56 protein-coding genes and 11 pseudogenes (2 of these 67 cut by a window edge) are annotated in these 57,671 nt (G+C 40.8%); 54 read left to right on the forward strand and 13 right to left on the reverse strand.

Annotated elements, in window-relative coordinates:
- On the reverse strand, nt 1–961 hold the 5' portion of the coding sequence (locus tag ACEWFH_RS05430) for a GerAB/ArcD/ProY family transporter (protein ID WP_473726432.1). The gene continues 140 nt to the left of window position 1, outside the view; the window shows 961 of its 1,101 coding nt (coding positions 1–961); the start codon lies at nt 959–961; its stop codon lies off the left edge, out of view.
- A 3-nt stretch (nt 962–964) separates the two neighbouring features.
- A pseudogene (locus tag ACEWFH_RS05435) lies at nt 965–2,460 on the reverse strand (spore germination protein).
- A gap of 300 nt (nt 2,461–2,760) precedes the next feature.
- Between ACEWFH_RS05435 and ACEWFH_RS05440 the strand changes: the two are divergent.
- On the forward strand, nt 2,761–2,946 hold the full coding sequence (locus tag ACEWFH_RS05440; protein ID WP_473726433.1) for a Spo0E family sporulation regulatory protein-aspartic acid phosphatase: 186 nt from the start codon (nt 2,761–2,763) through the stop codon (nt 2,944–2,946).
- A 4-nt stretch (nt 2,947–2,950) separates the two neighbouring features.
- Here ACEWFH_RS05440 and ACEWFH_RS05445 read toward each other — a convergent pair whose 3' ends face one another.
- Nucleotides 2,951–3,853: a LysR family transcriptional regulator gene (locus tag ACEWFH_RS05445; protein ID WP_473726434.1), complete on the reverse strand. Its 903-nt coding sequence runs from the start codon at nt 3,851–3,853 to the stop codon at nt 2,951–2,953.
- A gap of 283 nt (nt 3,854–4,136) precedes the next feature.
- Here ACEWFH_RS05445 and ACEWFH_RS05450 point away from each other — a divergent pair, with 283 nt between their 5' ends.
- The 3 genes from ACEWFH_RS05450 to ACEWFH_RS05460 all read left to right on the forward strand — a co-directional run bounded on the left by ACEWFH_RS05450 (nt 4,137) and on the right by ACEWFH_RS05460 (nt 6,960).
- On the forward strand, nt 4,137–5,531 hold the full coding sequence (locus ACEWFH_RS05450; protein WP_473726435.1) for an amino acid permease: 1,395 nt from the start codon (nt 4,137–4,139) through the stop codon (nt 5,529–5,531).
- 186 nt (nt 5,532–5,717) lie between these two features.
- On the forward strand, nt 5,718–6,209 hold the full coding sequence (locus tag ACEWFH_RS05455) for a GNAT family N-acetyltransferase (RefSeq protein WP_473726436.1): 492 nt from the start codon (nt 5,718–5,720) through the stop codon (nt 6,207–6,209).
- Nucleotides 6,210–6,336: 127 nt separating this feature from the next.
- Nucleotides 6,337–6,960: a methanogen output domain 1-containing protein gene (locus ACEWFH_RS05460; RefSeq protein ID WP_473726437.1), complete on the forward strand. Its 624-nt coding sequence runs from the start codon at nt 6,337–6,339 to the stop codon at nt 6,958–6,960.
- Nucleotides 6,961–6,982: 22 nt separating this feature from the next.
- On the opposite strand, the gene ACEWFH_RS05465 is transcribed toward ACEWFH_RS05460, so the two are convergent.
- Together ACEWFH_RS05465 and ACEWFH_RS05470 are read right to left on the reverse strand one after the other, a co-directional pair.
- Entirely contained in the window at nt 6,983–7,870 is an 888-nt protein-coding gene (locus ACEWFH_RS05465) for an STAS domain-containing protein (RefSeq protein WP_473726438.1), read from the reverse strand.
- 170 nt (nt 7,871–8,040) lie between these two features.
- Entirely contained in the window at nt 8,041–8,241 is a 201-nt protein-coding gene (locus ACEWFH_RS05470) for a cold-shock protein (RefSeq protein WP_066397748.1), read from the reverse strand.
- Nucleotides 8,242–8,616: 375 nt separating this feature from the next.
- Here ACEWFH_RS05470 and moaA point away from each other — a divergent pair.
- The 14 genes and pseudogenes from moaA (at nt 8,617) to ACEWFH_RS05540 (ending at nt 21,235) form a co-directional block, all read left to right on the forward strand.
- Nucleotides 8,617–9,635, forward strand: a pseudogene (gene moaA / locus ACEWFH_RS05475) (GTP 3',8-cyclase MoaA).
- Nucleotides 9,636–9,797: 162 nt separating this feature from the next.
- Entirely contained in the window at nt 9,798–10,652 is an 855-nt protein-coding gene (locus tag ACEWFH_RS05480; protein ID WP_473726439.1) for a VOC family protein, read from the forward strand.
- A 75-nt stretch (nt 10,653–10,727) separates the two neighbouring features.
- Nucleotides 10,728–11,402, forward strand: a complete 675-nt coding sequence (locus ACEWFH_RS05485; RefSeq protein ID WP_473726440.1) for a TVP38/TMEM64 family protein — start codon at nt 10,728–10,730, stop codon at nt 11,400–11,402.
- A 211-nt stretch (nt 11,403–11,613) separates the two neighbouring features.
- Nucleotides 11,614–12,156: a peroxiredoxin gene (locus ACEWFH_RS05490; protein ID WP_473726441.1), complete on the forward strand. Its 543-nt coding sequence runs from the start codon at nt 11,614–11,616 to the stop codon at nt 12,154–12,156.
- 246 nt (nt 12,157–12,402) lie between these two features.
- A complete protein-coding gene (locus tag ACEWFH_RS05495; RefSeq protein WP_473726442.1) occupies nt 12,403–12,852 on the forward strand; it encodes a TlpA family protein disulfide reductase in 450 nt (149 codons plus the stop codon).
- Nucleotides 12,853–12,864: 12 nt separating this feature from the next.
- Complete coding sequence (locus ACEWFH_RS05500; RefSeq protein WP_473726443.1) at nt 12,865–13,299, forward strand: Dps family protein; 435 nt, start codon at nt 12,865–12,867, stop codon at nt 13,297–13,299.
- A gap of 138 nt (nt 13,300–13,437) precedes the next feature.
- On the forward strand, nt 13,438–14,424 hold the full coding sequence (locus tag ACEWFH_RS05505; RefSeq protein WP_473726444.1) for a TAXI family TRAP transporter solute-binding subunit: 987 nt from the start codon (nt 13,438–13,440) through the stop codon (nt 14,422–14,424).
- A gap of 124 nt (nt 14,425–14,548) precedes the next feature.
- Entirely contained in the window at nt 14,549–14,980 is a 432-nt protein-coding gene (locus ACEWFH_RS05510) for a DUF1850 domain-containing protein (RefSeq protein WP_473726445.1), read from the forward strand.
- A 49-nt stretch (nt 14,981–15,029) separates the two neighbouring features.
- Nucleotides 15,030–16,955: a TRAP transporter permease gene (locus tag ACEWFH_RS05515; RefSeq protein ID WP_473727223.1), complete on the forward strand. Its 1,926-nt coding sequence runs from the start codon at nt 15,030–15,032 to the stop codon at nt 16,953–16,955.
- A 210-nt stretch (nt 16,956–17,165) separates the two neighbouring features.
- Nucleotides 17,166–18,784, forward strand: a pseudogene (locus ACEWFH_RS05520) (ABC-F family ATP-binding cassette domain-containing protein).
- 78 nt (nt 18,785–18,862) lie between these two features.
- Nucleotides 18,863–19,186 (forward strand): MGMT family protein, encoded by a 324-nt coding sequence (locus tag ACEWFH_RS05525; protein ID WP_473726446.1) that lies wholly within the window; start codon nt 18,863–18,865, stop codon nt 19,184–19,186.
- 22 nt (nt 19,187–19,208) lie between these two features.
- Complete coding sequence (locus ACEWFH_RS05530; protein ID WP_473726447.1) at nt 19,209–19,544, forward strand: GNAT family N-acetyltransferase; 336 nt, start codon at nt 19,209–19,211, stop codon at nt 19,542–19,544.
- Between the two features lie 313 nt (nt 19,545–19,857).
- Nucleotides 19,858–20,274, forward strand: a complete 417-nt coding sequence (locus ACEWFH_RS05535; RefSeq protein WP_473726448.1) for a DUF2254 family protein — start codon at nt 19,858–19,860, stop codon at nt 20,272–20,274.
- A 121-nt stretch (nt 20,275–20,395) separates the two neighbouring features.
- On the forward strand, nt 20,396–21,235 hold the full coding sequence (locus tag ACEWFH_RS05540) for a DUF2254 family protein (protein ID WP_473727224.1): 840 nt from the start codon (nt 20,396–20,398) through the stop codon (nt 21,233–21,235).
- Between the two features lie 33 nt (nt 21,236–21,268).
- On the opposite strand, the gene ACEWFH_RS05545 is transcribed toward ACEWFH_RS05540, so the two are convergent.
- A complete protein-coding gene (locus tag ACEWFH_RS05545) occupies nt 21,269–22,081 on the reverse strand; it encodes a serine/threonine protein kinase (protein WP_473726449.1) in 813 nt (270 codons plus the stop codon).
- Between the two features lie 20 nt (nt 22,082–22,101).
- Nucleotides 22,102–22,287 (reverse strand): hypothetical protein, encoded by a 186-nt coding sequence (locus ACEWFH_RS05550; RefSeq protein ID WP_066245589.1) that lies wholly within the window; start codon nt 22,285–22,287, stop codon nt 22,102–22,104.
- 249 nt (nt 22,288–22,536) lie between these two features.
- On the opposite strand from ACEWFH_RS05550, the gene ACEWFH_RS05555 reads away from it, so the two are divergent.
- On the forward strand, nt 22,537–22,767 hold the full coding sequence (locus ACEWFH_RS05555; RefSeq protein ID WP_289494479.1) for a DUF2198 family protein: 231 nt from the start codon (nt 22,537–22,539) through the stop codon (nt 22,765–22,767).
- A 14-nt stretch (nt 22,768–22,781) separates the two neighbouring features.
- Here ACEWFH_RS05555 and ACEWFH_RS05560 read toward each other — a convergent pair whose 3' ends face one another.
- Nucleotides 22,782–23,654 (reverse strand): sulfite exporter TauE/SafE family protein, encoded by an 873-nt coding sequence (locus ACEWFH_RS05560; RefSeq protein WP_473726450.1) that lies wholly within the window; start codon nt 23,652–23,654, stop codon nt 22,782–22,784.
- A gap of 253 nt (nt 23,655–23,907) precedes the next feature.
- Between ACEWFH_RS05560 and uvrB the strand changes: the two are divergent.
- Both uvrB and uvrA read left to right on the forward strand, forming a co-directional pair.
- Nucleotides 23,908–25,882, forward strand: a pseudogene (uvrB, locus tag ACEWFH_RS05565) (excinuclease ABC subunit UvrB).
- A gap of 6 nt (nt 25,883–25,888) precedes the next feature.
- Nucleotides 25,889–28,758 (forward strand): annotated as a pseudogene (gene uvrA, locus ACEWFH_RS05570) (excinuclease ABC subunit UvrA).
- Between the two features lie 350 nt (nt 28,759–29,108).
- Here the strand turns inward: uvrA and ACEWFH_RS05575 are convergent.
- On the reverse strand, nt 29,109–29,279 hold the full coding sequence (locus ACEWFH_RS05575) for a hypothetical protein (RefSeq protein ID WP_473726451.1): 171 nt from the start codon (nt 29,277–29,279) through the stop codon (nt 29,109–29,111).
- A 137-nt stretch (nt 29,280–29,416) separates the two neighbouring features.
- Nucleotides 29,417–29,617 (reverse strand): hypothetical protein, encoded by a 201-nt coding sequence (locus ACEWFH_RS05580; RefSeq protein ID WP_473726452.1) that lies wholly within the window; start codon nt 29,615–29,617, stop codon nt 29,417–29,419.
- 181 nt (nt 29,618–29,798) lie between these two features.
- Between ACEWFH_RS05580 and ACEWFH_RS05585 the strand changes: the two genes are divergently transcribed.
- From ACEWFH_RS05585 to ACEWFH_RS05690, 22 genes and pseudogenes are all read left to right on the forward strand, one after another.
- Nucleotides 29,799–30,101 carry a hypothetical protein gene (locus tag ACEWFH_RS05585; RefSeq protein WP_473726453.1) on the forward strand — a complete coding sequence of 101 codons (303 nt, stop codon included), beginning with the start codon at nt 29,799–29,801 and terminating at the stop codon, nt 30,099–30,101.
- Between the two features lie 89 nt (nt 30,102–30,190).
- Nucleotides 30,191–30,877 (forward strand): SHOCT-like domain-containing protein, encoded by a 687-nt coding sequence (locus ACEWFH_RS05590; protein WP_473726454.1) that lies wholly within the window; start codon nt 30,191–30,193, stop codon nt 30,875–30,877.
- A gap of 41 nt (nt 30,878–30,918) precedes the next feature.
- Nucleotides 30,919–31,269 (forward strand): DUF4097 family beta strand repeat-containing protein, encoded by a 351-nt coding sequence (locus ACEWFH_RS05595; RefSeq protein ID WP_473726455.1) that lies wholly within the window; start codon nt 30,919–30,921, stop codon nt 31,267–31,269.
- A gap of 14 nt (nt 31,270–31,283) precedes the next feature.
- On the forward strand, nt 31,284–31,472 hold the full coding sequence (locus tag ACEWFH_RS05600) for a PspC domain-containing protein (RefSeq protein WP_473726456.1): 189 nt from the start codon (nt 31,284–31,286) through the stop codon (nt 31,470–31,472).
- Nucleotides 31,473–31,844: a phage holin family protein gene (locus ACEWFH_RS05605; RefSeq protein WP_473726457.1), complete on the forward strand. Its 372-nt coding sequence runs from the start codon at nt 31,473–31,475 to the stop codon at nt 31,842–31,844.
- A gap of 274 nt (nt 31,845–32,118) precedes the next feature.
- On the forward strand, nt 32,119–32,397 hold the full coding sequence (locus ACEWFH_RS05610; protein WP_473726458.1) for a hypothetical protein: 279 nt from the start codon (nt 32,119–32,121) through the stop codon (nt 32,395–32,397).
- 230 nt (nt 32,398–32,627) lie between these two features.
- Nucleotides 32,628–33,977: pseudogene (locus ACEWFH_RS05615) on the forward strand (immune inhibitor A domain-containing protein); the annotation flags it as partial.
- A 117-nt stretch (nt 33,978–34,094) separates the two neighbouring features.
- Entirely contained in the window at nt 34,095–34,529 is a 435-nt protein-coding gene (locus ACEWFH_RS05620) for a hypothetical protein (protein ID WP_473727225.1), read from the forward strand.
- 355 nt (nt 34,530–34,884) lie between these two features.
- The gene (locus tag ACEWFH_RS05625) at nt 34,885–35,388 is read left to right on the forward strand and encodes a DUF1062 domain-containing protein (RefSeq protein WP_473727226.1); all 504 of its coding nucleotides are present in this window, start codon (nt 34,885–34,887) and stop codon (nt 35,386–35,388) included.
- A gap of 65 nt (nt 35,389–35,453) precedes the next feature.
- Nucleotides 35,454–35,959: pseudogene (locus ACEWFH_RS05630) on the forward strand (GNAT family N-acetyltransferase).
- 74 nt (nt 35,960–36,033) lie between these two features.
- Nucleotides 36,034–36,969: an HPr(Ser) kinase/phosphatase gene (hprK, locus tag ACEWFH_RS05635; RefSeq protein ID WP_473726459.1), complete on the forward strand. Its 936-nt coding sequence runs from the start codon at nt 36,034–36,036 to the stop codon at nt 36,967–36,969.
- A gap of 22 nt (nt 36,970–36,991) precedes the next feature.
- Nucleotides 36,992–37,807: a prolipoprotein diacylglyceryl transferase gene (lgt, locus tag ACEWFH_RS05640; RefSeq protein WP_473726460.1), complete on the forward strand. Its 816-nt coding sequence runs from the start codon at nt 36,992–36,994 to the stop codon at nt 37,805–37,807.
- Nucleotides 37,808–37,822: 15 nt separating this feature from the next.
- A complete protein-coding gene (locus tag ACEWFH_RS05645) occupies nt 37,823–38,791 on the forward strand; it encodes a nucleoside recognition domain-containing protein (RefSeq protein WP_473726461.1) in 969 nt (322 codons plus the stop codon).
- Entirely contained in the window at nt 38,766–39,407 is a 642-nt protein-coding gene (gene ppaX, locus ACEWFH_RS05650) for a pyrophosphatase PpaX (protein WP_473726462.1), read from the forward strand. The genes ACEWFH_RS05645 and ppaX overlap by 26 nt, the downstream gene beginning before the upstream one ends.
- Nucleotides 39,408–39,922, forward strand: a pseudogene (locus ACEWFH_RS05655) (acyltransferase).
- 89 nt (nt 39,923–40,011) lie between these two features.
- Nucleotides 40,012–40,602 carry a hypothetical protein gene (locus ACEWFH_RS05660; protein WP_473726463.1) on the forward strand — a complete coding sequence of 197 codons (591 nt, stop codon included), beginning with the start codon at nt 40,012–40,014 and terminating at the stop codon, nt 40,600–40,602.
- 437 nt (nt 40,603–41,039) lie between these two features.
- Nucleotides 41,040–42,510, forward strand: a pseudogene (gene putP, locus ACEWFH_RS05665) (sodium/proline symporter PutP).
- A 116-nt stretch (nt 42,511–42,626) separates the two neighbouring features.
- The gene (locus ACEWFH_RS05670; RefSeq protein ID WP_473726464.1) at nt 42,627–43,073 is read left to right on the forward strand and encodes a GNAT family N-acetyltransferase; all 447 of its coding nucleotides are present in this window, start codon (nt 42,627–42,629) and stop codon (nt 43,071–43,073) included.
- A gap of 69 nt (nt 43,074–43,142) precedes the next feature.
- Nucleotides 43,143–43,415, forward strand: a complete 273-nt coding sequence (locus ACEWFH_RS05675) for a hypothetical protein (RefSeq protein ID WP_473726465.1) — start codon at nt 43,143–43,145, stop codon at nt 43,413–43,415.
- A gap of 109 nt (nt 43,416–43,524) precedes the next feature.
- On the forward strand, nt 43,525–43,986 hold the full coding sequence (locus ACEWFH_RS05680) for an SRPBCC family protein (protein WP_473726466.1): 462 nt from the start codon (nt 43,525–43,527) through the stop codon (nt 43,984–43,986).
- A gap of 22 nt (nt 43,987–44,008) precedes the next feature.
- Entirely contained in the window at nt 44,009–44,407 is a 399-nt protein-coding gene (locus ACEWFH_RS05685; protein WP_473726467.1) for a histidine phosphatase family protein, read from the forward strand.
- The gene (locus ACEWFH_RS05690; protein ID WP_473726468.1) at nt 44,389–44,550 is read left to right on the forward strand and encodes a hypothetical protein; all 162 of its coding nucleotides are present in this window, start codon (nt 44,389–44,391) and stop codon (nt 44,548–44,550) included. Before ACEWFH_RS05685 ends, ACEWFH_RS05690 begins: the two co-directional genes overlap by 19 nt.
- Before the next feature lie 83 nt (nt 44,551–44,633).
- Here ACEWFH_RS05690 and ACEWFH_RS05695 read toward each other — a convergent pair whose 3' ends face one another.
- Together ACEWFH_RS05695 and cax are read right to left on the reverse strand one after the other, a co-directional pair.
- Nucleotides 44,634–45,653 (reverse strand): redoxin domain-containing protein, encoded by a 1,020-nt coding sequence (locus ACEWFH_RS05695; protein ID WP_473726469.1) that lies wholly within the window; start codon nt 45,651–45,653, stop codon nt 44,634–44,636.
- A 164-nt stretch (nt 45,654–45,817) separates the two neighbouring features.
- Nucleotides 45,818–46,872, reverse strand: a pseudogene (gene cax / locus ACEWFH_RS05700) (calcium/proton exchanger).
- A gap of 231 nt (nt 46,873–47,103) precedes the next feature.
- On the opposite strand from cax, the gene ACEWFH_RS05705 reads away from it, so the two are divergent.
- From ACEWFH_RS05705 to ACEWFH_RS05745, 9 genes and pseudogenes are all read left to right on the forward strand, one after another.
- Entirely contained in the window at nt 47,104–48,288 is a 1,185-nt protein-coding gene (locus ACEWFH_RS05705; protein WP_473726470.1) for an ATP phosphoribosyltransferase regulatory subunit, read from the forward strand.
- Nucleotides 48,285–48,929, forward strand: coding sequence for an ATP phosphoribosyltransferase (hisG, locus tag ACEWFH_RS05710; protein ID WP_473726471.1), 645 nt, complete (start codon nt 48,285–48,287; stop codon nt 48,927–48,929). Before ACEWFH_RS05705 ends, hisG begins: the two co-directional genes overlap by 4 nt.
- Nucleotides 48,926–50,197, forward strand: a complete 1,272-nt coding sequence (gene hisD / locus ACEWFH_RS05715) for a histidinol dehydrogenase (RefSeq protein ID WP_473726472.1) — start codon at nt 48,926–48,928, stop codon at nt 50,195–50,197. The genes hisG and hisD overlap by 4 nt, the downstream gene beginning before the upstream one ends.
- The gene (gene hisB / locus ACEWFH_RS05720; protein WP_473726473.1) at nt 50,198–50,794 is read left to right on the forward strand and encodes an imidazoleglycerol-phosphate dehydratase HisB; all 597 of its coding nucleotides are present in this window, start codon (nt 50,198–50,200) and stop codon (nt 50,792–50,794) included. It abuts the gene before it with no gap.
- Nucleotides 50,795–51,434, forward strand: a pseudogene (gene hisH / locus ACEWFH_RS05725) (imidazole glycerol phosphate synthase subunit HisH). It begins immediately after the preceding gene.
- Nucleotides 51,431–52,162 carry a 1-(5-phosphoribosyl)-5-[(5-phosphoribosylamino)methylideneamino]imidazole-4-carboxamide isomerase gene (gene hisA / locus ACEWFH_RS05730; RefSeq protein ID WP_473726474.1) on the forward strand — a complete coding sequence of 244 codons (732 nt, stop codon included), beginning with the start codon at nt 51,431–51,433 and terminating at the stop codon, nt 52,160–52,162. The pseudogene hisH and the gene hisA overlap by 4 nt, the downstream one beginning before the upstream one ends.
- Nucleotides 52,162–52,920 carry an imidazole glycerol phosphate synthase subunit HisF gene (gene hisF / locus ACEWFH_RS05735; protein ID WP_473726475.1) on the forward strand — a complete coding sequence of 253 codons (759 nt, stop codon included), beginning with the start codon at nt 52,162–52,164 and terminating at the stop codon, nt 52,918–52,920. The genes hisA and hisF overlap by 1 nt, the downstream gene beginning before the upstream one ends.
- Nucleotides 52,917–53,561: a bifunctional phosphoribosyl-AMP cyclohydrolase/phosphoribosyl-ATP diphosphatase HisIE gene (hisIE, locus tag ACEWFH_RS05740; protein ID WP_473726476.1), complete on the forward strand. Its 645-nt coding sequence runs from the start codon at nt 52,917–52,919 to the stop codon at nt 53,559–53,561. Before hisF ends, hisIE begins: the two co-directional genes overlap by 4 nt.
- Nucleotides 53,562–53,621: 60 nt before the next feature.
- A protein-coding gene (locus ACEWFH_RS05745; RefSeq protein WP_473726477.1) for an IS3 family transposase occupies nt 53,622–54,979 on the forward strand; the annotation gives its coding sequence in 2 pieces (ribosomal slippage) (nt 53,622–54,087 and nt 54,087–54,979; 1,359 coding nt in all).
- A gap of 25 nt (nt 54,980–55,004) precedes the next feature.
- On the opposite strand, the gene ACEWFH_RS05750 is transcribed toward ACEWFH_RS05745, so the two are convergent.
- The gene (locus tag ACEWFH_RS05750; protein WP_473726478.1) at nt 55,005–55,169 is read right to left on the reverse strand and encodes a hypothetical protein; all 165 of its coding nucleotides are present in this window, start codon (nt 55,167–55,169) and stop codon (nt 55,005–55,007) included.
- Between the two features lie 556 nt (nt 55,170–55,725).
- Between ACEWFH_RS05750 and ACEWFH_RS05755 the strand changes: the two genes are divergently transcribed.
- Nucleotides 55,726–57,093 (forward strand): tetratricopeptide repeat protein, encoded by a 1,368-nt coding sequence (locus tag ACEWFH_RS05755; RefSeq protein WP_473726479.1) that lies wholly within the window; start codon nt 55,726–55,728, stop codon nt 57,091–57,093.
- Between the two features lie 110 nt (nt 57,094–57,203).
- Nucleotides 57,204–57,671 carry the beginning of a thioredoxin-disulfide reductase gene (gene trxB / locus ACEWFH_RS05760; RefSeq protein ID WP_473726480.1) on the forward strand. 489 nt of this gene lie beyond the right edge of the window, so 468 of the gene's 957 nt are visible here — the first part of the coding sequence; it begins with the start codon at nt 57,204–57,206; its stop codon lies off the right edge, out of view.

Here is a 57,671-nt window from a genome sequence, read left to right on the forward strand (position 1 = left end):
AAATGATAGGGGCAAGGGTTACAATAAATGTTTCCTTTTTTACCTTTTTAAACAGAGATTCTAATACGATGAGTGATGAATCTATAGACATCGATGTTGTATTAAAGATCGTCATGATCCAGATGGTAAAATACACAGATTCAAACCTTTCAAAAAAGCCGCCAGGAAGTTCGATCTCTTTTCCTAGCTCGATCGTAGGGTTTTCTAGAAAATCGGTTCCTAGATTAGAGAAAACCGCTACACATGAAACGAACACCATCGTATAGATAATGATTGAAATAAAGATGCCCTTAGCAGCGGCAAATGAAGCTTTTTCTGGCTCATTAATTAAGTAAGAATAGCTCATAATGATTGAAATTCCTGTAAAAGAAAAGTAGATGCTGATCATTGCAGAACCATAGTCCTTCAAGTCTGTCGTAAGCAGCGGATAAAAGTTATCAACGTGCATGATCCGAATATTTAAAACAACTAAAAGCAATGAAACAATCATAACCACTGGTAAAAACATAGAATTTATGCGAATCAGTGCCGTTCTGGAACCAAATAACGCATAAAGAGTCACAAGCAAAAATAATAAGCTGAGGATTTCAGAGCCTGTGTCGGGCAGTAAGTATTTTTTAGTAATCTCTGCAATAATCCTTATTTCATAAGCGGCTAAAAGAGCAAAGAATGAGCCGTAAATGACCATTAAAAGGATAGCAAGCGGTTTTGGGATGATGGCTAAAAGAATGCCGTAGATCCCTTTGCCAGGGTACATATAAATAAAACGTCCCATAATCCAAACAACACCCATTACAATGCCGCCCATTAAAACAATGCTGATAACCCCATCAATGCCGTTTGTAAGTGTCGTAATGTAACGCGGCAAATTAAAGATACCTACACCAATTACCATGGAAGCAACTGCATACATCAATTCTTTAGCACTGATGGATCGATCACTGTACTTTATTCTGCTCACAGCTTATTCCTCTTTCTTTGAACGGGCTTCATCTACAGGATCCAAGAACACAGGTCTTTTCTTAATAAAAGAAATAGGCAGGCGCAGGAAAAGCTCTTTCCAATCGTTTATAAACATAGGTGCGAGTGGTGCCGCGTATGGAACACCTAAACTTGTCAGATTAACAATATGGATGACAAGTACGATAAAGGCGAGAGATATTCCATATAAGCCCATTATCCCTGCAGCGAATATAAAGCTGAATAAAAGAATTCTGTATGTCACGCCCATGCTGTAAACAGGCAATGTGAAAGAAGCAATCGCAGTGATCGCAATCACGATTACCATTACGGTGCTTACAATTCCGGCTTGAACGGCTGCTTCTCCAATAACAATCCCCCAACGATACCGATCGTTTGTCCAATCGGTTTAGGCAGACGAAGTCCAGCTTCACGAAGCAGTTCCATCGTGATTGCCATCATGAGAGCTTCTACGAAGGCAGGAAAGGGCACACCCTCACGTGAAGCGGCAATAGAAAAGGCGAGCCTTGAAGGAATCAGGCCTTGATGAAAAGAAACAAGCGCAATATAAAAAGACGGAAGAAACAACGAAAGAAAAACAGCAAAAGCCCGGAGCATACGCAACAGGGAACCAATATGCCATCTTTCATAAAAATCTTCAGGTGAATGCACTGTATCGAGAATGGAAATAGGTGCGATGAGCGCATTTGAAGTCTGATCCGTTATAATCGCTAACCTTCCTTGTAAGAGAGACAGTGCAACCTTATCCGGACGTTCTGTACTAATGAACTGAGGGAAAGGAGACATAAAGTTATCTTCAATAGACTGTTCAATGATCCCTGAATCAATTGGAACGTCTATGTTTATATGTTGAAGTCGGTGTCTTGCTTCTTCTACAATTGCAGGATTAATAACATCCTGAATGTAAATCAATGCTACATTTTTCTTTCCACGCTCACCAATCATGAAGATTTCAACTCTAAGATTTTTGTCCGTGATCTGCTTGCGGATCATCGCTACATTAATGCCAATATCTTCTGTAAAACTTACTTTTGGTCCTCGTATAAGTGACTCGGTTTGCGGTTCTTCAATGGCGCGCATTTCGCCGCCATATGTTTCAACACTAAAGGCTTCACATATATTCGCCATTAAAATAATGGTTTTACCGTTTAAGAGACCTGAAATCACTTCATGCAGCCTCGTTATAATAGCCGTCTGAGCAGTCAAATAAAGATCTGAATACAGCTGTTGAAACAGCGTTGATTCCACAGGCTGTGCATATTTTATGAACTTGATGGATTTAAGAATGTTTTGCAGCTTATCCGAATCTACTAAATCTGCCATATACAAAATCGCAATTGGTTCTTCTCTGATCTCGTACTTTAGCACTTTTAAATCAGGCGTATGGCCAAGTGTGGTCTGGATAAGGTCGAGATTGCTAGAAAGATCAATACTTAATAATGGGGAGTGGTCTAAATCAGCATTTCCTTCTTGTTTCATATTAAAGACCTCCCTCGTTTTTTACTATCTATGTCCATTGCGTGAGAGGTTTATTCCATTGTTAGTACAGGTCATTGAACGGGCTTCATAAAGATACCCCCAAAGCAACAATACTTTAGGAAAAAAATCAATAAAAAAGAGAAGTTCGCAACCATGTGCGGAACCTCTCTTATGAGCAAAAGTTTGTTTAAGAAATATTTATTCTTTATTAAATATTTCTAAATTTACATAAAAACAGTGAACATCTATCATTGATACATACCCATTTATTTGGAAGTAATTTCATTTAGAAAGGAAATCATGATGGATGATGATTTGAGTATGTTATTGCAAGAAATTAAAATATGTCGTCAGGAGATGTATGATCTCGTACCAAGCTCCAATGATTTTTCAGACGCAGACCTCGTAACACAGAGTCAAAAGCTAGACAAGCTGATCTACCTCTATCAAAAACGAATCATGCAGGACAGTCTATCTGCTAAGTAACTTTTTATTCCTGATCTAACAAAAACTTCACTTTCTCTTTAAATTCTTTTGCTTCTGGTGATAGACCTTTTGTTAAGGGATACAGTGTCCAGAAGTCTTGGTAGATGAGTTCCGGCTTTTTAAAAGGGATAATAGCCAAATTGCCGTTTTTCACATCTGCATTATGCTTGAACGTAAAGTTAAATACAAATGAAATGGCGTGACCATCCAAGATAGCCGAACGCAGTACTTCTATGTTGTTAGATGAAAAAAGAATTTGCGCGTTTTTGACGTATTTGTCGTTAAACGTCATGCCGCCTTTTGAATTATAGATCACCAGTTTTTCGTCTGTTAACTCATGAGGTGTAAGGAAGTCTTTATAGTACAGGGAAGATTTTTTGCCTGCACAAACACAAACGTGTCCTGTGTATAATAATTCATATCCCATTCCTTTTTCGTGCTGAAGGTTTGATAAATCATACTCTGTAAACGGACTTAAGCCGATATCGATATGGCCGTTCTTCAATTCCTCTAAAATATGATCTTGATCTATTTCTCTAATCATTACATTCGTCTCTGGAAATTGTTCATGAAACAATAAAAAGGCATCGTACACGATGTACATGAGCGCCGGGGCACATCCTACTTTTAATACATGATTTTTCGCTTGTTGTTTAGCAGCGAGTTCTTCGTGCAGCTCCTGCATCTTTTTAAGAATTTCATAGGCTTTCGAAACGATAAACTTTCCATCTGGCGTAGGAATCGTGCCGTGTCTAGATCGATTGAAGATCGTAACACCAAACTCTTTTTCTAGTTGTGAGATAGACTGAGAGATAGCTGATGGTGATAGATGAAGTTTGTCTGCGGCTTTCGTGATTGAACTTTCTTTGGCGACTTCAACAATATATTTCATTTGTTCTAAGTTCATAGATATCTCCTTTAATTAAGCGATGGTTAACAAAATAATAACTATCTTCATTTTATCTTAAACCAAGAGTAAGTGTAATATGGAAAAACTTTTAATAGAATACGGAAACGGATCTATTAAAATCAACAAATATGTAAAACAGCATTCTTTTGAAGCTTCATTTTTATAAAACATATCCAAATGATGGTAAAAATAAAATCACCTCAAAAAAGTGTCGAAAAATTACGAATTATAAAATATAATGTAATATATAGATAATTCAAAACTTTTAGAGGGGGCTTTTATGAGCATCTTTAGAAAGAAAAGTATTTCAGATTTAGTAGCAGCTTCGAAAACAGGTACAACCCTAAACAAAGAATTAGGTACTTGGGATCTTACTATGCTCGGAATTGGTGCCATAATTGGAACAGGAATTTTTGTTCTAACGGGTACAGGGGCTCTCACGGCGGGGCCAGCGCTCATCGTTTCATTTATCATAGCGGGTCTGGCGTGTTTATTTGCGGCACTTTCATATGCTGAATTCGCATCAACTGTTCCTGTATCAGGCTCAGTTTACACGTACACGTATGCGACGATGGGAGAATTTTTGGCATGGATAATAGGATGGGATCTAATTTTAGAATATCTGCTGGCAGTTAGTGCTGTTTCAGTCGGCTGGTCTGGTTATTTTCAATCACTATTAAAAGGCTTTGGCATTAATATTCCTACTGCCTTTACTGCTGCGCCAGGTGCAGTAGAAAATGTAACAACTTATTTTAATCTTCCTGCATTTTTAATTGTTATGCTTATTACGTTCTTACTTTCGGTAGGTGTTAAACAATCAAAACGTGTTAACAACATCATGGTTGTTATTAAAGTAGCTGTAGTTATTCTGTTCATTGTTGTAGGGGTTGGATATGTTAAACCGGATAACTGGACACCGTTTACACCATTTGGTTTTGATGGAATCTTTGCTGCTGCTGCATTAGTATTCTTCGCATTTATCGGATTTGATGCCATTGCATCTGCTGCTGAAGAAACGAAGAATCCAAACCGTGATCTGCCGAAAGGGATCATGTATTCTTTATTAATCTGTACGTTTCTTTATGTGATTGTAACGGGCATCATGACTGGTGTCGTTCCTTTCGCTGACTTTAAAGGAAACGAGGACCATCCAATTTCACTCGTACTTCAAGTTGCCGGACAAAACTGGGTAGCTGGTATTATCGATGTGGGAGCAATCTTAGGAATGACAACGGTTATGCTCGTTATGCTTTACGGACAAACGCGTGTATCCTATGCAATGAGTCGTGATGGACTTCTACCAAAATTCTTTAGAACTGTTCATGAAAAATACCGAACACCATACGGTTCAACTTGGTTCTTTGGACTAGTTGCAGGTCTTATGGGTGCGTTAATTCCATTAGATGAACTTGCAAAACTTGTTAATATTGGGACACTTTCTGCATTCATATTGGTATCAGTAGCTGTTCTCGTTCTTCGAAAAACACAGCCGGACTTACCACGTGCATTCCGTTGTCCAGGAGTTCCATATATTCCGATCCTTGCGATACTGTTCTGTGGATTTCTTATGGTTCAGCTCGACGGAGACACTTGGATTCGATTCATTATCTGGTTAGGTATTGGAGCAGCTATTTATTTCTTATACTCTAAAAAGCGTTCTCACTTAAATGAATAAAAAATGAAAGAGGCAGATCTCATGCCTCTTTTTATTGTTTTTCATCCTTTGATGCTCTTGTAAGAAGTAAATTTTCGCTCCAGGATGCTAGGCAAAAATAAGTCTAAAGCATTCATTTAGATGGAGATTTAAATAAGCTGTTTAAAAGGAAAAATAGCAAAAAATAATATAAAAGGGGAATGAAAGTTGATTGAAACGAATCGATTACTATTATTGCCATACACGTATAAACTTGTGGAAGCAACACTAAAGGGTAGAGAGGATCTTATAAACGTGTTAGGGTACAATGTTTCTAAAGAGTGGCCCAGTCCTCAATATTTGAAGTTAATCAAAATGAAGAAAGACACACTTCAACAAACACCTGAACGCAGTATATGGAGCCGTATAGTTATTCATAAGGATTCCCGCACCTTAATTGGTGAAATTGGATGTAAAGGCGGTCCGGATGAAAAGGGAACCGTTGAGATCGGCTATGGGATGGTAAATGAAGCGCGTAATAAAGGGTTCGCTACAGAGATGGTCATCGGTTTAACGGACTGGCTTGCTGCACATCCAGAAGTGAAAAGAGTAACAGCAGAATGCCTGACAACCAATGTTCCGTCTGCAAAGGTATTAGAAAAGTCAGGATTCATAATGATAAATAAAAGTGACGAAATGCTTTATTGGGAAAAATGCTGAAAATTATTTACTTGGATATACAAAATAAGGTTTCAAACCGTTTTTAAAGGGTATCCAAAGAGTGTTGTCCATATCTTGCCAAAATCAGCTTAACAGCAGGTAACAAAAGAGAAAGGGTAGATGCAGTATGAACCTTTCAAAAGGTGAATTGAATGGACACACTTTTTTAGCAAAACTCATTACTCAATATGCCTATATCCATAGAAAAGCAATTGGTCCTGCTGCTGAAAGATACATTGAGCAGCTAGGTCTTCGTACAGGTGAATGGATTGAGGGTTTCTATGAAGATCCACTAAAGTGGACAGTTGATGAATACGTTCATGTGATTGTGGATTTGAAAAATTCAATCGGTGGGCATTTTGAGATTGTCAGTGTGAATCCTGACCATGTAATAGTTCGTGCAAAAGAGTGTCCTTTCGGGGAATTTGTTAAGGATGCACCGCACTTATGCAAGATGACATCTAGTGTTTTTGGAGGAATTGCAGCACGGAAATTTGGTTATGGAAAAGTTACATTGCGTCAACGAATTGCCTTAGGACATCCGATCTGTGAGATAGCCGTTTACTTTCAACCGGATGACCGAGAAACAGGCGATATATATCAAAACGTTCCAATAACCCCTGAAAACGGAGATCCCTTCACTTGGGAAGAAGAAACCATCAGAATGCTTAATAACGAATTAAAAAGAAGCGACGATATGGTAGTATCTCTGCTACAGGAACTAGAGGAGTTAAAACGCGGAAAATCCTAAAATGTTACGAACAGACCCTATGTCAGAGTCTGTTCTTTTTATTTGTTGCTTCTAGTTTGCCGTACCCAAAGTCGGCTAGTGCTTGAAGCAAGTTTCCTTTTAACATGATCTCATCAAAGTCTAAATTTAAACTAACAGAAGTTTGTGCGATTTCCGGGCTTAATCCTGTTAATGTTGTTTTTACTCCTAATAGCTTTAATGTGGAAACGAGTTGAAAGAGGCGATGAGCCACCATCGTGTCAATATAACTTACACCTGATAAATCAATAACCAGGGAAGTAATCTCATGCTCTAGACACTGCTCTAATGTAGATTCAAGCAAGAGTTTTGCCCGGTTCGTATCGATATCACCGACTACTGGCAGTACGGCTACACCTGGAAAGAGAGGAACAACAGGAACGGATAGTTCTTGAAGAGACAGATGAAACTTTTGAGTCATTTCTTTGTAATTATTCACATAAGACTTGCTGAATGCTTGTACAGCATGATCAATCATCGGATTAATGGTTGTTGATATATGCAATACCGAATCCAATGACATGGATTGCAGTGAGCCTTCTTCTTTTATAAAATTCCATATGACTTCCCGATAATAAGAGGTGCTTTCAAGCGAGACATCGAGCGGCTGTCCTGAGTGAACAGCAAGCATGCCGACATTTTCACCCCATTCGAAGATCGTGCTTTTCGTATCCGTGATTTTTCCGGAAACGGCATCCCCGATCAATCGGATAAAGGAAATGGATTGTTGGAGTCCTTCGAATTCATTTAGTTGTGAGCTCTGCTGAAGTGAAACATATGAGTCGCTATTTTGCATGTTTGATATGATCTTCTCTGCGATTTGTACTGCGTTTTCGGTAATTCGAGTGCCGATTTCGATTTGATCTTGTTTCTGCTTCATTTGAAGATCCATTTTGAACTCCTAATAATTTACGACGTTAAACTTATTTTAACAAAAATATTAGACGTGTGTTTGAATTTATTGAAAAATTTTTAAAAGTGTGAAATAAAGGGGTTTGCAACTGTTTGAGGACATAAAAAAACAGGCCTCTTATACAAGAGTCCTGTTTATCTATAGGGTTATTATGCTTTACGTACGTTAGTAGCTTGAGGTCCGCGTTGTCCTTGTTCAACTTCGAACGTTACGTCTTGACCTTCGTCTAAAGATTTGAAACCGTCAGCTTGGATAGCTGAGAAGTGTACGAATACATCGTCTCCACCTTCGCGCTCGATGAATCCGAAACCTTTTTCTGCGTTAAACCATTTAACTTTACCTTGTTCCATTTTTGTTGCCTCCTGTCGTGCCAAACCGCACAATAATACTATCTCTGCTCAAAAATATCAAGATAATAGGTTTACCTGTACAATCGAACAAAAATAATTCCTATTTATCGTAACACTTTACTAACCAATAAACAAGTGCTAGTGAAAAAAGGAATTATTAATTAATGGCGGACATTGTTAAAAGCCACTGGAATAGGGAAACACGAAAAAAATTGTATGAAAATTTGGTAGAAATGATCTATGAAAACCGCTGGTATAGTGATTATGAACTAATAAATTTAAGCGCGCAGTGCTCAAGTGATAAGCGGTTCTGGTTTTAACTTCCTTTTATTCGTGGTACATTGATAAAAATACTAAAACAAATGGCGTGATGATATGAAAAAGAGTAATGTAATCACTGATCGTTTGCATCGGCCGCTTCAGGATTTGCGGATCTCTGTAACCGATCAATGCAATTTTCGCTGCACGTATTGTATGCCCAAAGAAATATTTGGTTCGGATTATCCGTTCTTATCACAATCAGAGCTGCTTTCTTTCGATGAGATTGAGCGAATTGCATCACAGTTTGCTCGTGCAGGTGTGGAGAAGATCCGTATTACCGGCGGTGAGCCTTTGCTCAGAAAAGGACTTCCAACGCTCTTAAAAAGGCTGCGAGCGATTGATGGCATACGTGATATCGCTTTGACGACGAACGGGGTACATCTCCCAAGACTAGCGGTTCAGCTAAAAGAGGCTGGTATGGACAGAGTTACCGTTAGCCTTGATACACTTGATGATCGTCTGTTTGGGAGTATCAATGGAAGAGGTGTAGGGGTTGAGCCTGTATTAAAAGGCATAGAGGCCGCACATCAAGCAGGTCTATCTGTCAAAATAAATATGATGGTCAAAAAGGAATTAATGATGGAGAGATTCTCCCGATGGCGCGTTATTTTAAACATACACCTTACGTATTACGATTTATTGAATTTATGGATGTCGGCACTTCGAACGGCTGGAATTGGGATGATGTAGTGTCCAAGAATGAGATCTTATCCATAATCGGGAATGAATTGCCATTAGAGCCCGTCGTTCGAAACTATTATGGAGAAGTGGCAAAACGATATCGTTATACGGACGGGCAAGGTGAGATCGGAATTATTTCTTCTATTAGTGATACCTTTTGTTCTACTTGTACGAGAGCGAGATTATCGGCTGACGGAAAAGTATATACGTGTCTTTTTACTGGAAAAGGAACGGATTTCAAACATTTCCTTCGCGATGGAGCATCTGATGAAGATCTTTTTAATCGAATTGTGGAAACTTGGGGTAACCGTTCTGATCGCTATTCAGATGAAAGAAGAGAACAAGGTGCTAGTGAACGAAATAAAATAGAGATGTCTTATATAGGAGGCTGAGTAATCAGTCTCTTTTTGTATTGGTTTTTTCGTGCATTGTTCGCACGCCCCGCAGAAATCAACTACTTCAAGAACACTTTCTAGTTGAAGTATGTTAATAACTATTTTATAATTACTTACATAAAGTAATTAAATTAATAGATGTGAAAGAAGGGTAAACAAATGATGACTATTCATAAAGATACACACATCGGAAGTGTAACATTAAAAGTTAGAGACATTGAAAATTTAGTTTCTTTTTATACAGAGACAATTGGTCTAAAAGTTTTAACCAAAACTGATTCTGTTGCTGAGTTAACAGCAGATGGCAAGACACCGCTTATCATCTTAGAAGGTAACTCAGCACTTCAACAACGACCTGTTAAAAGTGCAGGTTTGTACCACTTGGCTTTGCTCGTTCCATCAAGAAAAGACCTTGCAAATATCCTTTATCATTTTATTGAGACAAACACCCAGCTTGCCGGAGCATCCAATCATAAATTTAGTGAAGCGATCTATCTTCAAGACCCGGAAAATAACGGAATTGAAGTGTACCGAGATGTGGATCGTTCGGAATGGGTTCGTGATCAAGAAGGAAAATTGCCAGCTGTCAGCGAACCTTTAGACGTACATGGATTATTAGAAGAAAGAGAAAAAGATGCATGGAATGGACTTCCTCAAAACACGGTAATGGGTCATGTTCATTTGAACGTGGTCAATCTACCAGAAGCTGAACAATTTTATGTAAATGTGCTGGGTTTCGAAGAACAAACAAGAATGGCCAACCATGCCCTATTCATCTCAGCAGGGGGATATCACCATCATATTGCACTTAATATTTGGAACGGCCCAAATGCAATGTTAGCTCCAGATGACGCTACCGGTCTATTGCAATATGAAATTATCGTTCCTACAAAAGAGGAGATCCAGAACTTAGGAAGTGCTCTAAAACGATATCAAATTCCATATATAGTAGAAGGGGATCGCGTAACATTAAAAGATCCAGCAGGAAATGGAGTGGTTATTAAGTCTCAGTAAGTTTATTGTCAACATCTTTTAGGGAATGTTTGTATTACAAACGATTCATAAAAATATCTGCAAAGAGGGGGCATTATGAAGAAAAAAACATTGGTGAAGTTAACAGCAATTTTCCTTATAGTTGTGGCCGTGTTAGCACTGAACCATTTTGTTTTTGAAATAACCCCAATGTCTTTGCGCGATTGGGTGCTATCCTTCGGGATGGTCGCACCGATTATATATATCATATTGAATGTTATCCGGCCATTTACATTGTTTCCGATTTCCGTTCTATCCCTTGCAGGCGGTTTGGCTTTTGGCGTTATATGGGGAACGGTATACACAGTTTTCTCGGCTACTATTGGAGCTGTTCTATCGTTCTATATTGCGAAACATTTAGGGAGCAGATGGTTAAAAAAGAAATCGGATGCACCTTCAAGGATTGAAAAATGGCAAAATCAATTGAAGGAAAAAGGTTTTGTATATATCTTGCTGCTGCGGATTATTCCGGTTCTAAACTTTGACCTTGTAAGCTATGTGGCTGGTATTTCAAGGCTAAAGCTTCGTTCTTACATTTTAGCCACGATATTAGGTGTTTTGCCAGGAACCCTTGCATACAATTTGTTAGGCGACAGTTTCATTAAAGGAAATGGAGCCGTGATCGCTATAGCTATAGGATTGGTACTTCTCGTAGCTTGCATCCCGCTTCTTTTAAAAAACAAAGAACTTGTTACAAATCAAATGCAAACTCATAAAGAAGATAACGCGTAAACCTTGCTTAACACTGAGCAAGGTTTTTTTGTGATTATTAATTATGAATGTACAATGATTTTCATTGTTTTTAAGCACAATACTTGTTCCTTGTTAATAATTATTATAAATTAGTATTGACTTCAAATAAGAAGTCAGTATAATAAAGATTGTGAAGAAAATATGATAATGATTTTCATTATCATTTAAAGATATAAGGAGTGAATTTTTAATGACAGAACGTATGGTAGGTAAACAGGCACCTCGCTTTGAGATGGAAGCGATCATGCCGAATAAAGAAACGAAAAAAGTAAGTTTAGAAGAGAACATGAAAAATGGGAAATGGACCGTTCTTTTCTTCTATCCAATGGACTTTACCTTTGTGTGTCCGACAGAAATCACAGCATTATCTGACCGCTACGGTGAATTTGAAGATTTGGATGCAGAGGTAATCGGCGTTTCTACAGATACCGTCCACACACATCTGGCTTGGATTAACACAAGCCGTGAAGATAACGGACTTGGTGAATTAAACTATCCGCTCGCTGCGGACACGAACCATCGTGTTTCTCGGGACTATGGTGTTTTGATTGAAGAAGAAGGCGTTGCGCTAAGAGGACTGTTCATCATCAATCCTGAAGGTGAAATGATGTATCAAGTCGTCTTCCATAACAACATTGGCCGGGATGCTGACGAAACACTGCGTGTTCTTCAAGCATTACAAACAGGAGGCCTTTGCCCAGCGAACTGGAAGCCAGGTCAAAAAACACTTTAAAAATGGTTGTTTTCACTTGTTGCTTTTAGGGTTTTAAAAAGAACCTTCATTGACAAGTTGATTGAAGTGCAAGTGTGAGACTCCTGGGGGATTAGTGTGACAGGTGAGACTTCTAATGGTGCAAAGCGCCGAGAAGGCTCACCGCACACCCCTGGAAAGCGAGCACCTGCAACGGAAATCCACAACTTCTAGCAATTACTTAATAAAGAATCTAAACAAACGTTTAACTTTTGGAGGGAATAGAAGATGAAATTACGTGAACAAATGCCTGAACTTGATGGTGCTACGACTTGGTTAAATGAAGAAGTTACGAAAGAAGAATTAGTTGGAGATAAAGCAACATTGATTCATTTCTGGTCCGTAAGCTGCGGTCTTTGTAAAGAAGCGATGCCGGATGTGAATGAACTTCGTGACGAGTATGAAGATGATCTGAACGTAGTGGCTGTGCACATGCCACGATCTGAAAACGATCTAGATATGAGTGTCATTGAACAGATGGCAATCGGTCATGACATCACGCAGCCGATTTACGTGGATAGCGAGCACAAATTGACGGATGCTTTTGAAAATAAATATGTGCCTGCATACTACGTTTTTGATAAAGAAGGAAAACTGCGTCACTTCCAAGCTGGCGGAAGCGGTATGGACATGCTTCGTAAACGATTGAACCGTGTATTAAATGAAGAAACAAAATAAGGAGATGATACGATGAATACGATCCAAGAAGTGTTGAATCGCCAAGTGGCAAACTGGAATGTGTTGTTTGTTAAATTGCATAACTACCATTGGTATGTAAAAGGACCTCATTTTTTCACATTACATGAAAAGTTTGAAGAACTGTACAATGAAGCTGCAACAAACATTGATGAACTGGCTGAGCGACTGCTCGTTCTTAAAGGAACACCTGTGGCAACGATGAAAGAATATTTGGATTTGGCTACGATACAAGAAGCGAAGGACAGTGAATCAGCAGAAGAGATGGTTCAAAACGTCATTAACGATTTCGAACTTCTAATCGCTGAGATTAAAGAAGGTATGGAAGTAACAGAGCGTGAAGGTGATGAGGTAACGCATGATATGCTTCTATCTGTTCGTGAAAGTCTTGCAAAACACAACTGGATGCTACGTGCATTCGTAAGCTAAAACAGTTAAAGAGTGACTTTGGTCGCTCTTTTCTTTTGCTTCGACAATATATCTAAAAATTATAATTATTCTGCAATTTTATTAAAGCTTATGTTAAACTATAGAAATAAACTAAATTATTCCAAAAGGAGGAGAAACATGAAAAAGGGGATCGCGTTATTTTTCGTAATACTTCTTGCCCTTTCACTAGCAGCATGTGGGCAGAAAATTGAGACTCCATCTGAAAAGAAAGAATCTGGTGAGAGTCCGGCATTAAACCTTGACCAAATCAGTATTGTTACAGGCGGAACAGGCGGTACATATTATCCACTTGGTGGAGAGATGGCGAAAATTGTAAAAGATGAGTTAGACGTTGAAGCAAACTCTCAAGCTTCTGGTGCATCTGTTGAGAACATGCAGTTACTTCAAGATGGTGATGCTGATGTTGCGTTCACACAAACAGACATCGCAAGCTATGCCGTAGAAGGCAAGGAAATGTTTAAAGAAAAGGTAGATCAAGTAACAGGAATCGGTACATTATATCCTGAAACAATCCAAATCGTAACATTAAAAGATAGCGGGATTAAGAGTATTGAAGATTTAAAAGGCAAAAAGGTTTCAGTTGGAGCACCTGGAAGTGGAACGTTTGCTAATGCGGAACAAATCTTAAAGATTCATGGTATGACGATGGAAGACATTGATGCACAGCATCTTTCTTTTGATGAGTCTGCAGAAAGTATACAAGATAAAAATATCCAAGCGGCTTTTATCACAGCGGGAACGCCTACGGGTGCAGTTGAAGCATTATCCGCAACGAACCCTGTGACGATTGTACCGATTGCTGATGACAAGATTAAAGAACTGATTGAAGCGCATCCTTATTACATCGAGGATACCGTTAAGAGCGGTACGTACAAGATTGAAGCAGATGTAAAAACGGTAGCTGTTTTATCAATGCTTACTGTTCGCAAAGACATGGAAGACGATGCAGTGTATGCGATCACGAAAGCGATCTTTGAGAACACAGATAAAATCAGTCACGCAAAAGGGGAGCTTATCTCTGCTGAGAAGGCAGTTGAAGGTATGGGAATCGACTTCCACCCAGGAGCTAAAAAATATTTTGAAGAAAAAGGAATCTTAAAATAAGAGGTGTGAGCATGGGCTGAAGAGTAATCTTTAGTCCATGTATTCTTATGAAGCGAATTTTAGTAAGTATTTTTGTATTAGTGGCACTAGCTGCAGTGACAATGTATCCATTTTTTCGGCTGTGATGATAGAGGAAGGTGAGACGGGTAAACCGTTAGCTGTTTTTAAAGGTGATCAAGGCAAAGAATTTAGTATCAAATACATACACTCGATCCATAAAACGCCTGTTCTTGAAACCTACCAGGTTCATGATAACGGGGAGATCGTGCAAACTGAAATGAGTTTTCAGGAATTTGGAGTGGGCATGCCCTCAGGGGCAACTGGAGATGAAGTGTTTACACAAAAAGGCGAAACTTACATTTTATCCAATATGAACAGGACTTTTCCTTCATTAGAAATTCGGGTCGGACAAATTATTGCCAATCATACACTCCTTCTTGATGGATATGAATATCCGTTCTTGGACTTTAGTGAAAAAGGATCTTGGGTGCGATTGAAAACAGAAAAGCTGAATATATGGCAATGGTTGATAGGAGGGAAAAAACTTGGACAATAAAATTCATAATCAGCGTGAACAAATATCAGATCTGGCCGTACAGGAACTCATGGAAAAGTATGATCCAGAAGCAGGCTTTCGTAAATTAAAAGGTGCTCTTTACTGGATTACACTGATCGGCCTCGTTGCTTTTTCGCTATTTCAGCTTTATACCGCCATTTTTGGTGTTTTACCTGCACAGCTTCAAAGGACGATTCATTTAGGATTTGCTCTTACTTTAATCTTCTTGTTATTCCCGGCATCTAAAAAGAAAAAAGAAAGTAAGCCGCTCTTTCAAGTTGCTTGGTATGACATGATACTTGCTGTATTATCCATAGCAGTGGGATCATATTGGTACATATTCATGGACGATTTAGTCATGAGAGTTGGAAGATTAACGACTCAAGATTTCATTATTGGAGCTATCGCAATCCTTTTAGTTCTAGAAGCAACTAGAAGGGTCGTCGGGCTGCCCATAACGATTATCGCAGGTCTGTTCTTGGTGTACGCATATCTTGGACCTTATATGCCAGGGTTCTTAGAACATAAAGGTTTGACGATTGAACGAATTGTAAGGACGATGTTTTTTACAACAGAAGGTATATTAGGTACACCACTTGCGGTTTCGTCCACCTATATCTTCTTGTTCCTCTTATTTGGAGCTTTTCTCGTCAAAACGGGAGTAGGGGAATATTTCAATGATCTGTCTATCGTCATTGCAGGAAGACGTGTCGGTGGACCTGCTAAAGTAGCGATTTTCTCGAGTGCTCTTCAAGGTACAATCAGTGGAAGTTCGGTGGCAAACGTTGTAACCTCAGGTGCTTTTACGATTCCGATGATGAAAAGGTTAGGATATGATAAAAACTTTGCTGGAGCGGTAGAGGCTGCTTCTTCAACAGGAGGACAGATCATGCCTCCCGTAATGGGCGCTGCAGCGTTTCTGATGGTAGAATTTATCGGAGGCGGCATCACGTATTGGGATATCGCAAAAGCTGCTGCCATTCCTGCCATTCTCTATTTTGCAGGGATCTGGATCATGACCCACTTTGAAGCAAAAAGAATCGGTCTTAGAGGTCTATCACGTGAAGAGATGCCTGAAACGAAAAGAGTTATTAAACAAGTGTATCTGTTGATTCCGATCGTTGTGGTTATCATTCTCTTAATGACAGGAATGAGTGTCACGAAAGCTGCGCTATGGTCGATCGTAAGTGCGATTGCAGTTGGCATGTTTAATAAGCAGACACGAATGGGACCGAAGCTCTTTATTGAAGCGTTAGCAGATGGAGCAAGAACAGCACTAGGGGTTGCAGCGGCTACAGCAGCGGCAGGTATGATCGTCGGGGTTGTTACGGTTACGGGTGTTGGACTTAAGATGGCGAATGGCTTACTTGAATTATCGGGCGGATATTTGATTCCGACCTTGATTTTAACGATGATTGCGTCTCTCGTACTCGGTATGGGATCACCGACAACAGCGAACTATGTAATTACATCGACGATCGCAGCACCAGCTATTTTGTTATTCGGTGTTCCTGATCTGTCGGCTCATATGTTTGTCTTTTATTTTGGGATCATTGCAGATATCACACCTCCTGTTGCTCTTGCTGCATTTGCCGCAGCTGGGGTTTCAGGCGGTGAACCGATACGAACCGGAATCATATCATCAAAGCTAGCCATTGCGGCGTTTATCATTCCGTATATTTTCGTTATCTCACCACAGCTCATGTTGATTGATACAACGTGGACTGAGGCGATTTGGGTGATCTCGACGGCTTTTGTTGGAATGATTGCAATTGGTGCAGGAATGATCGGTTATTGGATGCGTCCTCTTTCTTGGTTAGAGAGAATAGCGGCAGTTGTGATCGGTTTCTTGCTGATTTATCCAGAAGGTATCTACAGTGCAATCGGTCTAGCTGCATTCGCTCTGATGCTTGGCAGCCAATACTGGTTATTGAAAAGAGACAACACGCAGGCTCCATCATCACCAGCGGTTTAATAATATTCAAGCTCAAAGGCACATGCCTCTGAGCTTTTTTGTGCGTAGAAAGTTTAAAAATTTCACAGTGGGTACAAGATTGTAAGGTTAAACATGGTGGATTTATGTTACAATCAGTAAGTATGCATTTTTGTAGGATACGGATTGAATATATCTATCGGAGCTGAATGATTCGGTCAGCCAGCTTTATATAAAAGGAGAGATTTCCATATGATTACGGTAACTAACGTTGGTCTTCGCTATGGCGACCGCAAGCTTTTTGAAGACGTTAATATAAAGTTCACACCAGGAAACTGCTATGGTTTAATCGGTGCGAACGGTGCGGGTAAGTCTACATTTTTAAAAATTCTATCTGGTGAGATTGAGGCGCAAACAGGTGACGTGCACATGACGCCAGGCGAACGTCTAGCTGTTTTGAAACAGAACCACTTTGAATACGAAGATCAAGAAGTGCTTCAAACAGTTATCATGGGCCACGCTCGCCTTTATGAAGTGATGCAAGAAAAGGATGCTATTTATATGAAAGCTGACTTTTCTGATGCAGATGGCATGCGCGCTGCTGAACTAGAAGGCGAATTCGCTGAACTAAACGGTTGGGAAGCGGAGTCAGAAGCGGCAATCCTTTTAAAAGGTCTTGGCATTAAAGAAGATCTTCACACGAAGAAACTTGCTGACATTACGGGATCTGAAAAAGTGAAAGTATTACTTGCTCAAGCTCTTTTCGGCAAACCAGATGTTCTATTGCTGGATGAGCCTACGAACCACTTGGACCTTCAAGCGATTCAATGGTTAGAAGATTTCTTGATAAACTTTGAGAACACTGTAATCGTGGTATCCCATGACCGTCACTTCTTAAACAAGGTGTGTACACACATGGCTGACCTTGATTTTGGTAAAATCCAAATCTACGTTGGTAACTACGATTTCTGGTATGAGTCTTCTCAATTAGCCCTTCGTATGGCACAAGACCAAAACAAGAAAAAAGAAGAGAAGATTAAAGAATTACAAGCGTTCGTTGCACGTTTTAGTGCGAATGCTTCAAAATCTAAACAAGCAACATCACGTAAGAAGCTTTTAGATAAAATCTCATTAGATGATATCCGACCTTCTTCTCGTAAATATCCATATGTGAACTTTGGCATAAACCGTGAGATCGGTAACGACCTTCTTCGTGTTGATGGTATAACAAAAACGATTGACGGCGTGAAAGTGCTTGATAACGTAAGCTTTATCATGAATAAAGACGACAAGATTGCTTTCGTTGGTAAAGAAGAGATCGCGATCTCCACTTTATTTAAAATCCTTATGGGCGAGATGGAAGCGGACAGCGGAACTTACAAATGGGGTGTAACAACATCTCAAGCGTTCTTCCCACGTGACAACTCTAAGTATTTCGAAGGCAGTGAGCCAACTCTTGTTGATTGGCTGCGTCAATACTCTCCTGAAGACCAAACGGAAAGCTTCCTTCGCGGATTCCTTGGCCGTATGCTCTTCTCAGGTGAAGAAGTAATGAAGAAACCGTCCGTATTATCTGGGGAGAGAAAGTACGCTGTATGCTTTCTAAGATGATGCTTAGCGGATCGAACGTGTTGATTTTAGACGACCCGACGAACCACTTGGATCTAGAATCGATCACAGCATTAAACAACGGTTTAATCAGCTACAAAGGATCATTGATGTTCACATCACATGACCATCAGTTCGTTGAAACGATCGCCAACCGTATCATCGAGATCACACCTAAAGGAATCATCGATAAGCAAATGTCTTACGATGAGTACTTGGCTAACGAAGATCTGAAAAAACAACGTCAACTTATGTATCAATAAAACAATGCAAGGAGTGTTAAGTCTGTTCGTAGATTTAGCACTCTTTTTTTGTGTGATTTTTGAGAGGGGGAGAAATGTGTGGAGCGTTTTACTGAAAATGTGATTATGATTATTAAAAGGATACCCCGCGGCAAAGTAATGTCCTATGGTCAAATCGCCCGTGTGGCTGGAAATCCGCGCAGTGCCAGACAAGTGGTTCGCATTCTTCATTCGATGAGCAAAAAATACAACCTTCCATGGCATCGAGTGGTAAACATAAAAGGTGAGATTTCTATGGAGGATGAAGAATTTTTTATGACGCAAAAAACGTTGTTAGAACAAGAGGGCGTTGTGTTTAAAGGTGATAATAGAATTGATATGGAATTGTATAGATATCAACCGGATGATGAATGGACGGTTTAGAGAATGTATGGGGGTCATGGGAATGAGCGTACAGGGCTCAAAATTAAGAAGAGCAGAAATTAAAGATAAGGAAATACTGAGTAGCTTAATGCAGTTTTACTTTTATGATTTCACTGAGTTCATAGACATGAATGTGGGGAATTCAGGCTTATTTGGCGGTTATCCGTATCTCGATCATTATTGGGAAGAAGACGGGAGATATCCTTATCTTATTGAAACAGAAGGCAAATATTCGGGCTTTGTTCTCGTCAGAGAAGTTGTGGAGGAAGACCAGAAATATTGGTCAATCGCAGAATTCTTTATCATGAAAAAGTTCCGCCGATCAGGTTTAGGTGAATGGACAGCACATCAAGTTTGACAGGCATAAAGGAAACTGGGAAGTAAGTCAGATCGAGAAAAATACACCTGCTCAAATCTTTTGGAGAAAAGTGATTAATGGCTACACCAAAGGTCAGTTTGTGGAAAGAACGGAAGAGGGAGATTCATCCAAGAGTTCTGCAATTAAAAATAAACATTTTTGGAGCGACTTCTTTAGGAAATCGCTCTTTCTTTTTGTGACAAAACCTTGGTGGAAGTTTTACTTTTTATAATTAGGGCACAATAGGATAGGAACTTTTATTGAACTGTTCATGGTTTCTAACTAACAGTTGTTATTCATGGGGGATGTACATATGAGGATGAATCTACTTGATATTTATTTAAAAAGATATACGAGAATGTCAGAGAGGGAATTATCTCATACTGTTCAATCGAACATGTGGTTTACTCCTGTACTTTACGTCCTTTTTTCTTCTTTATTAGTAACGGCTACTTTAACTTCTGACCTTAAGTATGATTTAGGCAATCAGATGCGGCCGTTTTTTGCGGTCGATTATGATCTAACGCTAGCGCTGGTTGGTACACTTACCGCTGCTATCTTAACATTAACCACTTTTACGTTTAACTTAATCCTGGTTGTTTTTACGACATTTTCGATGCAGTTTTCGCCGAGGATGCTGAAAAACTTTATTGCTAGTAAATCTACACAGCGAGTTTTAGGGATATTTACATCCAGTTTTGTTTATATGCTACTAAGTTTTATTTTTTGAATAAAAGAATGGCAGAATATTATTTTGCTGTTCCTGTGCTGGCGGGATTAATAGCTGCCGTATCAATGGGGACGTTTATCTTTTTATTAATCATGCAGTCGCCTGGCTGCAAGTGAACCAGATGACATACGATATGAAAAAAGAAGCGTTATCCATTGTGAAAAATACGTTAGAGGATGAAGTGGATCCTTATAAAGTAAACGATCTAACCACGGTTAACAGTGAAATATGTGAGAAAAAGGGCAATACGATAACGTCAGGAAAGTCAGGCTTCATTCAACTTGTCGATTTTGTTTCTATTATGAAAGAAGCAGAAAAAGATGATATTGTCATCCGGCTGGAGTATACGATTGGAAGTTATGTGTATGCTACAACACCATTCATGACGTATTGGAAAAATGGTGAAAATGAAATAGATGAACAGAAATATCTGTCGCTTATAAGTATTGGAAGAAGGCAGACAGAAGTTCAAGACATAGAATTCAGTATTAACAAACTGGTAGAAGTCGCGATAAGGTCTCTAGGAAATTTTGATCCAAAAACCGCGACAAACGCTATCTATCAACTTGGAGAAGTACTTGCATCCATTTCCCGCGGATCCATATTTTCAAAGTATTTAGTGGATAAAAACAACAATCTGCGTGTGGTTTTACAAGAAAGAGATTTTAATCATTATTTATATCATGCCTTTGGATACATTAGGCACTATGCAAAAGATAATGTTATTGTGTGTACGGAAATTCTGAAAGTACTGGATTTAATGGCGAAATCTCTTAATAAGCGTGATTACAATGCGGTTTGGGAATTCGGAGTGTTTACAGCCAGCGGATTTGAAAATCTTTTCTTATTTACATTAGATGATCAGCAGTTTCACCGTGCGCTGCATAATCTGGCGATAACGACAAAACATGAAAAAGAGTTTGAAGCGTTCATGGAAAAAGAAAAACGAAATCGATCTTAGTTAGTCCATATGAAAAAAGCCCTGGAAAAAGTTTCAGGGCTTTTGGCTATTTATGCGTGTTATGGCGGTTCTGGCTTTCTCAACAGAGTGGAAAGGTTCGTCCAGCTGCAGCATTTTGCGAAGAACAGCTTTCAATGACTGTGAAATACGTAATTCTTCTTCCCAGCTTTTTTCTTTATTAGATTGAGGTTCATAGGAAGAATAGAGAAGAAACAGTGCAAAATGGCCGAGAGCAAATAGATCACTTTTAACGGACACTTCCCGCATCCGGAGTTTCTCCGGATGATCATCTGGGCTTTGAATTTCGTTCTCAGATAAATAACATGCTAGTCCAAAATCAATAATGTGAAGTTTTCCATCTCGCTGTATGATGTTTGGGATTCGTAGATCGCGATGAATAATTCCTTTTTGGTGAAAGTTCTCTACAATCGTTAATAGCTCCACCAATATTTGTATCGTGTCCCTTTCACTATATGTTTGCTGATCTCGGAAAATCAAGTCTTCGAACGTGTCCCCTTTGATCCATTCCATCGCGATAAAGTAGCCTTGTTCATTCTGAAATTTCTCTAGCAGTTTCGGAACTTGTTGATGCTGCTGCAATGCTTTTAGAATTTCAGACTCTCTTTGAAAAGACCGGAGACCGCTTTCTGTTTTTGCTTTAGTTGTCCGAAGTTGTTTTAGTACGATTGATTCCTCTGTTTGAATATCATTTGCTATATAAGTTATTCCATAACTCCCCATCCCAAGCACTTCTTTAATTTTGTACCGGCCATGAATCAGGAGTTCGGCCTTAAGTGGCCGGTCGTAGACCAAACGTTGAAGATCTTTCCACCATTCAGTAATCATGTAGTTATTATTGGTGAAGATCAGCTGCTAAAGAAGCTGCTTCTCTTTTTCTTCTTATAATGCTTGTGTCCGTATCCGCCATAATGTTTCTTTCCAAAATCACTGCTGCTGTACTTCTTATACTTTTTCTTGTACTTGTAGCCAGAGCTGCTGTATTTTTTGTAGCTTTTATGTCCCAATAACGATTTTAATAGTTTCATTAACATTATATAATCATCTCCTTTGATCTATCTTGTTTAGGATATTCGCACTTTTTATGCAATATCCTACTGTACGTACTTTTAAACAAAAAGTTTCATCAGAGTTGGGAAATGGGGTCTGACCCCAAACAATTTATTTCCCTCAACAATTTCCTTGTTTTTGTCTAGAGAATTTTGTTAAATTTATAGGGGTATATATGAACGTTTACAAAAGCTAGGTTTTTGGGATGTTCGAGGAGAGGGGTTTTACGTTTCATGTTGGAGTATGTTTTTGCAGCTTTGTTGCCTGTGTTTCTACAGCTGCTTTTTAATAGGGTGTTGTTTACAAAATACTTGCCGTTAGGGATAACGATTATTATTTTGATTTTTGGTTTTGATGGGTTGAATCAGCCATTACCTCTCCAAATCGTTGCTGTCATTTTTACGATCATCGGATTTTTCCTAGGACTCAAAATTTATAATAAACAAAAAAGAAAAGTAAGATAAAAAAGACGTCACCTTCACGAGGTGGACGTCTTTCTTTTTGTATGGGAAATCGTTTCTTTTAAGAAAAGAACAAGCATCGTTAACACATAAAGAGTAATTACTCCAAGTCCAGCTTTGTCAAAGTGTACAAGTTTAAGAACAACTGAACTTAAGATTGTGATGTATAAAGCACCTAAATACTTTTGTATCTGTTCGCTTGAATAGATGGTCGTAAGCTTAGCTCCAAGTTGAGTCCCTACTAGAGCTCCTAGAATTAATAAGATGCCTAGTTTATAGTCAAGTTGAACGGATGAGGCATACGTTAAAAATCCAGCCGTGACAATTAAAAATACACTGACTAAGCTCGTTCCTACAGCTTTTCTTGAAGGGAAATTCATTAAAGAGATGAGCATCGGTACCATCACAAATCCTCCGCCAACACCTAATGTCGTAGAAATGAACCCACCCGTAAATCCAATAAAAATTGCTTTCACCCAAGAAAAGCGGATTTCAGTTGATGTCTTCACCGTATTCTTGCGTTTTGTTTGCTTATAAAGCAGGGAAAGGGCAAAGTAGGCAAGAAGCACAATATAAAATACAGGGATGACTGTATCGTCATAACCCATCTTTTCTAGCCAAACCACGAGCGGATGAGCGATTTGAGTAGCTACAATTCCTACTAATCCTAAAACAGCGGCCGTTTTCCATATAATGTTCTTATATCTTAAATGCGCCGCAACTCCAGAAACGCTTGTCCCTATTGAATACATGAGACTGGTGCCAATCGCTGAGAGTGGCGGAATGCCGAACAATATTAAAACTGGGGTTAGAATAAATCCTCCGCCAATACCGAAAATGCCTGAAAAGATACCGATGCATAAACCTAGCAGAATATAGAAAAAGTCCATTTTTAAACTCCTTTTGGGGACACACCTACTACAATTTCCCCGCAACCCTTGGTATTGCTTGCGGGAAATGGAGTCAGACCCCAAACAATTTATTTCCCACAAGCGCCTATCTTTAAGTATACCACTTTGCTTTCTTTCCAGAAACTTCTGCGAATATTTGTTCGTAATTATTAGGTTTTTGGATAGGGGCTATGCTATAATTTGAGTAACCAGATTTTAGGAACGGAGGTTCGGTTTTGTGAGTCAAAGTCAAATGTTCGAAATCAAATCTAACTATCAGCCACAAGGGGATCAGCCCGCAGCGATCAAGCACCTTGTGAACAATATTAATGCAGGGAAAAGAGTATGACCCTGCTTGGTGCGACCGGAACAGGGAAGACGTTTACGGTTTCCAACGTTATTCAAGAAGTTAACAAACCGACTCTTGTTATTGCTCATAACAAAACACTAGCCGGACAGCTTTATAGTGAGTTAAAAGAATTTTTCCCGAACAACGCAGTTGAATACTTTGTATCGTATTACGACTATTATCAGCCAGAAGCGTACATTGCTCATTCAGATACGTACATTGAAAAAGACGCGAGCATTAATGATGAGATTGATAAACTTCGTCACTCTGCCACTTCATCGTTATTTGAAAGAAAAGACGTTATTATTGTGGCCAGTGTGTCGTGTATTTATGGTCTAGGTTCTCCTGAAGAATATAAAGACATGGTGATCTCTTTAAGAGAAGGAATGGAGAAAGATCGCGATCAGCTTCTTCGTGAACTTGTCGACGTTCAATACAACCGTAACGACATTAACTTTACGCGTGGTACATTCCGTGTTAGAGGTGATGTGGTTGAAATATTTCCAGCCTCACGTGACGAACATTGTTTGCGTGTGGAGTTTTTGGTGATGAGATTGATCGAATTACAGAAGTAGACGCGCTAACAGGTGAAATTCTAGGTGAACGTAATCACGTTGCCATTTTCCCTGCATCCCACTTCGTTACCCGTGAAGAGAAAATGAAAGTAGCGATCAAACGCATTGAAGCTGAACTTGAAGATCGCCTCAAAGAATTAAACGAGGCTGGCAAGCTATTAGAAGCACAAAGACTGGAACAGCGTACGCGATACGACCTTGAAATGATGGCTGAAATGGGATTTTGTTCAGGGATTGAGAACTACTCCGTTCACCTGACGCTCAGACCATTAGGATCAACACCTTATACCTTGCTTGACTATTTTCCAGATGATTCACTGATCGTTATCGATGAGTCGCATGTTACACTTCCGCAGATTCGTGGAATGTTTAATGGAGACCAAGCGAGAAAAGGAGTACTGGTTGATCACGGATTCCGTTTGCCTTCAGCAAAAGACAACCGTCCATTAACGTTTGAGGAATTCGAGCGATACACAAAGTTTCAGCATATTTATGTTTCTGCAACACCGGGCCCTTATGAACTCGAACACGCTCCAGAGCCTGTTGAGCAGATTATTCGTCCTACAGGGTTACTTGACCCTACACTTGAAGTCCGTCCAATCAAAGGACAGATTGATGACTTGCTTGGTGAGATCAACGAGAGAATCGAGAAAAACGAAAGAGTTCTTGTTACGACATTAACGAAGAAAATGTCTGAGGATCTTACCGATTACTTCGTTGAACTGGGTATAAAGGTTCGTTATCTGCATTCCGAAATCAAGACGCTCGAACGGATTCAGATCATTCGTGATCTTCGTCTCGGTGTATTTGATGTTCTCGTCGGGATCAACTTGCTTCGAGAAGGGCTTGATATCCCGGAAGTATCACTCGTTGCTATATTAGACGCAGATAAAGAAGGATTTCTACGTTCTGAACGTTCTCTCATTCAGACGATCGGACGTGCGGCACGTAACTCCAACGGTCACGTTATTATGTATGGCGATAAGATTACAAAATCCATGCAGATCGCGATCGATGAGACGCAGCGCAGACGTCAGAAACAGATGGAACATAATGAAAAGCACGGCATTACGCCTACGACCATTAAAAAAGAAGTGCGTGATGTTATTCGTGCCACACAAGCTGCGGAAGAAACAGAAACGTATACAAGCTCAAAAGCTCCTAAGCAAAAAATGAGCAAAAAGGATCGCGAAGCCTTTATCGAGCGTATGGAAAAAGAAATGAAGGATGCTGCAAAGAACTTGCAGTTCGAACGTGCAGCAGAGCTTCGTGACCTCATACTTGAGTTAAAAGCGGAAGGATGATTGTAGTTGGCAACCAATCAAAACATTATCGTTAAGGGTGCAAGAGCCCATAATTTAAAAAATATAGATATTACCATCCCGCGTGATAAGCTGGTTGTCTTAACCGGCTTATCAGGTTCGAGGTAAGTCTTCACTTGCTTTCGATACCATTTATGCAGAAGGTCAGCGCCGTTATGTTGAGTCTCTATCTGCTTATGCCCGTCAGTTTCTAGGACAGATGGATAAGCCAGATGTTGATTCCATTGAAGGTCTTTCACCTGCTATTTCAATTGATCAGAAAACTACAAGTCGTAACCCTCGCTCAACGGTTGGTACGGTTACGGAAATCTATGACTATCTTCGTCTTCTATTTGCACGTATCGGCAGACCGGTATGTCCTGTTCATAACGTAGAGATCACCTCTCAAACGATTGAACAGATGGTAGACAGAATCTTAGAATACCCTGAGCGTACAAAGCTGCAGATTCTAGCTCCTGTTGTATCCGGTCGAAAAGGTGAGCATGTTAAGGCACTAGAGGATATTAAGAAACAAGGCTATGTTCGTGTTCGCATTGATGGGGAAATGCGCGAGATATCAGAAGAAATTAAGCTAGAAAAAATAAAAAGCATACGATTGAAATCGTGATTGACCGTATCGTCGTAAAAGAGGGTATCGCTACTCGTTTAGCGGACTCTTTAGAAGCTGCTCTTAATCTAGGCGGTGGAAGTGTTGTCGTTGATGTAATGGAAGAAGAAGAACTTTTATTCTCTCAAAATCACGCTTGTCCACATTGCGGATTTTCTATTGGCGAACTCGAACCCCGTCTGTTTTCATTCAATAGTCCGTTCGGGGCTTGTTCATCATGCGATGGACTAGGTGTAAAGCTGGAAGTGGATCAGGAGCTTGTTGTTCCTGACTGGAGCCGTTCTTTACGTGATAACGCAATAGCGCCTTGGGAACCGATCAGTTCTCAATATTATCCGCAGCTGTTAGAAAGCATCTGTAACCACTTTGGTATTGATATGGATGTACCGGTTGAAAATCTACCAAAAGATCAGATGGATAAAATTTTGAACGGCAGCAAAGAGTACCTTTCTTTCACCTATAAAAACGATTTTGGCCAAGTACGGAAAAACGAGATTCAATTCGAAGGTGTGCTAGGAAACATTCAGCGCCGTTATCGCGAGACAAGCTCTGATTATATTCGAGAACAGATGGAAGGGTATATGGCACAAAAGCCTTGCCCGACTTGTAAGGGACATCGTCTGAAAAAGAAGCACTGTCTGTTTTAATCAATGGAAGACATATCGGAGAAACGACTGCTCTTTCTATTACGGAAGCAAAAGAATTCTTTGACAACCTTGAACTTACAAATAAGGAACGTGCGATTGCAAAATTGATTTTACGTGAAATCGTTGATCGATCTGGATTCCTGATCAATGTGGGATTAGACTACCTCACACTCAGCCGAGCAGCTGGTACATTATCAGGCGGTGAAGCACAGCGTATACGCTTGGCGACACAAGTTGGGTCTCGTTTGATGGGTGTTCTCTATATTCTGGATGAGCCTTCAATCGGTCTTCACCAGCGTGATAATGATCGCCTCATTCGTACGCTTGAAGAGATGCGTTCACTCGGTAATACTTTAATTGTCGTTGAACACGATGAAGATACGATGCTTGCGGCTGATTATATTATAGATATTGGTCCAGGTGCAGGCGCACATGGTGGTGTGATCACATCCCAAGGTACACCACAGGAGATTATGGAGGATCCAGAATCACTAACTGGACAATATTTGTCTGGTAAGAAGTTCATACCTCTTCCGAAAAAACGCCGTAAACCTGATGGCCGATATATTGAGGTAAAAGGCGCAACTGAAAACAACTTGAAAAACGTCTCAGCCAAGATTCCTTTAGGTTTGTTTACAGGAGTTACGGGTGTCTCTGGATCAGGAAAAAGTACGCTCGTAAATGAGATTCTTCATAAAGCTCTTGCACAAAAGCTTCACCGTGCAAAAGATAAGCCAGGTGCGCACAAATCGATTAAAGGTCTTGAGCACATCGATAAAGTTATTGATATCGATCAGTCACCAATCGGACGTACTCCGCGATCAAACCCAGCAACATACACGGGTGTATTTGATGATATTCGTGATGTATTTGCATCGACGAACGAAGCAAAAGTGCGAGGATATAAAAAAGGACGTTTCTCTTTCAACGTCAAAGGCGGACGTTGTGAAGCATGCCGTGGTGACGGTATTATCAAGATCGAGATGCACTTCTTACCGGATGTGTATGTGCCATGTGAAGTGTGCCACGGAAAACGTTATAACCGTGAAACGTTAGAAGTGAAATATAAAGGGAAAAACATTGCAGACATTTTAGATATGACGGTAGAGGATTCAGTAGAGTTTTTCGCCAACATCCCTAAAATCAAGCGAAAGCTCCAGACGATTTTGGACGTAGGTCTTGGATATATTAAACTTGGACAATCCGCTACAACCCTTTCAGGTGGGGAAGCACAGCGTGTGAAACTCGCTTCACAGCTTCATAAGCGATCCACGGGTAAAACGATTTACATCTTAGACGAACCTACAACAGGACTGCACGTCGATGATATCTCTCGTTTACTTGTTGTTCTGCAGCGACTTGTTGATAACGGTGATTCAGTTCTTGTTATCGAGCATAACCTCGACGTGATCAAGCAGTGTGATCACTTGGTAGACCTTGGACCTGAAGGCGGGGACAAGGGAGGTACAATCGTTGGAGCAGGTACGCCAGAAGAACTTGCAGAAATCGAAGCTTCTCACACAGGCCGTTATCTAGCGCCTATTTTAAAACGTGATAAGAAACGAATGACTAAAAAGGTAAAAGAAAAAGAAACAATAAAATAACGAATGAAAAGAGATCAGACCCAAATTTTCCGTGGTTTGATCTCTTTTTTTATAAGGCTCTTTTCTAAAGGTTCGTTGCTTTTATGTAGTTTTGTTCATTTCTCTTCTTTGCTAAGTTGATTGTAGTGTAAGGTACGTTCTTACCACCTGAAAAGCTTCTCGTAAGGCATGTGACGAGGGATCTCACTGCGGTAGCATAACTTGTAGACGCAGGAACAAGGTTACTTCCTTTCCGCGGGGCGACCGTTGAGCCCCTTGCCGCGAAATCAACCACTTCCACGAGCAACAAAGCTTGAGAAAACAACTTATAAAAAAAGCACCTCCCTCTAGCGGGGAAGCGCTCAACACTTCTATTTATATTTTTCCTCTGAGGATGAAGAATTCTTCGTACCCTTCTTATCCTTTTCTTCACGTTTTTCTTGTTTTAAGTCTTCCATCGGAATAGGATCGACATTTTGTTCACTTTCAAATTTATCAAACAAACTTTCTTTATCTGTTTTGTATTGTTCAGGATTGTCCATCTTTTTTCTTGCTTCTTTTTTGTCTCAGCCATTAGACATCACTCCTGTTCGTATTTGTTTATCCATTCCTTTTTACATGGAACTTTAAACAAATCCTCCTCAAAACGACAATTTTCGTTTAAAATAAATGGGTGTCTTTATTTCCATATCTTAGAAAGAAGTTTATAGATTACATAATTGATTACAATCACAATGAACGAGCCGAACAGGCCTGCGAGAATTCGATCTGTTGTTTTTAGCTCCATAGCATCTTCCGTTATTACGCCGAATATAATGCTAGTGACCATGAGAGTGGACAATACTATAAAAAGGATCTTTAAGGTTTTTATCTGTTTCAATGATTATGCTCCCTTTGGGTGTTTGTTTATGTCATTATGATACGGAATTTTAGAAGTTATGTCGAATGGCTATAGAGATAAAGGAAGTTTGTTTTATGAGGTCGAAGTAAAAAAGGCACATGCCTTTTGCTTGCATCACCCGTTCAGTTATCGTTTTTATTAAAGCAGGAGGTCTTGTTTCATGAAGGAAGGCTCAAAGAAAGCAATTTCAGCACTTTGTTATTTCAGTTTATTTTTTGCTCCTTTTCTATTTCCGATTGCTGTTTATTTTATTGCAGATGACTCTGAGGTGATGGAACATGCTAAGAGATCATTCTTATCACATCTGCTGCCAATTATTGCAGTTCCGCTCGGCATTATTATTATTTTTGAAACACAATATCATCTAATAGCTATCATTATTAGTGCACTCATTTTCGGTACGCTGACATTAATTGTGATGATCTGGAATATTGTTAAAGGAATAAAGGTAATTGTCTCATAAAAAAATATTGTACAAGTAATACCGGAAAGTCTCAGACATCTTAGAATCAGCCGACGCCGGTGACGGAATCCAAAGGGAGGCGTCAAAATATGGAAGAACGCAAAATGATTTTAAACATGCTGAACGAAGGAAAGATCTCTGCTGAAGAAGCCGAGAAACTTTTGTATGCCCTCAATGATAAGAAAAAGATGCAGCTGAGTCCGATCGGCTCACTCAGTCTCAAAAAGAAAGCTGTTAACGGAGCTACTGCTGTAAAAATGCCGACGTCTGGCTATAAAGTAGCAAAGTTTTTTGACCGAGTAGTGAAACGAATCAAAACGGTCGACTTTGATTTGAACTTTGGGCCATCCGAACCTGTTCATTACGTGTTTCAAGACAGTCATGTCATGTTTCAGGCAATGGACATCGAAGTATACAATGGCTCAGTCACGATTGTGCCTTGGGATCGTAAAGATGTGCAAGTAGAATGCGATGCACATGTGTACAAAGTGCCTGAAGGGTCTTCAGCGAAAACGAAATTTAGAAATGAAACCTTCTATGATTGTGACGCTACTAAGATGCGTTTTTATTCAAGAAACAAACATCAAAAGGTGAACGCAGTTATCTCAATCCCGAGAGAATCATATGATGAGATTAAAATTACAACGTTTAATGGGCCGGTTAAAATAAGTGATTCCCATGCGAAAACACTAAATATAAAAACTACAGTAGGAGCCATTGCGATTAACCATTGTACGGGGAGAACGTCAAAGCGACTGCGGCTAACGGTTCGCTGACTTTAAACGATTGTCAATTTAAAGATGTTGAAGCAGAAACAATGAATGGTCCCGTCCGACTAACAGTTGATGCATCACAAGTTCGCTCGGAAACCATAAATGGATCGATTTATTGCCGGTTTGCCGCTGCTGTAGAGGGGTATGCATCTTTTAAGACAGTGACGGGAAAAATAGAAACTGAATTCCCAGAAACGTTAGAGCTTGATGCCGTGCTAAAAACCATCGTGGGCGGATTTGTCTGTGATTTTGACTCTGTAGAAGTGCGCGAAGAGAAGAAAGAAGTAACACGCAAGTTTCTTTCTTTTATTGCGAATAAAGGCAAAAGCTGGCCTCCATTTAAGTTGGAAGCAGAAGCGAAAACAGGCTCTGTCGTAGTGTTAAAAGCGAAATAGGGGTGACTTACATCATGAAAAAACTTAAACGATCGAACGACGCTAAAATATCAGGAGTATGTGGTGGAATCGCGGAATATATGGGGCTAGATCCGACGGTTGTCCGACTTGGAACAGTAGCAATTGCTTTATTTACAGCGGTTATACCAGTAGGCTTAACCTATTTTATCGCAATGGCGGTCATGCCTGAGGATAACGTATAAATGAAGAGCTGGCTGGCATCTCTATTAATTAATACGATTGCGTTAATGGTGGTAGCCGGTTACTTTGATGGCTTTCACATTGAAAATATCAGTGCTGCACTTTTAGCAAGCGTTTTATTATCACTGTTCAACGTATTTTTAAAACCGATCCTAGTTCTGTTAACCTTGCCTGTAACCATCATTTCATTAGGATTGTTTCTAGTCGTCATCAATGCCGCATTGTTGTCCTTAACAGCGGAATTAATGGGTGACTCGTTTAATATTGATGGCTTCGGTATGGCTTTGATCGCTGCCATCATCATATCTCTGCTAAACATGTTCCTGACCAATTTTGTGTTAGAGCCTTTGAAGAAAAGAAGGAAAAGAAAATAAAGAGTAAAGGGCATCTCTGAATAAGAGGTGTTTTTTTTGTGGAATTATACTGATTATGTATATCCGACTGTTGCAAATGATTCATGCATAAACCGTATCTGAACAAGCGTTTGGAGCAGAAAGAATTGTTTTTAACTTAAAAATAAGCAGAAATGCCCATCAATATGTCAGCTTTTGTAGTAATATGGTCCAATTTCAAATATTAGGTGATATGGTACATTTTAGTAGCGTTAAATATCTGAATATTCATATTAGTCAATCAGGAGGGGACGTAATGGGGAAAGGGAAAAAAGTTTGGGGTAAAACGGTGCTTGCTACAAGTCTATCATTAGGACTAGCGACATCATCTTTGTTTGCTGGTTCTGTTGATGCAAAAGCACAAACCGCTTTAAATGAGGTGTTGAAGGGGAAACACAGTCATTCTCATTCGCATTCTAGTTTGGATTTAGCAATTGTGAATGAAGATAAATTGCTAGAATCACTTATTAAGCGCGGGGTGATTTCAAAGGATGCTTCTGCGAAACAAAAGAAGCAGCACTTCACAACTACTTAGAGGTAAAGGGAAAGAGTGAAGAAGCTAAAGGCCATGATCCGCTTGCTGCTAAGGCAAAAGCTTCTGCTGCTGAAAAAGAACAGAAATTTAAAGAGTTTAATAACGGTCTATTAAAGGGCGATGGAAATAAAAACGGTCACCTTAAAGGTAATCCAGCGCCGGTAGAAGAGACAGCTCACACTGGTGATGTACGAAAAGACAAGGTTCTCGTACTTGCTGTAGAGTATTCTGATTTTGCACATAACAATATCAAACCTGGTGAAACAGACAACTATTATCCAGATTATCCTCTATCACATTATGAAGATATGATTTTCGGCGACAATGGTGTTAAAGGGCCAGACGGTGAAACGCTAGTTTCCATGAAACAATTTTATGAACAGCAATCAGGCGGTACTTACTCTGTTCAAGGTGAAGCGTTTGGTTGGTTAAAGGTGCCTGGAACAGCTGAATATTACGGAGCTGATAAAGCTTCAGGCGGTCATGATAACGTAACACCTGGAGGATCCAAACAATTAGTAGTAGACACTTACGCTGCTGCTAAAGCAGCTGGAGTACCACTACAAGACTATGATTTAGAAGATCCGCATGATTTAGATGGTGATGGTAATGTACGAGAGCCGGATGGCTTAGTCGATCACTTGATGATTATCCACGCTGGTATGGGACAAGAAGCAGGTGGCGGTTCTCTAGGAGATAACGCAATTTGGTCTCACCGCTCTGCAAAGTTTGTTGACCCTGATGGTCTTGGTAAAGGTATTCCTGGTTTCTATGACTACACGATGATGCCAGAAGATGGAGCTACTGGGGTTTTCGCTCACGAATATGGACATGACCTTGGATATCCAGATGAGTATGACACAGTTTACTCAGGAACAGGTGAAGCGGTTGCTTATTGGTCAATTATGGCTAGTGGTTCTTGGGCAGGGAAGATTCCAGGTACAGAACCGACTGGATTTTCTCCACTAGCTAAATCTTACTTACAATCTACATTAGGCGGTAATTGGACAACGCCTACAGCAGTTAATTGGGAAGATGTGTCCTCAAAAGGTACACAGTTTTTACTTGATCAGGCTAACTCACCGAATGGAAAAAATGAGCAGGCGATTAAAGTAAATCTGCCGCAAAAGAAAACATTTATAAACGCTCCTGCTTCAGGATCTTATGAATATTGGGGTGGACAAGCAGACGAGATGGATACAAAAATGGTAGCTGATGTTGACTTAACAGGGAAAAATACAGCAACGCTATCATTTGATGCATGGTATGAAATTGAAGAACAATGGGATTTTGCTTTTGTTCAAGTTTCTACCGATAACGGTTCTACTTGGAAATCGATTGGAAACGGTAATACTCGTTCAGATGTAGTGCCTGAAGGATATCCTACTATCCTAACATCTATGCCTGGATTTACTGGAAACTCAAATGGATGGCAACCACAATCATTTGATCTGTCTGAGTATAAAGGACAAAAGATTAAACTGCGCTTACGTTATGCAACAGACTGGGGTACTAGCAATGCTGGATTCTATGCAGACAACATTAAAGTTGTAGCTGATGGAACGACTCTTCTTGAAGATGGTGCAGAAGGAACAAGCCCGAGCAAGTTCACTTTAGATGGGTTTACAAAATCAGACGGTTACAAGTATGGTGACCATTACTATCTACTAGAGTGGAGAAACCATAAAGGTGTAGACATGGGTCTGAAAAACATTAAGCGTGGAGCTTCACTTATGAGCTACGATGGTGGATTAGTCGTTTGGTATGTTGATCCATCTTACACAGACAACTGGACAGGTATTCACCCAGGTGAAGGTTTCGTCGGTGTAGTTGATGCGCATGTGGATACGGATTTAACGTGGAGCACTGGGGTACAAGCAAGTACTCGTTTCCATGTTGCGGATGCAGCATTTGGATTAGATAAGACTTCTGGTTTGAATATTAACTATCCAGGTGTGCAATCACTATCTCTTCCTAGCCAACCAGGCGTATCACTATTTGACGACAGCAAATCTTATTTGAACAAATATATGCCTGACGCTGGACGTAAGACAGAAAACTACGGTCTTAAAATCCGCGTTAACGGACAAGCAAAAGACAAGTCTGTTGGAGCTGTAGTTATCTACAAATAACCATTCATCCCTCTCGCCAAAAGCGGGAGGGATTTTTATATCCACTTTAGTTAAAATGTGGTAAAATAAAATGAGTCTGTTTGAAAGAAAGGAACTTCAGTGACCTGTATGCCAACATTTAATCTGTAATGGAAAACAATTGGATCGCTTCTCAGCCGTTAAAAAACAAGGTGTTTTTGACCACGGGAGAAGTCTGTCTACATCCCATTACAGAGGAAATACAGCGAACTGCAGCCCGTTTCGTTTTTTAACGATGCGTTCCAAGTCCTCCTTGTTATAGGGGGCTTTTTTTCGTTCTGCAAGACTTTCAAATAGAAGTTGTATTCCCTCGCTACTATTACGAGGTGAATTTATGATGCAAACTAAACAATACTCTTTATTACTTCTTAAAAAACAAGAAGCCGACACAGTGAAAAAACAATGCAAGATGTGTGGAAAGGTCACGATTTTTACAGATACGACAATAAGGAGACATAATGCGAACGGTAAAAACATTTATCAATTTGCGATTTATAAGTGTCCGAAGAATCACTCGTGGAACAAAAAGCTCGATATTTATAAATCGTTTACCAATCACGTGGATCCTTCGACACTTGTTCCTTCAGAGTTTAAGTCAATTGAGAAAGGTGAGAAGATATCTCTTTCTGTATCAGAGAACGAATCCTATGAAATTAACATTACAGGGGCAGATGGAAGCTTCCGTTTAGACCGTACGCTTGCCGACCATATCGAAGGATGGAGCCGTACAGAAATCGCGCAAAGAATTAAAAGCGGCACTATTCTTTTAAACAATCGTTTAACAAAGCCAAGTCAAAAGCTAGCAATTCATGATAGAATTTCAATAATTATAAAGAAATAAACAACAAATCCAAGGCCGTTTGTACTTTTCAAACGGTCCTTGTTTTTAAAAAGGGGCAAATCAAAATGGAAACAGAACGTCTTCAATTCAGGTGCTACACATATGATGATTTTCCGTTTTTCGCCTCATTATGGGCTGACCCCGACGTCGTCCAATATATCGGCAAAGGCGTAACCCGTTCACAAGAGGAAGCTCAAAAAAGTTTCCAAGAATGGCTTCTGCCAGGCTATCGAGAAGGAAGAGGCCTGTATCTTATTCTTCATAAAGAAACCGAGCAGCCTATAGGGCACGCTGGAGTGGTTCAACAAACAATCGATGGGAAAAAGAATTTGAAATTGGGTATTGGCTCGCAAAGAAACATTGGGGTCACGGCTACGCAACCGAAGCAGCAACATTTTTCAAAAATTACGCAATCAACGAACTTGAAATCACAAGACTCATCTGTCTAATTCAGAGAAACAACAAAAAATCCATCTTAGTCGCTTCCAAACTAGGTTTGACGCTTCATAAAGAAACGACGTTTAATACAATACCAGTAGATGTATACGTCTGGTCAAAAAGTAAGAAATAACAACATGTACTCTTTGGTTAAACCATGGGTGAAGTGATACAATAGAATCATTGGAAAATGTCGAGGAGGACCCTATGGCGAAGGTACATATTCATGAATTAATCAAAAAATTTCAACTGGAGCTCGTTAGTGGTGAAGAAGGTATTCACCGCACCATTCGAACGAGCGATATCTCACGGCCAGGTCTTGAGATGGCAGGGTATTTTACTTTTTATCCTGGAGAGCGTCTTCAATTATTAGGTAAAACAGAGCTTTCCTTTATTTCGGAGCTTGATCCTGAAACGCGTATGGAGCGTTTAACGGCACTTTGTACGGATGAGACACCTGGAATTATCGTTTCGCGCGATATTGAAGTTCCTAAAGAGCTACTTAAAGCTTCTCACAAAAGCGGTGTGCCGATTATGCGTTCACCTGTAACGACAACGCGCCTTTCTAGCCGCATCACCAACTATTTAGAGAGCCGTCTGGCGCCAACGACTGCCAAGCATGGCGTACTCGTTGATATTTACGGAATCGGTGTTTTGATTACTGGGAACTCAGGAGTTGGGAAAAGTGAAACCGCTCTTGAACTCGTAAAACGAGGGCACCGATTGGTCGCAGACGATTCCGTAGAAATCAGACAGGAAGATGAAGATACGCTAATCGGCAGCGCGCCTGAATTGATTCAGCATCTGCTCGAGATCCGCGGTCTTGGCATCATCAACGTAATGACACTGTTTGGTGCAGGAGCCATCCGCAACTACAAAAAAATCGCAATCGTTATGAATCTTGAAGCTTGGGATTCTAAAAAGGTGTATGACCGACTAGGATTGGAAGAAGAGACAACAAAGATCATTGATACAGAGATTCCGATTCTGACGATTCCTGTTCGTCCTGGACGAAACTTAGCCGTCATTATTGAAGTAGCTGCGATGAACTTCCGTTTAAAAAGAATGGGAATGAATGCTGCACAGCAATTCTCGGATCGTTTGACGGATGTGATTGAAGCTGGAGATGACGACGATATATAGAAAATAGAAGGAAGTGGAGAATGTGGAACAAACGATTCAGCCTTTAAGTCGTGTTGCGCTCGAGTTAGGGCCGATCACGATTTATTGGTACGGACTTATTATTGGTTTTGGCGCTATGCTTGGTCTGTGGCTCGCTGTAAGAGAATCTGAACGACGTGGGCTGGCTAAGGATACCTTTGTTGATGTCGTTATGATTGCCGTACCTGTTGCCATTCTATGTGCGAGACTTTATTATGTGGCGTTTGAATGGGACTTTTATAAAGAAAACCCTAGTAAGATTCTAGCTGTTTGGGAAGGCGGAATTGCGATCCACGGTGCGCTTATCGGTTCATTTTTAACAGCACTCATTTTCTCTAAAAAAAGAGGCATCTCTTTTTGGAAACTCGTAGATATTGCAGCACCTAGCATCTTGCTTGGTCAGGCGATCGGGCGCTGGGGCAACTTTATGAATCAGGAAGCTCATGGCGGAGAGGTTACGAGAAGCTTTTTAGAGTCACTCATGCTTCCAGACTTTATCATCAATCAGATGTACATTGACGGTGCTTATTATCATCCAACGTTTCTTTATGAATCGCTTTGGAGTTTTCTCGGTGTGATCGTTCTTCTTTACTTACGAAGAGTAAACCTTCATCGAGGAGAGCTATTCTTAACGTATATCATCTGGTATTCGATCGGCCGTTTCTTTGTTGAAGGACTCCGAACGGACAGTCTAATCGTATGGGGAACTTCACTTCGCATCGCTCAAGTGGTGAGTTTAATTTGGATTGCTGCGGCAGTCATCCTTTGGGTTTACAGAAGAAAAGCAGGGTTAGCTGAGAAACGCTACTTAGAAAGTTAAGGAGGCGAATGAAAAGTGGAAACGTTAAAAAAAGGCACGCTTGCAGGCTTGAAAACCACTTGGACGCTAGGAAAGATCATCTTTCCTGTAACGTTAATCATCACACTCCTTAGCCATACGCCTGTATTGGATTGGCTGATTTCCGTTCTGTCACCAGCTATGAAATGGATTGGTTTACCGGGTGAAGCGGCAATTCCGCTCGTACTCGGGAATTTTCTTAACCTTTATGCGGGAATAGGCGGTATTTTAACGCTTGACTCATTAACGGTTCAAGATGTTTTTATTCTGGCTGTTATGCTTTCGTTTTCTCATAACTTGTTTATTGAGTCAGGTGTTGCGGCGAGTGTTGGCATTAAACTATGGGTGATTTTGCATGTGCGTATCGGATTAGCACTTTTCTCAGCTTTCATGATCAACCTTTTATGGGATGGCGGAACAGAAAAAGCGCAATACGGTTTTATTTCAAAGCCTGAAGCAGCACCAAATGGCTGGGGAGAAATCACGCTTACCGCGCTTGAAAAAGCATCTCTTGGCATTCTGCAGCTCGCACTTATTGTGATACCACTCATGATCATCATGCAATATATGAAGGACAAAGGCTGGCTGAACAAGTTTTCGAACTGGATGGCTCCTGCTATGAAACTTTTAGGAATGAAAGAAAACACGTCCATGACGATGGCTGCTGGACTTACGATCGGTCTCGCGTATGGGGCAGGTGTTATGATGCAGGCAGCAAAAGAAGACGGCGTATCAAAGAAAGATCTGTATCTTGCTTTTATATTTCTTGTTAGCTGTCATGCTGTTGTAGAAGATACGCTTGTTTTTGTTCCGCTCGGTATCCCGGTGCTTCCGCTCTTGATCATTAGAGTCGTGACCGCCATCGTACTTACTATTGTCGTAGCTTATTTCTGGAACAAGATGGAGCGGAAAAATAGTTTAACAAGAGAGGAATTACAACATGAAACGCGACACCATACTATTTGATTTAGACGGAACATTGATCAACACAAATGAACTGATCATCGCTTCTTTTCTTTATACACTGGATAAACACTTTCCTGAACAATACAACCGTGAACATATCCTTCCATTGATGGGGATGCCGCTTGTTGAAACGATGGAACAGTTTGATAAGGAAAAAGTGCAAGACTTAGTCCAAACGTACCGTGAACATAATATCTCTCATCATGATGAGCTTGTAACAGAGTTTGAAGGAGTTTTTGAAACGGTAGAAGAATTGTATAAAAAGGGCTATAAACTGGGCATTGTAACGACAAAAATGAGAAATACGGTTGAGATGGGCTTGAGACTCGTTGGACTCGACAAATTTTTTCAAACGGTTGTTACACTTGATGATGTTGAAAAAGCGAAGCCTGATCCAGAACCGATTCAAAAAGCCCTTGCGTTGCTAAGATCTACACCAGAACAAGCCATCATGGTTGGCGATAGCAAGTATGATATTCTTGCTGGGCAGAACGCAGGAACACAAACAGCTGGTGTGGCTTGGACCATTCGCGGCAACGACTATTTGCAGCAGTTTAATCCGGATTTCATGCTAAATGAGATGACGGATTTGCTGGATGTTTTAGGAGAGAGATAATTGCGTAATACAGAGCGTTATCCGGTCAAAGGGAGGAACTCGTTGTACCAGGTGTATGATACGGTTCCTTTCTGGAAAGTTGTGAAAAATTTCATTGCCATTCAAGTCGCTCGTTACACGCCATTTTTGCCGGTTAAAAATTGGCTGTACCGTACTTTTTGAAGATGAAAGTCGGTGAAGGAACGGCTTTTGCACTGATGGTCATGCCGGATATCATGTTCCCAGAACGGATTTCGGTAGGGAAGAACTGTGTAATCGGCTATAACACAACAATTTTAGCTCACGAATATTTAATAAAAGAATATCGTCTAGGTGATGTGATTGTGGGTGATGAAGTGATGATTGGTGCGAATTCCACGATTCTCCCAGGTGTCACGATTGGTGATGGTGCGATTGTATCTGCCGGAACACTCGTCCACAAAAATGTCCCAGAAGGTTCTTTCGTTGGCGGCAATCCGATGCAGGTTATTTATACAAAAGAAGAACGTTCGAAGAGGGAAATGGAAAACAGCTAGAAATTTGTCGGAAGTTCCCCTCTTGGGTTTTCTTGTGTTTAGTCGTATACTTAAAACAGGCAAAAAAGCGAAAGCTGGAGGCGCATACTATGAGAAGGAAATCATTCTCGATCGTTTTTATGAAGAACACGTTTAAAATTGGACACCTCGTTGAAGACAACTGTCAGTCTCAGCATGCACCGAAAGCATCACATCCACAAAATAAGGCCGAACAGTTGGCTGCCCGCGATACCTATCGTTTCCGTACAGCTGTGTCAAAAATGAAAGGCCACGGTCTTGTTAAGCATTACGAACTTCAAAGCCAACGTGCAAAGCTGGTTTTCTACGGCGATTATTCTACCTACAAACGTAACGTACCTCATATTGCGTTTACACGCGAACATTTTCAACACTACTTTGGAACAGAAGACTTAATCTGTGAATTTCTCCTTGATACTTCTATTTATTTATTAAAAGAACTCCATTTTTTAAACGAGATTCAATTGGATATTCCGAGTCATGGCAAAATGTATACGGTCGAATTGACGCGTCAAGAACTGGACGACTACATGAAGTGTGACCTGACAGAAATGAAAGATGGCCATCACCATAGATTCTTCTACATCTACCGGGACGAAGAGCTGGATCAGTTCACGAATCAATTTGTTAAAGTCAAACGTTTAAGACGAAAAAAATTATAAAGTGATTAAAAACTGGCGCCCAAACGTCTTTTAAATGGGTACCAGTTTTTTTGATGTGTGAAGAATGGGGGTCTCGGTAAGAGAAGATAGGCTGAGCGAGATTTGTCGAGGATTGTAGACTCGTCATTAAATCAGCCGAATTGGTGAATATATAGCGCTTATTTTTCAAAATAAGAGCTATAAAGGTGAAATTATTGCTGAATATGGTGAAATTAAATCAATGAGGTATCTATCTGATTCTTTAATTACCCTCAAAAACGCTGATTTTCGTAATATGATGTCGATTAAGCAGCCTTACAAGCCCCAATGTAGACCCCTTTCAAAAAAATCTATTCCTTTTGTTGAAAAATATATTTATAATAAAAATGTTCCTTTTTTAAATTTTTGAAAAATTGAAAGCGTTTTAACAACATGAGAAGGCAGGAGGAAAACTGAATATGGATTACGGTGTTATTTTTTCAATTAGTCTTTATATGATTGGTATGGTGCTGATCGGTTTGTATGCGTATCGCAAGACCGACAACCTCACTGATTATATGCTTGGCGGAAGAAACCTTGGACCGGCCGTTACGGCACTTAGTGCAGGTGCATCAGATATGAGCGGATGGCTATTGATGGGTCTTCCGGGTGCAATGTACGTGTCAGGTTTGAGTGCTGGATGGATTGTTGTAGGATTGTGTGCAGGAGCTTATCTGAACTGGCTTTTTGTTGCACCGCGTCTTCGAACATATACAGAAGTAGCGAACAACTCAATCACGATTCCAGATTATTTTGAGAATCGCTTTAAAGATTCGTCTCGCATTCTGCGAATCACATCTGCTGTGATTATCGTGATTTTCTTTACTTTTTATACGTCTTCTGGAATGGTTGCAGGCGGACAATTGTTTGAAACAGCATTTGGCCTGAACTACATGTGGGGAATCTTGCTTACAGCTGGAGTAGTTATTATTTATACATTATTCGGCGGTTTTTTAGCAGTAAGCTACACGGATTTCGTTCAAGGGGCCATCATGTTTGTGGCGTTAATTCTTGTTCCGCTTGTTGCAATCTTGAAAGTTGGCGGATGGGATGCCTCGTTTAACGAGATTGAAAGTATTAGCCCAACCCTACTCGATGCATTTACAGGGACAAGCTTAATCGGCATCATCTCATTACTTGCATGGGGCTTAGGTTACTTCGGGCAGCCGCATGATTATCGTCCGCTTTATGGCGATCTCGTCTGTAAAAGAGATGAAGAGCGCTAGACGAATCGGAATGGGCTGGATGATCTTCTCCATCGTTGGAGCGATGTTTACAGGACTTGTTGGGATTGCTTATTTTAATCAAGCGGGTGCTCCTTTAGGTGAGGCGAAAGCCGAAACGGTATTTATCTTATTATCTGAAGTATTGTTCCACCCGATTATTACTGGTTTCTTGTTAGCTGCTATTCTAGCGGCTGTTATGAGTACGATTTCTTCTCAATTGCTTGTGACGTCAAGTGCTTTAACAGAAGACTTTTACAAAGCATTCGTAAAACGTTCTGCTTCTGATAAGGAGCTCGTGCTAGTAGGGCGTTTAGCTGTTTTGGCGGTTGCCGTAATTGCTTTTGTGATGGCACTGAATCCGAGTGAAACAATACTGAATCTAGTAGGCTATGCATGGGCTGGATTTGGTGCAGCGTTCGGACCGGTCGTATTGTTTAGTCTATATTGGAAACGCATGACAAAGTGGGCAGCGTTCGCTGGTATCGTAGTCGGAGCTGTAACGGTTATCGTTTGGGAGCTGATCCCGGCATTTGCAGATGTATATGAAATCATCCCTGGTTTCATCGCATGTTCACTAACGATTGTGGTTGTGAGTCTCATGACCAAGGCACCAAGCACTGTCATTCAAGAAGAATTTGAAGAAACGAAGCGTTTAGTAAGTTAATAGAGTGAAGGGACTGACCATCATGCGCTTTTGTGCTCATATTGGTCAGTTTTTTGTTAGAGTAGGGGTTATCAAAGGTCCATCTCCAGTTTGATTTAAATTGAGGAGGAATCGAAGTGAAAATAGGATACTCACTTTTTGATTCATTGCCGCAGGGTGATATCTTAAAAGGAATACTTGATTTGCATTACAAAATTTTTGGCAATTCACCCGACTTTCTTTCCAAAATGAAATCTAAACCTCAGTTAACCATTGTTGTTGCTCAGCATGATGACCATGTTATTGGTTATAAAATTGGGTATGAGCTGAATCAAAACAACTATTACAGCTGGCTAGGAGGAGTGGATTTTAATTACAGAGGACAAGGAGTCGCTTCAAAGTTAATGGATCTGCAGCATATGTATCTAAAGGAAAATGGTTATTCTGTTGTGCAAACAAAAACGATGAACAAGTGGCGCGGCATGTTAATTTTGAATATTAAAAGTGGTTTTGATGTGATTGAAACGTATACGAATAAAGAAGGATTACATAAAATAATTTTGGAAAAAAGGCTCGGAAAGTAAACAATTGTTTAAAAGCAGTAACGGTGAATAGCAGCGCCCGCATATGATTGTATAAGCGGGGTGAATGACATGGGTATAAAAGAAAAAGTGAAGCAGTGGTTTTTAGGGCCGCTTTATACGCAAGAGTCATTAATACCAGTTGAAAACGAGGAACAGTTTACCTACAGTTTGGACCTAGGGTGTCCGGTTATCTTTACGATGAGGGACGGTTACGGCCTAATTCTATTTGATAAAAAAGAGCAGCTCGGAATTGTTTATGTAAAAGATGTCTTCGGGCTGAACGAGGATTATAGAAGTTATTTTACGATGCCTGACTTAATCTGTTTTTTAAGGATCATGTGAGTGAAGGAATTTCCTTTTATACGTGGAATAGTTAATGAATAATGTAGTGTGCAGCACCTCAACTAATGGGGTGTTGTTTTTTAAATCGTATAGAAAGAGAGTCATAGAAATGCCCATTATTGAACATCGAGAATTTATAAAAGCTTCTCCAGAACTGTGCTTCGACCTTGCTCGGAACGTTGATGTACACACACAAACGACGTCCCATACGAAAGAAAGAGCAGTGGGCGGGGTAACGACAGGTCTTATGGAAATAGGGGACTCTGTTACATGGGAGGCTGTGCATCTTGGTGTAAAACAAAGACTTATAGCCAAAATTATTGAAATGGACCGACCACATATGTTCGTAGACGTGATGGTAAAAGGAGCTTTTCACTCATTCGTTCACACGCACACCTTTGAACAGAAAGAGAACGGAACGGTGATGGTGGACCACTTTCACTATACGTCTCCGATAGGCGTGATTGGCAGATTAGCAGATTGGCTGTTTTTAGAAAAGTACATGACGAATTTTTTAGTTGGACGAGCTAAAGCATTAAAAAAGATAGCGGAAAGCAAGGATCATACATAAAGAGAGAAAGCAGTGATAGACGATGAAGATTGGACTGGTACGTCATTTTAAAGTGACACGAGGCTACCCGACTGAAAAATGGATTACGCCGTCTGAATTTGATCAATGGATGAAAGAATATGAAGCGTCAGATGTGGAAGAAACAGAGGTGGATCTAGGCGGCATCACTTGGCAAAAATGCTATTCCAGCACGGTTCGACGAGCAGAGTTTACCGCAGAAAAAATATATGATGGTGAATTAATCAAAACGGATGATCTTCGTGAAATTCCTGTGTATCCATTTTTTAAACGAGATATTAAGATTCCGATGATTCTTTATCCGCTTTGTATTCGTACGGCTTGGTTTTTTAACCATAAATCACAGCTCGAGCGCAGAACCGATGTGGAGAAGCGGGTTTCAAAATGGTTGACCGCATTTTAGAGGAGAACGGCGAAAATGCGCTGGTGGTCAGTCATGGTGCACTCATGATGTTTATGAGAAAAGAACTGATCCGAAGAGGGTTTAAGGGACCAAGGTTAGGCAGACCCCAGAATGCGAAGCTATATTTGTTTGAGAAGATTTGATTTCTGCTGAAATGGTGTGAGTTTGTATATAAGAAAAACTGGCATCAACACTTAACAAAAAGTGTTGATGCCAGTTTTTTTAATTATTGAGCGGCCTGATAAAAGTCTTCCATCATCTCGTAACTCATCGGACCGATATGCTTTTGTTGGATGATTCCTTTTTTATCGATAATAAAAGTCGTGGGGATCGTGACCGTTTTGTACGTATTTCCTACTTTTCCTTCTGGATCTAAAAGAACAGGGAAGTTCAGCTTATACTCTTGCGCAAACTTTTTAACTTCTTTTTCAGAATCGCTGTCTGTTAAGTTTACCGCTAGGACTTCTACGTTTTTAGATGAATGATCTTTATAATAACGCACCATTTCTGGCATTTCTGCACGGCACGGAGGACACCAGGTTGCCCAAATGTTAACAAACACGACCTTTCCTCTGAAATCAGATAATTTCACCTTATCTCCTTCGAGCGTTTTTAGTTCGAAATCAGGCGCGCGGTTTCCGTTTTTGATGCCAGATGCAGCCGTTGTGACAGCTTGCTCTTTCTTGCCTCCGAGCGGAGTATTCGTAAGGATCGAAAAGAAGAGTGCAGTGACAAGCATAGAAAGCACGGTTTTTCTTAACTCAAAAGAGCCTAGCGTATATAAGTAGATGGAGAGGATTGCGAAAAACAGTGAGATCAATGCATCAGCTAAAAGTTTGGTAGCCGCACAATGCGCTCCATAATAAAACGCAAAGAAAAGTGTGAGGGCTAATATTCCAGTGTAAAATACTCGGCTTCTATCGAGCTCCCGTTTTCCAGATGTCCATAAAAGATAGAGAACTGAGCCAATAATCCCGAGAACTAGGCCGGTTTCTCCGCCATTAAAATACAAAATATTAAACGGTTGTTTAACAATTAGAATAGGATGCAACACCGCATAGCTAATCTTCCATACGAACCAGCACAGCACGACCGCATTACTTAATACGTCTACAAGCTGCTTTTTATCGGGTTCTTTTCTAAGTTTTAGGTTAATGATTCCATAAGCAATCAAAGCTGAACCCAAAATCGCAAGCCACACCATTTTTACCGGAAAAGATCCGATCGATAAATAATTCTCCATCATTACACCCGCCCTAAACTTGTCCTTTATTTTAAACTGTATCAAAGTTTTATTGTTTTTATGCCTATTTTGCTTAAAAGATAGGCCCTGTTTAAGTCGTTTACTTACAGACACACAAAAAACGGCGAAGGCTAAAACAGCCTTCACCACTTTAAAAATCATCGATCCTATAGAAGATAAAACCCTACACCCATGATCAGATAGGCAGCTAGCAAGGTAAGGCCTTCAAACCAGTTCGTGTCTCCGTCGCTTGTTAAGGAGATCGTCAGGAAAACGGATAACACCATTGCAACGAGTTCAGGTAATGTAAATACGAGTGCCATTGATTTTTCAAAAACAGAGAAATCAATACAAGTAGCGGTGCGACAAACATCGCAATCTGGAGCGTTGAACCGATGGCGATCTCTACAGCAACGTTCATCTTATTCTTGTAAGCCATAATGATGGCTGAAGCGTGCTCTGCCGCATTTCCGACGATCGCAACGATGATTACCCCAATAAATACTTCACTCCACCCAAGCGTTTCTCCAACTTCTTCAAACGTATGAACGAGTTTTTCAGAAACATAAGCAACGGCAACCGTTGAGAGGGCAAGAATAATCAAGGCCTTCCATTTGCTCCATTCAGCCGTTTCATCTGAATGTGCGTCATCGTGCTCTGACTGATACACACCACGGTGGGTAACGAGCTTAAATAACAAGGCGGCAATATAAAGAACAATCATGATTACAGCAACCCAAACACTTAATGTGAGCGAATCGGCATCGTTCAGTTTATAAGAAAAGACCTCAGGGAAAACAAAAGCGACTACAACAGCGAAAATAAGCAACCCAGCATTATGGCGGGCATCATAGACGTTAAACTTTTGCTGTTTGAACTTTAATCCTCCTATAAAAAAGGACAATCCGCCAACTAGTAAAAGATTTCCGAGTACAGAACCCGTCAATGACGCTAATACTACACTTATGAGCCCTGCTTTTAAGGCGAAAATAGAAATGATTAGTTCGACAGCATTTCCGAATGTGGCATTCAGCAAGCCGCCTATCCTAGGCCCGGCAACAATGGCCAGACTTTCAGTGGCGCGCCCCATATAACCGGCAAGGGCAACGATCGTCGCACAATAGATAACAAAAAGTATAACAGCTGGCCAATGCAGCATACTCCCGATAACAGAAAGCGGTACACCAATAATGATGGCAATAAAAAAGATGCGATTAAACAAGACGCATTCCGTCCTTTCGTATGTATGATTTTATTTTTACATACTATTCCCTGAAATCCATTTTCTTAACTCCTAAAAAGAAACAGAAAATTCGCGTGAATTGGTTGACAGTTTCTAATAGGACGTGTAGACTTACAACTAAATCTTTATCATGGTAGTATATTAGCGAACTAAAGCATTGTTTAATAATAATACATTAAAATTCACTTCACATATAAAGGATGAAGGAACATGTCAAAACCGTTTGTATTTGAAAAGCCAGCAGGAATGCGCGATACGCTGCCTGCGTTTTATCAAAAAAATGAAGACATTAAAAATACAATAAAAAGAGAAATGGAGTCTTGGGGTTATCAATTCATTCAGACTCCTACACTTGAATATCACGATACAGTTGGTGAGGCTTCTGCTATTTTAGATCAGCAGCTCTTTAAACTGCTCGATATGGAAGGAAAAACATTAGTTCTTCGCCCAGACATGACAGCTCCAATTGCGAGGGTCGTATCTTCGAGTATGAAACATGTCGCTTATCCCCTGCGCCTTGCATATAGTTCTCCTGTTTTCCGTGCTCAGCAGCGTGAAGGCGGACGGCCAGCTGAGTTTGAACAAGTGGGCATTGAATTGATCGGCGAAGGAACGGCAAGTGCAGAAGCAGAAGCACTCGCACTTATGACAGAGGTGATCAGAAAGAGCGGCATCACATCATTTACTGTCGCTGTTGGTCATATTGGGTTTGTACAAGAGCTACTTGCAGATATTTTAGGAAATGACAGCCGAGCAGGTGAACTGCTTCGTTATTTAAATGAAAAAAATTATGTTGGATACACGTCACATGTAAAGCAGCTGCCGCTTTCATCCATTGATACACAGCGCTTATTAAAACTATTGGACTTAAGAGGCGGTGTTGAAGTCCTTGATGAAGCATTGGCTCTAAATCCGAATGTCAACGGACAGCAAACCCTTCAGGAATTAAAGACGTTATACAGCCTTCTTGAAGAGTATGATGCGGCACAGCATATTGTTTTTGATTTTACACTGTTCAGTCACATGAGCTATTACACAGGAATTGTGTTTGAAGGATACGCAGCTGGAATCGGTGCACCGATTGCCAGTGGTGGCCGTTATGATGATCTGCTCAGTCGCTTTGATCGAAAAGCACCGGCGATCGGTTTTGCAATCCGAATGGACTATTTTGTAGAAGCGTTAGGAAATAAAAACGACAATAAAAAAAGACAGTGTATTTTATATACAGGAGAGCGTAGAAAAGAAGCGCTTCAAACGGCAAAATCCAAACGAGAAGAAGGCGCATATGTTGTGATGCAAGATCTGTCTGGGGTAAAAAACGTGGATGAATTCAGCAAACGTTTCGATGAAGTTCATTATCTAATCGGAAGTCAGCAAGGAGAGGACTTTTCATGAGTACGGTTTTAACGATGGCAATGCCTAAAGGAAGAATTTTTGAAGAAGCGGTGGATCTGCTAAGACAGGCAGGTTATCCGCTGCCGCCTGAATTTGATGAATCCAGAAAATTGATCATTGATGCTCCTGAAGCAGGTCTTCGATTTATTTTGGCAAAACCGATGGACGTTCCAACCTATGTGGAACACGGGGTAGCTGATATCGGAATCGCAGGAAAAGACGTGATGCTTGAAGAAGAGCGGGATGTTTATGAAGTGCTGGACCTTAAAATCTCTGAATGCTATTTGGCTGTTGCGGGTCTGCCGGACGGGAATTATCAAAAGGTAGCACCTAAAATTGCTTCAAAGTATCCGAATGTCGCTTCTCATTATTTCAGAGAGCAAGGACAGCAAGTGGAAGTAATCAAATTGAACGGATCGATCGAGCTCGCGCCTTTAATTGGGCTAGCTGATCGTATTGTCGATATCGTTTCAACAGGCAGGACGTTAAAAGAAAACGGACTCGTTGAACTTGAAAAAATCGCAGATATCACTTCACGTTTAATTGTGAATCCAGCTAGCTACAGACTTCATGCAGCACGCATCAACGATCTCGTTGAACGGATGCGTACTCTCGTTGAAAGCAAGGAGGCTATTCAATGAAAATACAAGCTGTATCGGAATTGAAAAACCTTGAAAGAAGCGTAGAACAAAATACAGAAGTGCAAAGAAAAGCTGTTCTTGAGATTCTCCAAAACGTGAAAGCTGAGGGGGATAAAGCCCTTTTTCAATATACGGAAAAGCTTGATGGTGTTTCTTTGCAATCACTTGAAGTGACGAAATCTGAAATTGATGAAGCAATCTCTTCTCTTGATTCGGAAATGATTGAAATCATAAAGGAAGCTGCAGCGAACATTCGCGAGTATCATGAAAAACAAAAGCGACAATCTTGGTTTTTCACCCGCGAAGATGGCACATTATTAGGTCAAAAAGTAACACCGCTCGATTCTGTAGGTGTTTACGTTCCAGGTGGAACAGCGGCTTACCCGTCGTCGGTATTAATGGGTGTAATACCTGCAGCTGTTGCAGGTGTGGAGGAAATCGTCCTCGTGTCACCTCCTGGTAAGGATGGAAAGCTCCCGGCTGCCGTATTAGCAGCAGCTTCCATAGCAGGTGTTAAACGAATGTTTAAAATCGGCGGGGCACAAGCAATTGGAGCACTCGCGTACGGAACAGAATCGGTGCCAAAGACGGATAAGATTGTAGGGCCAGGTAATATATTTGTGGCTCTAGCAAAGCGCGAAGTCTTTGGAGTCTGTGATATTGATATGATTGCAGGTCCGAGCGAAATTGCTGTACTTGCCGATGAAACAGCAAACGCGCGATATATTGCAGCAGATCTACTCTCACAAGCAGAGCATGATCCGCGTTCTGCTGCTGTATTAGTAACGACATCAAAGGAACTTGCTGAAAAAGTCGCCACAGAAGTGGAATCACAGCTCGCACAACTTCCAAGAAAAGAGATCGCCATGCAGGCAATTCAGGACTATGGAGCCATCTATATCGTAAGTTCACTTTCAGAAGGCGCAGATGTAATCAACCAAATCGCACCTGAACACTTAGAGATTATGACGCAAGACCCGATGAGTCTTCTCGGGAAAATTAAACACGCGGGAGCTATTTTTCTTGGAGAACATAGCTCAGAGCCGGTTGGAGATTATTTTGCAGGCAGCAACCACGTTCTTCCGACGAGTGGAACAGCACGCTTTTCAAGTCCGCTCAATGTGGATGATTTTACGAAAAAATCAAGTGTCATCCGTTATAGCGAGCAAGCGATCAACGAAAATGGTCGGAAGATTTCAGCATTTGCCCGCTTAGAAGGACTAGAAGCACATGCGAGAGCGATTGATATTCGACTGGAGGACAAGTAAATGGAAAAGCATCTACGACAACATACCATTGAACGAAATACAAAAGAAACACAAATCAGTCTGTCTCTAGATATTGATGGAGAAGGGCAAGCCGATATTCAAACACCCGTCCCATTCTTAAACCATATGTTAGACGCGATCGCGCGTCATGGACATTTTGATCTGACGGTAAATGCAGCAGGAGATGTTGAGATTGATGACCATCATACAACAGAAGACGTGGGCATCTGTCTTGGACAAGCCATTCAAGGAGCTCTAGGTGACAAGCGTGGCATTAAACGTTACGGAAATGCGTTTGTGCCGATGGACGAAACGCTTGCTCAAGTCGTGATCGATCTTTCAAACCGTCCTCATCTAGAGTTTCGGGCAGAGTTTCCGAGTCAAAAAGTCGGTACGTTCGATACAGAACTCGTGCATGAATTTTTCTGGAAGCTTGCACTAGAAGCAAGAATGAATCTGCATGTGATCGTTCACTATGGCTCAAACACGCATCATATCATTGAAGCCATTTTTAAAGCATTTACAAAAGCGTTAGATGAAGCAACACAGATTGATCCACGTGTTAAAGGAGTGCCTTCTACGAAAGGAATGTTATAAATGATCGGAATTATCGACTATGGGATGGGCAATCTTCACTCTGTCTGTTCCGCATTAAAAAGAATCAACCAGCCATACATCCTTTCAGGTAATCCAGAGGAACTTCATGAGGTTGATGGGTTACTTCTTCCTGGAGTAGGTTCATTTAAAGATGCGATGAATGAATTGGGAAAAACGGGACTTGCTGATTTTATAAAAAAGAAGCAGCTAGCGGAAAGCCACTGATGGGCATCTGTCTTGGCATGCAGCTTCTGTTTGAAGAAAGTACAGAGAACGGTTTAACAAAAGGGCTTGGACTTCTGCCCGGAAAAGTTGAGCGTTTTTCAGGAAAAACAAGTGAAGGCAGTTCATATAAAGTGCCACATATGGGGTGGAATAACCTTACCTTTTTACAAAATGATCAGCCGTTATTAAAGGGTTTAGATGAAGGGTATGTTTATTTCGTACATTCCTTTGTCGTGCAAACTGAAAATCGAGAAGTTCTGGCTGCGGTCGCGAACTATGAAGACGTTGAAGTTCCTGCTGTTGTAGGAAGCGGCAGGATCATGGGTACGCAGTTTCACCCGGAAAAAGTTCTGAAACGGGCATGGGAATGCTGCAAAATTTTTGCCGTTTTGTTGAGGAGGGAAAACAAAGATGAGTACATTTATACTTTATCCGGCCATTGATATGCGTAACGGGAAATGCGTAAGATTAATGCAAGGTGATTACAATCAAGAGACGATCTACGGAGATTCTCCGTTTGATATGGCCAAACAGTTTGCAGATCAAGGTGCAGAGTGGATTCATATGGTTGACCTCGATGGTGCAAAGGACGGCAAGAAAATTAATCACGAGCATGTGCTACGTGTTGCAAAAGAACTTCCCGCAAAAGTACAGATCGGTGGAGGCATCCGTTCGATGGAAGACGTCTCTTATTATTTGGATGCTGGCGTTGACCGTGTGATCTTAGGAAGTGCTGCTGTTTCTAACCCAGATTTTGTTAGAGAAGCATTAGCTCGCTATGGTGGGTCTAGAGTGGCAATCGGACTCGATGCGCGTGATGGATTCGTTGCAACAGAAGGATGGCTCGAAACATCACATATAAGAGCTGTCGACTTAGCGAAGCGACTGGTAGAAGAAGGTGCACAAACCTTTATTTTTACCGACATATCAAAGGACGGTATGCTGCAAGGACCAAATGTTGAAGCAATCGGCGAATTAGCCGGCATCACAGGAAAAGAAGTGATTGCATCAGGCGGTGTCAGTTCCATCGAGGATCTGGTGAACTTAAAAAATGATGAACGTAAAATTGCCGGTGCCATTATCGGCAAAGCGCTGTATACAGAGCGTTTCACATTGTCAGATGCGTTAGGAAGTGTGAAGTAATGCTGACTAAGCGAATTATTCCTTGTTTGGACGTTAAAGAAGGACGAGTAGTAAAAGGCATTCAGTTTCTCAATCTCGTTGATGCTGGTGACCCTGTTGAACTAGCACGCTTTTATGATTCAGAAGGTGCAGATGAGCTCGTGTTTTTAGATATTTCTGCGAGTCACGAAGGCCGTGACACGATGGTTGAAGTGGTCGAACGAGTTGCCGCAGAACTGGCGATTCCCTTTACAGTCGGCGGCGGTATTAACAAACTTGAAGACATAAAGCGAGTTTTACGAGCAGGCGCTGACAAGGTTTCTGTGAATACAGCAGCCGTTTTGCGGCCTGAATTGATCACAGAAGGATCTGATTATTTTGGCGCACAATGCATCGTTGTTGCGATTGACGCAAAGTATGATGAAGAACTTGGCTCATGGCGTGTATATACCCATGGAGGGCGTAAACCCACTCAGTGGGAAGTCACTGAATGGGCGAAAGAGGCTGTCAACCGAGGCGCTGGAGAGATTCTGCTAACCAGCATGGATCAAGACGGAGAAAAGTCCGGGTTTAACTTAGAACTGACTAAAGCTGTGAGTGAAGCCGTAACGGTTCCTGTCATTGCATCAGGCGGTGCCGGGTCTTCAGAGCATTTTTATGATGCATTTACGGCTGGCAAAGCAGACGCTGGACTTGCTGCTAGTATTTTTCATTATAAAGAAACATCGATTGCAGAGGTAAAGACAGAATTGCGAAAGTTGGGGGTGTCTGTTCGATGAATTTGGAAAAGCTGAACTTTGACGAAAAAGGACTGATTCCTGCCGTAGTCCAGGATTATCAATCAAAAGAGGTATTGACTGTCGCGTATATGAACCGAGAATCGCTTGAAAAAACAGTCGAAATTGGTGAAACGGTATTCTTTTCAAGATCCCGGCAAGAATTATGGCACAAAGGTGAGACATCGGGTAACACACAAAAAGTAAAAAGCATCCGCTATGATTGCGATCAGGACGCTGTTGTCGTTCTCGTTGACCCTAAAGGACCAGCATGCCATACGGGCGCATACAGCTGTTTTTCAGAAACGCTTTATAGTGTAGATGATAAAGTGGATGAGCCAAACCCTGATCGATATGGAATTTTGACAGAGCTGCAAGAAATTATCGCAAAACGAGAGCATGAGATGCCTGAAGGAGCGTACACGACATACCTTTTTGAACACGGAGTCGACAAGATTTTGAAAAAGGTTGGAGAAGAAGCGGGCGAAGTAATTATCGCGGCAAAAAATCGTGATCCTGAAGAGCTGAAGTGGGAAGTTTCTGACCTGCTGTATCATGTATTGGTCCTATTACAGGAGCAAAGAGTTCCATTGGACGAGATTTTAGCTACGTTAAAAGAAAGACATACGAAAAAAGACAACTGAGGGTGATTTGAACTGCACCCCAATTGTTAGACACCACTAACAATTGGAGGTGCAGTTTTTTTGACTAAATATTCTTTTGAGGTAAAATTACAGGCTGTCTTTGCTTATCTTGAGGGAAAGGCTTCGTTCCAAGAAATCGCAAATCAGTTCAATATTAATTCCACCCAGTTGAAAAACTGGGTAAACCATTATAAAGAAAGCGGAGAAAAAGGACTCCTATCCACCTATACAAAATATGATATTCAATTTAAAATGGACGTACTCAATTATATGAACGACACTGGAGCGTCCCTTATGCATACGGCAGCTATATTTAAGATTCCTTCTCACCAGACCATCATCTCATGGAAACGGAAGGTGGAGAAGGATGGGCCGGACGCTCTGAAACCAAAGGAAAAGGGGCGTCCGTCTATGAAAAAGAAACCGCAGGAACCAAAGAAACCAGCATTACCTGAAGGATCTGAACAGCTATTACAGGCTGAGAATGAGCGTCTTCGTGCGGAGAATGCCTACTTAAAAAAGTTACATGCCTTAATTCAAGAAAGAGAAAAATCACCGAACTGGACAAAGCACAAATAATCCATCAGTTAAGGCATGAGTATAAGGTGAGAGATTTGATTAGAGCAGCTGGGATGCCTCGCAGCACGTATTACTACTGGGTCAAACAAATGGACCGTCCTGATAAATACAAGGAGATCAAAGAGGTCATCGGGGAAATCTACCATGAGCACAAAGGGCGGTACGGGTATCGCCGTATTACCTTAGAGCTTCGCAACAGGGGGATCGGCATTAATCACAAAACAGTCCGCCGTCTCATGGGACAGCTCGGGTTAAAAAGCCTTGTACGGATGAAGAAGTACAAGTCCTACCGCGGGCAGGAAGGTCGAATTACTTCTGATAAAATTAAGCGCGATTTCTTCGCATCCAAGCCCCTTGAGAAATTGGCAACGGATGTGACGGAAATCCACTTGCATGGTGAAAAGCTATACATTTCCCCGGTTATTGATTTATACAACGGTGAAATTATTGCCTACAATATGGAACAGCGTCCTGTTTATCATCTGGTTTCAAAAATGCTGGATCAAGTCTTTGAACGCTTGAAAGAAGGAGATTCCCCCATCCTTCATTCTGACCAGGGATGGCATTACCAGATGAAGCAATACCAGCACTCACTGAAAGAGCACGGAATCACCCAAAGCATGTCCCGCAAGAGGAATTGCCTCGATAACGCTGCCATGGAGAGTTTCTTTGCCGTATTGAAATCTGAATTGCTTTATCTATACGAGTTTGATAGCATGGAACATTTTAAGCGTGAACTGGAAGAATACATACAATACTATAACCACAAACGGATTAAGGCCAAATTAAAAGGCATGAGCCCGGTACAATACCGGACGCATGCCTCACAGGCCGCCTAAAATCCTAATGTCTAACTTTTTGGGTTCAGATCAATTTCTCGGTTGTTTTTTTTGTGTGTAACAATATTTCTATGTCTGTTCGGGTAACCCATGTTGTTCTTGAAAGTAGTTGATTTACGTTCCAGGTTGCTCGCTTTCCGCGGGGCAGGCGGTGAGCCACATTCGGACGTTTCACTCTTAAGTGTCTCACCTGCCCACCTGTCCTAGCGGTAGTCTCGCATCTTACACTCCAATCAACTTGCGAGTGAAGAAAAAATCAAAAGCAATAATCTTAATCAAGTAGAGCATTTCTTTAAAACATGAAGTTCATGCTCCCTCCAAAAAGCTATGCCCTCACTCCATTCTCCTGCTTCACCTCTCTTCATCATTTTTTGTCGAAACTTTCCTGCCCATTATTTACAGTTTAAGGGGTGTTACTCTATTTAGCCTGTGTTATAATTTTTGGGTTGAAAACTTTGTAAACTAAAAACGTGGAAGAATGATTAGGAGTTTACATAGTGGATGGAGGAACTAAATTATGCATAAACAAAAAAGTGCCAGTGCAGCTAGCGGCCGTGTTCTTCCCTTTATCCAGGATGGGGATTACTTTTTTGAAAAAGGAATAAAAGCCTATAACAGGCGTGATCTATATACAGCAAAAAAATGTTTGAGCGGGCCGTTACCTTCCAGCCGGAAGAGCCCTCTTTTTATGTCAGCTTGCTTCAACGCTTGCTGAGATCGGTGAATATGAAGAATCCAATAAACATTTGTTGAACGCTTTAGAGCAGGCAGGTTCTGATCTCTCCGAATGTCACTTTTTCCTTGCGAATAACTTTGCGCATTTAGGAATGTATTCGGACGCGGAAGAACATGCCCGTTTATATATTGAAAACGATCCGGATGGCGAATTTGTTGATGATACACAAGAACTCTTAGATCTCATTTCACTTGAAACAGGAAACAAGTCTGTTAATTTACCTCTTTCTACAGAAGAAGAGTTAATCAAACTGCATGATGAAGCTAGGCAGTCGATCGAACGGGGAGATCTGCCGCTTGCACAGCAGCAACTGCGCGCAATCATTACAGACCACCCTAAGTTTTGGGCGGCTTATAACAACTTAGCACTCACACATTTTTATAAAAGCGAATTTGATGAAGCAATGGATGTTCTTCAGGATGTGTTGGATAAAAATCCAGGTAATCTGAATGCTCTTTGTAATTTAGCGATCTTTTTGTTCCATTTAGGTATGGACGAGCCTGGCGGGAAGCTGGTTGAACGGTTAAAAATGGTACACCCGATGCACCCTGAGCACCGTTACAAGCTTGGAAATACGTTCGGGTTATTAGAAGAGCATATTTACGCAAACAAATGGCTTCAGACTTTGAAAAAATCATCATTTGTTTATGATCCGGTAACAACACATATGCTAGCGGTTTCGTATTTTGCGCTCGGACAGAAAGAGCTCTCTTTAAAGACGTGGAAAAAAGTGATAGAGCTTGACCCAGAAGGCCATGTTGCGCCGTTTTATATAGAAAAAGCGATGAAGGATGAGCTGTCCATTACAGGTGGAGACTATCAATACCGCATTCCTACAAGCAATCAGAACAAACCTAAAAAAGATCGTCAAATGAAAGCGATGGAACATATTCAGCAGGTGCGTAAAGGACTGGAAAAACACAAAATTACGCATTTATTTCTTTTGCGAGGGAATAAAAATGAAGAGGCCTATGCGACCCTTCGTGATTTTTGCCTGCGTAAAGAAGAATCTCTTCTCGCAAAAGAGATTGCTGCAAACATAATGCTAGAGCATCAGCCGCAACTGCCGGTTAAATTAGCACATGATGACGAACTTGTGGAAGTAGGACGTCCCTCTGAAATCATTAGCGCGGCACTCGATGTTCTTCTTTTTATAAAAGAAAAAGGTTCCACACTTGATGAACAGGTTCTGTTTTATTGGTCAGAAGCGATTAAGTTTGCTGAACTGTCTGGAGAAGGAATTTTTGATAATCAAAAAGCGATCGCTGCGGCAATCGATCACTTAGCTCGCAAGCAAAAAGGACGATCTACCCAAAAGCCGTTGCTGAGCAGTACGAAATCTCGGTTTCTATGCTGTCCTTACGAATCAAAAAACTGATTGGCTGGGTAAATCGGAACGTCTGAGCAGAATGATGGACTTTACTCCTATGAGCCTATAGGATAGAGATATAGCAAATAAGAATTTCCTTATATAAGGAGTGGGCTTTAATGACTGAAGAAAAAATTTATGATGTTGCCATTCTTGGTGCAGGACCAGCTGGTATGACAGCAGCGGTCTATACTTCCCGCGCTAACCTGGATACGATTATGATTGAACGAGGTATCCCTGGCGGACAGATGGCAAACACAGAAGACGTTGAAAACTATCCTGGTTTTGATCACATTCTAGGACCGGAACTATCTAACAAAATGTTCGAACACGCAAAAAAATTCGGTGCTGAATACGCCTATGGTGATGTGAAAGAGATCATCGACGGTGAAGAGTACAAAACGATCAAAGCTGGAAGCAAAACATATAAAGCACGTTCGATTATCATCTCAACCGGTGCTGAATATAAGAAACTTGGCGTACCGGGCGAAAAAGAATTTTCTGGTCGCGGTGTTTCGTATTGTGCAGTGTGTGATGGAGCATTCTTTAAAAACCGTGAACTCGTTGTTGTCGGCGGTGGTGACTCT

The organism is Fictibacillus sp. EA-CB0309 (assembly GCF_055814265.1).

Excerpts from the sequence above, each read along its gene's own strand:
- ACEWFH_RS05440 (WP_473726433.1), top strand. The coding sequence starts at position 2,761 with ATGATGGATGATGATTTGAGTATGTTATTGCAAGAAATTAAAATATGT.
- ACEWFH_RS05445 (WP_473726434.1), bottom strand. The coding sequence starts at position 3,853 with ATGAACTTAGAACAAATGAAATATATTGTTGAAGTCGCCAAAGAAAGT.
- ACEWFH_RS05450 (WP_473726435.1), top strand. The coding sequence starts at position 4,137 with ATGAGCATCTTTAGAAAGAAAAGTATTTCAGATTTAGTAGCAGCTTCG.
- ACEWFH_RS05460 (WP_473726437.1), top strand. The coding sequence starts at position 6,337 with ATGAACCTTTCAAAAGGTGAATTGAATGGACACACTTTTTTAGCAAAA.
- ACEWFH_RS05465 (WP_473726438.1), bottom strand. The coding sequence starts at position 7,870 with ATGGATCTTCAAATGAAGCAGAAACAAGATCAAATCGAAATCGGCACT.
- ACEWFH_RS05470 (WP_066397748.1), bottom strand. The coding sequence starts at position 8,241 with ATGGAACAAGGTAAAGTTAAATGGTTTAACGCAGAAAAAGGTTTCGGA.
- ACEWFH_RS05480 (WP_473726439.1), top strand. The coding sequence starts at position 9,798 with ATGATGACTATTCATAAAGATACACACATCGGAAGTGTAACATTAAAA.
- ACEWFH_RS05485 (WP_473726440.1), top strand. The coding sequence starts at position 10,728 with ATGAAGAAAAAAACATTGGTGAAGTTAACAGCAATTTTCCTTATAGTT.
- ACEWFH_RS05490 (WP_473726441.1), top strand. The coding sequence starts at position 11,614 with ATGACAGAACGTATGGTAGGTAAACAGGCACCTCGCTTTGAGATGGAA.
- ACEWFH_RS05495 (WP_473726442.1), top strand. The coding sequence starts at position 12,403 with ATGAAATTACGTGAACAAATGCCTGAACTTGATGGTGCTACGACTTGG.
- ACEWFH_RS05500 (WP_473726443.1), top strand. The coding sequence starts at position 12,865 with ATGAATACGATCCAAGAAGTGTTGAATCGCCAAGTGGCAAACTGGAAT.
- ACEWFH_RS05505 (WP_473726444.1), top strand. The coding sequence starts at position 13,438 with ATGAAAAAGGGGATCGCGTTATTTTTCGTAATACTTCTTGCCCTTTCA.
- ACEWFH_RS05510 (WP_473726445.1), top strand. The coding sequence starts at position 14,549 with ATGATAGAGGAAGGTGAGACGGGTAAACCGTTAGCTGTTTTTAAAGGT.
- ACEWFH_RS05515 (WP_473727223.1), top strand. The coding sequence starts at position 15,030 with ATGGAAAAGTATGATCCAGAAGCAGGCTTTCGTAAATTAAAAGGTGCT.
- ACEWFH_RS05530 (WP_473726447.1), top strand. The coding sequence starts at position 19,209 with ATGAGCGTACAGGGCTCAAAATTAAGAAGAGCAGAAATTAAAGATAAG.
- ACEWFH_RS05535 (WP_473726448.1), top strand. The coding sequence starts at position 19,858 with ATGAGGATGAATCTACTTGATATTTATTTAAAAAGATATACGAGAATG.
- ACEWFH_RS05540 (WP_473727224.1), top strand. The coding sequence starts at position 20,396 with ATGACATACGATATGAAAAAAGAAGCGTTATCCATTGTGAAAAATACG.
- ACEWFH_RS05545 (WP_473726449.1), bottom strand. The coding sequence starts at position 22,081 with ATGATTACTGAATGGTGGAAAGATCTTCAACGTTTGGTCTACGACCGG.
- ACEWFH_RS05550 (WP_066245589.1), bottom strand. The coding sequence starts at position 22,287 with ATGTTAATGAAACTATTAAAATCGTTATTGGGACATAAAAGCTACAAA.
- ACEWFH_RS05555 (WP_289494479.1), top strand. The coding sequence starts at position 22,537 with ATGTTGGAGTATGTTTTTGCAGCTTTGTTGCCTGTGTTTCTACAGCTG.
- ACEWFH_RS05560 (WP_473726450.1), bottom strand. The coding sequence starts at position 23,654 with ATGGACTTTTTCTATATTCTGCTAGGTTTATGCATCGGTATCTTTTCA.
- ACEWFH_RS05575 (WP_473726451.1), bottom strand. The coding sequence starts at position 29,279 with ATGGACAATCCTGAACAATACAAAACAGATAAAGAAAGTTTGTTTGAT.
- ACEWFH_RS05585 (WP_473726453.1), top strand. The coding sequence starts at position 29,799 with ATGAAGGAAGGCTCAAAGAAAGCAATTTCAGCACTTTGTTATTTCAGT.
- ACEWFH_RS05590 (WP_473726454.1), top strand. The coding sequence starts at position 30,191 with ATGGAAGAACGCAAAATGATTTTAAACATGCTGAACGAAGGAAAGATC.
- ACEWFH_RS05595 (WP_473726455.1), top strand. The coding sequence starts at position 30,919 with ATGAATGGTCCCGTCCGACTAACAGTTGATGCATCACAAGTTCGCTCG.
- ACEWFH_RS05600 (WP_473726456.1), top strand. The coding sequence starts at position 31,284 with ATGAAAAAACTTAAACGATCGAACGACGCTAAAATATCAGGAGTATGT.
- ACEWFH_RS05605 (WP_473726457.1), top strand. The coding sequence starts at position 31,473 with ATGAAGAGCTGGCTGGCATCTCTATTAATTAATACGATTGCGTTAATG.
- ACEWFH_RS05610 (WP_473726458.1), top strand. The coding sequence starts at position 32,119 with ATGGGGAAAGGGAAAAAAGTTTGGGGTAAAACGGTGCTTGCTACAAGT.
- ACEWFH_RS05620 (WP_473727225.1), top strand. The coding sequence starts at position 34,095 with ATGGGTCTGAAAAACATTAAGCGTGGAGCTTCACTTATGAGCTACGAT.
- ACEWFH_RS05625 (WP_473727226.1), top strand. The coding sequence starts at position 34,885 with ATGCAAACTAAACAATACTCTTTATTACTTCTTAAAAAACAAGAAGCC.
- hprK (WP_473726459.1), top strand. The coding sequence starts at position 36,034 with ATGGCGAAGGTACATATTCATGAATTAATCAAAAAATTTCAACTGGAG.
- ppaX (WP_473726462.1), top strand. The coding sequence starts at position 38,766 with ATGAAACGCGACACCATACTATTTGATTTAGACGGAACATTGATCAAC.
- ACEWFH_RS05660 (WP_473726463.1), top strand. The coding sequence starts at position 40,012 with ATGAGAAGGAAATCATTCTCGATCGTTTTTATGAAGAACACGTTTAAA.
- ACEWFH_RS05675 (WP_473726465.1), top strand. The coding sequence starts at position 43,143 with ATGGGTATAAAAGAAAAAGTGAAGCAGTGGTTTTTAGGGCCGCTTTAT.
- ACEWFH_RS05680 (WP_473726466.1), top strand. The coding sequence starts at position 43,525 with ATGCCCATTATTGAACATCGAGAATTTATAAAAGCTTCTCCAGAACTG.
- ACEWFH_RS05685 (WP_473726467.1), top strand. The coding sequence starts at position 44,009 with ATGAAGATTGGACTGGTACGTCATTTTAAAGTGACACGAGGCTACCCG.
- ACEWFH_RS05690 (WP_473726468.1), top strand. The coding sequence starts at position 44,389 with ATGGTTGACCGCATTTTAGAGGAGAACGGCGAAAATGCGCTGGTGGTC.
- ACEWFH_RS05695 (WP_473726469.1), bottom strand. The coding sequence starts at position 45,653 with ATGATGGAGAATTATTTATCGATCGGATCTTTTCCGGTAAAAATGGTG.
- ACEWFH_RS05705 (WP_473726470.1), top strand. The coding sequence starts at position 47,104 with ATGTCAAAACCGTTTGTATTTGAAAAGCCAGCAGGAATGCGCGATACG.
- hisG (WP_473726471.1), top strand. The coding sequence starts at position 48,285 with ATGAGTACGGTTTTAACGATGGCAATGCCTAAAGGAAGAATTTTTGAA.
- hisD (WP_473726472.1), top strand. The coding sequence starts at position 48,926 with ATGAAAATACAAGCTGTATCGGAATTGAAAAACCTTGAAAGAAGCGTA.
- hisB (WP_473726473.1), top strand. The coding sequence starts at position 50,198 with ATGGAAAAGCATCTACGACAACATACCATTGAACGAAATACAAAAGAA.
- hisA (WP_473726474.1), top strand. The coding sequence starts at position 51,431 with ATGAGTACATTTATACTTTATCCGGCCATTGATATGCGTAACGGGAAA.
- hisF (WP_473726475.1), top strand. The coding sequence starts at position 52,162 with ATGCTGACTAAGCGAATTATTCCTTGTTTGGACGTTAAAGAAGGACGA.
- hisIE (WP_473726476.1), top strand. The coding sequence starts at position 52,917 with ATGAATTTGGAAAAGCTGAACTTTGACGAAAAAGGACTGATTCCTGCC.